Annotated in this window: 44 protein-coding genes and 2 pseudogenes (1 of these 46 running past the window's edge); 30 read left to right on the forward strand and 16 right to left on the reverse strand. The window is 62.5% G+C overall.

What is annotated here, in order from left to right:
- Positions 1-176 precede the first annotated feature (176 nt).
- Positions 177-1,238, reverse strand: coding sequence for a DMT family transporter (locus tag DXT59_RS02835; protein WP_116135427.1), 1,062 nt, complete (start codon positions 1,236-1,238; stop codon positions 177-179).
- A gap of 143 nt (positions 1,239-1,381) precedes the next feature.
- Here DXT59_RS02835 and DXT59_RS02840 point away from each other — a divergent pair, with 143 nt between their 5' ends.
- A complete protein-coding gene (locus tag DXT59_RS02840; RefSeq protein WP_116135428.1) occupies positions 1,382-2,584 on the forward strand; it encodes an MFS transporter in 1,203 nt (400 codons plus the stop codon).
- 46 nt (positions 2,585-2,630) lie between these two features.
- Here DXT59_RS02840 and DXT59_RS02845 read toward each other — a convergent pair whose 3' ends face one another.
- Positions 2,631-3,587: a universal stress protein gene (locus tag DXT59_RS02845; protein ID WP_116135429.1), complete on the reverse strand. Its 957-nt coding sequence runs from the start codon at positions 3,585-3,587 to the stop codon at positions 2,631-2,633.
- 250 nt (positions 3,588-3,837) lie between these two features.
- Between DXT59_RS02845 and DXT59_RS02850 the strand changes: the two are divergent.
- Positions 3,838-6,131: pseudogene (locus DXT59_RS02850) on the forward strand (heavy metal translocating P-type ATPase).
- Here DXT59_RS02850 and DXT59_RS02855 read toward each other — a convergent pair.
- Positions 6,077-7,537 (reverse strand): ATP-binding protein, encoded by a 1,461-nt coding sequence (locus DXT59_RS02855; protein ID WP_116135430.1) that lies wholly within the window; start codon positions 7,535-7,537, stop codon positions 6,077-6,079. The pseudogene DXT59_RS02850 and the gene DXT59_RS02855 sit on opposite strands and share 55 nt — an antisense overlap.
- Positions 7,534-8,193, reverse strand: coding sequence for a response regulator (locus tag DXT59_RS02860; protein ID WP_116135501.1), 660 nt, complete (start codon positions 8,191-8,193; stop codon positions 7,534-7,536). Before DXT59_RS02860 ends, DXT59_RS02855 begins: the two co-directional genes overlap by 4 nt.
- A gap of 239 nt (positions 8,194-8,432) precedes the next feature.
- On the opposite strand from DXT59_RS02860, the gene DXT59_RS02865 reads away from it, so the two are divergent.
- From DXT59_RS02865 to DXT59_RS02880, 4 genes are all read left to right on the forward strand, one after another.
- Positions 8,433-8,798: a hypothetical protein gene (locus DXT59_RS02865; RefSeq protein ID WP_162877923.1), complete on the forward strand. Its 366-nt coding sequence runs from the start codon at positions 8,433-8,435 to the stop codon at positions 8,796-8,798.
- Between the two features lie 48 nt (positions 8,799-8,846).
- A complete protein-coding gene (locus DXT59_RS02870) occupies positions 8,847-9,971 on the forward strand; it encodes a sugar-transfer associated ATP-grasp domain-containing protein (RefSeq protein ID WP_116135502.1) in 1,125 nt (374 codons plus the stop codon).
- 56 nt (positions 9,972-10,027) lie between these two features.
- Entirely contained in the window at positions 10,028-10,957 is a 930-nt protein-coding gene (locus DXT59_RS02875; RefSeq protein WP_162877924.1) for a class I SAM-dependent methyltransferase, read from the forward strand.
- Positions 10,958-11,125: 168 nt separating this feature from the next.
- On the forward strand, positions 11,126-12,328 hold the full coding sequence (locus DXT59_RS02880) for an amino acid aminotransferase (RefSeq protein ID WP_116135433.1): 1,203 nt from the start codon (positions 11,126-11,128) through the stop codon (positions 12,326-12,328).
- Here DXT59_RS02880 and DXT59_RS02885 read toward each other — a convergent pair.
- The 3 genes from DXT59_RS02885 to DXT59_RS02895 form a co-directional block, all read right to left on the reverse strand.
- A complete protein-coding gene (locus DXT59_RS02885; RefSeq protein WP_116135434.1) occupies positions 12,315-12,677 on the reverse strand; it encodes a response regulator in 363 nt (120 codons plus the stop codon). The genes DXT59_RS02880 and DXT59_RS02885 overlap by 14 nt on opposite strands.
- Positions 12,678-12,755: 78 nt before the next feature.
- Positions 12,756-13,130 carry a response regulator gene (locus DXT59_RS02890; protein ID WP_116135435.1) on the reverse strand — a complete coding sequence of 125 codons (375 nt, stop codon included), beginning with the start codon at positions 13,128-13,130 and terminating at the stop codon, positions 12,756-12,758.
- Between the two features lie 15 nt (positions 13,131-13,145).
- Positions 13,146-14,585 (reverse strand): DUF7125 family protein, encoded by a 1,440-nt coding sequence (locus DXT59_RS02895; protein ID WP_116135436.1) that lies wholly within the window; start codon positions 14,583-14,585, stop codon positions 13,146-13,148.
- Positions 14,586-15,084: 499 nt separating this feature from the next.
- Here DXT59_RS02895 and DXT59_RS02900 point away from each other — a divergent pair, with 499 nt between their 5' ends.
- The 7 genes and pseudogenes from DXT59_RS02900 to DXT59_RS02930 all read left to right on the forward strand — a co-directional run bounded on the left by DXT59_RS02900 (position 15,085) and on the right by DXT59_RS02930 (position 24,668).
- Positions 15,085-15,585: a Csu type fimbrial protein gene (locus DXT59_RS02900; RefSeq protein WP_240324385.1), complete on the forward strand. Its 501-nt coding sequence runs from the start codon at positions 15,085-15,087 to the stop codon at positions 15,583-15,585.
- A gap of 14 nt (positions 15,586-15,599) precedes the next feature.
- Positions 15,600-16,331 carry a fimbrial biogenesis chaperone gene (locus DXT59_RS02905; protein ID WP_116135438.1) on the forward strand — a complete coding sequence of 244 codons (732 nt, stop codon included), beginning with the start codon at positions 15,600-15,602 and terminating at the stop codon, positions 16,329-16,331.
- A gap of 79 nt (positions 16,332-16,410) precedes the next feature.
- A complete protein-coding gene (locus DXT59_RS02910) occupies positions 16,411-18,723 on the forward strand; it encodes a fimbria/pilus outer membrane usher protein (protein ID WP_162877925.1) in 2,313 nt (770 codons plus the stop codon).
- Positions 18,720-19,685 (forward strand): Csu type fimbrial protein, encoded by a 966-nt coding sequence (locus DXT59_RS02915; RefSeq protein ID WP_116135440.1) that lies wholly within the window; start codon positions 18,720-18,722, stop codon positions 19,683-19,685. The genes DXT59_RS02910 and DXT59_RS02915 overlap by 4 nt, the downstream gene beginning before the upstream one ends.
- A gap of 175 nt (positions 19,686-19,860) precedes the next feature.
- A pseudogene (locus DXT59_RS02920) lies at positions 19,861-22,135 on the forward strand (T6SS effector phospholipase Tle3 domain-containing protein).
- The gene (locus tag DXT59_RS02925; protein ID WP_205417362.1) at positions 22,132-23,613 is read left to right on the forward strand and encodes a virulence factor; all 1,482 of its coding nucleotides are present in this window, start codon (positions 22,132-22,134) and stop codon (positions 23,611-23,613) included. Before DXT59_RS02920 ends, DXT59_RS02925 begins: the two are co-directional and overlap by 4 nt.
- Before the next feature lie 308 nt (positions 23,614-23,921).
- The gene (locus tag DXT59_RS02930) at positions 23,922-24,668 is read left to right on the forward strand and encodes a siderophore-interacting protein (RefSeq protein ID WP_116135441.1); all 747 of its coding nucleotides are present in this window, start codon (positions 23,922-23,924) and stop codon (positions 24,666-24,668) included.
- 27 nt (positions 24,669-24,695) lie between these two features.
- On the opposite strand, the gene aptA is transcribed toward DXT59_RS02930, so the two are convergent.
- Complete coding sequence (gene aptA / locus DXT59_RS02935) at positions 24,696-26,054, reverse strand: omega-aminotransferase AptA (protein ID WP_116135504.1); 1,359 nt, start codon at positions 26,052-26,054, stop codon at positions 24,696-24,698.
- A 168-nt stretch (positions 26,055-26,222) separates the two neighbouring features.
- On the opposite strand from aptA, the gene DXT59_RS02940 reads away from it, so the two are divergent.
- Positions 26,223-27,119, forward strand: coding sequence for a LysR family transcriptional regulator (locus tag DXT59_RS02940; RefSeq protein WP_420823355.1), 897 nt, complete (start codon positions 26,223-26,225; stop codon positions 27,117-27,119).
- Between the two features lie 18 nt (positions 27,120-27,137).
- On the opposite strand, the gene DXT59_RS02945 is transcribed toward DXT59_RS02940, so the two are convergent.
- Together DXT59_RS02945 and DXT59_RS02950 are read right to left on the reverse strand one after the other, a co-directional pair.
- Entirely contained in the window at positions 27,138-28,088 is a 951-nt protein-coding gene (locus tag DXT59_RS02945) for an NADP-dependent oxidoreductase (RefSeq protein ID WP_116135442.1), read from the reverse strand.
- 22 nt (positions 28,089-28,110) lie between these two features.
- Positions 28,111-28,557, reverse strand: a complete 447-nt coding sequence (locus tag DXT59_RS02950; protein ID WP_116135443.1) for an ester cyclase — start codon at positions 28,555-28,557, stop codon at positions 28,111-28,113.
- Between the two features lie 95 nt (positions 28,558-28,652).
- On the opposite strand from DXT59_RS02950, the gene DXT59_RS02955 reads away from it, so the two are divergent.
- Positions 28,653-29,564 (forward strand): LysR family transcriptional regulator, encoded by a 912-nt coding sequence (locus DXT59_RS02955; protein WP_116135444.1) that lies wholly within the window; start codon positions 28,653-28,655, stop codon positions 29,562-29,564.
- Between the two features lie 128 nt (positions 29,565-29,692).
- On the opposite strand, the gene DXT59_RS02960 is transcribed toward DXT59_RS02955, so the two are convergent.
- The 4 genes from DXT59_RS02960 to DXT59_RS02975 form a co-directional block, all read right to left on the reverse strand.
- Positions 29,693-30,517 carry a 4'-phosphopantetheinyl transferase family protein gene (locus DXT59_RS02960; RefSeq protein WP_162877926.1) on the reverse strand — a complete coding sequence of 275 codons (825 nt, stop codon included), beginning with the start codon at positions 30,515-30,517 and terminating at the stop codon, positions 29,693-29,695.
- A gap of 15 nt (positions 30,518-30,532) precedes the next feature.
- Positions 30,533-31,960 carry a methyltransferase regulatory domain-containing protein gene (locus tag DXT59_RS02965; protein WP_116135446.1) on the reverse strand — a complete coding sequence of 476 codons (1,428 nt, stop codon included), beginning with the start codon at positions 31,958-31,960 and terminating at the stop codon, positions 30,533-30,535.
- A gap of 64 nt (positions 31,961-32,024) precedes the next feature.
- A complete protein-coding gene (locus DXT59_RS02970; protein ID WP_116135447.1) occupies positions 32,025-32,441 on the reverse strand; it encodes a GNAT family N-acetyltransferase in 417 nt (138 codons plus the stop codon).
- Positions 32,442-32,484: 43 nt separating this feature from the next.
- Complete coding sequence (locus DXT59_RS02975) at positions 32,485-32,787, reverse strand: type II toxin-antitoxin system TacA family antitoxin (RefSeq protein ID WP_240324377.1); 303 nt, start codon at positions 32,785-32,787, stop codon at positions 32,485-32,487.
- Positions 32,788-33,126: 339 nt separating this feature from the next.
- Here DXT59_RS02975 and DXT59_RS02980 point away from each other — a divergent pair, with 339 nt between their 5' ends.
- From DXT59_RS02980 to pdeR, 7 genes are all read left to right on the forward strand, one after another.
- The gene (locus tag DXT59_RS02980; protein ID WP_116135449.1) at positions 33,127-34,560 is read left to right on the forward strand and encodes a YeiH family protein; all 1,434 of its coding nucleotides are present in this window, start codon (positions 33,127-33,129) and stop codon (positions 34,558-34,560) included.
- A gap of 228 nt (positions 34,561-34,788) precedes the next feature.
- Positions 34,789-35,397: an RBBP9/YdeN family alpha/beta hydrolase gene (locus tag DXT59_RS02990; protein ID WP_116135451.1), complete on the forward strand. Its 609-nt coding sequence runs from the start codon at positions 34,789-34,791 to the stop codon at positions 35,395-35,397.
- Between the two features lie 95 nt (positions 35,398-35,492).
- The gene (locus DXT59_RS02995) at positions 35,493-36,509 is read left to right on the forward strand and encodes a class I SAM-dependent methyltransferase (protein ID WP_205417364.1); all 1,017 of its coding nucleotides are present in this window, start codon (positions 35,493-35,495) and stop codon (positions 36,507-36,509) included.
- 282 nt (positions 36,510-36,791) lie between these two features.
- Positions 36,792-38,594 carry a methyl-accepting chemotaxis protein gene (locus DXT59_RS03000; protein ID WP_116135452.1) on the forward strand — a complete coding sequence of 601 codons (1,803 nt, stop codon included), beginning with the start codon at positions 36,792-36,794 and terminating at the stop codon, positions 38,592-38,594.
- Between the two features lie 91 nt (positions 38,595-38,685).
- Positions 38,686-39,729 (forward strand): extracellular solute-binding protein, encoded by a 1,044-nt coding sequence (locus DXT59_RS03005; protein ID WP_240324378.1) that lies wholly within the window; start codon positions 38,686-38,688, stop codon positions 39,727-39,729.
- A complete protein-coding gene (locus DXT59_RS03010) occupies positions 39,726-41,504 on the forward strand; it encodes a diguanylate cyclase domain-containing protein (RefSeq protein WP_116135454.1) in 1,779 nt (592 codons plus the stop codon). Before DXT59_RS03005 ends, DXT59_RS03010 begins: the two co-directional genes overlap by 4 nt.
- Positions 41,505-41,716: 212 nt before the next feature.
- Positions 41,717-43,720, forward strand: coding sequence for a cyclic di-GMP phosphodiesterase (pdeR, locus tag DXT59_RS03015; RefSeq protein WP_116135455.1), 2,004 nt, complete (start codon positions 41,717-41,719; stop codon positions 43,718-43,720).
- Between the two features lie 29 nt (positions 43,721-43,749).
- Here the strand turns inward: pdeR and DXT59_RS03020 are convergent, their stop codons facing one another.
- On the reverse strand, positions 43,750-44,625 hold the full coding sequence (locus DXT59_RS03020; protein ID WP_116135456.1) for a crotonase/enoyl-CoA hydratase family protein: 876 nt from the start codon (positions 44,623-44,625) through the stop codon (positions 43,750-43,752).
- Positions 44,626-44,987: 362 nt separating this feature from the next.
- Here DXT59_RS03020 and DXT59_RS03025 point away from each other — a divergent pair, with 362 nt between their 5' ends.
- Positions 44,988-46,031 carry a double zinc ribbon domain-containing protein gene (locus DXT59_RS03025; protein WP_116135457.1) on the forward strand — a complete coding sequence of 348 codons (1,044 nt, stop codon included), beginning with the start codon at positions 44,988-44,990 and terminating at the stop codon, positions 46,029-46,031.
- Positions 46,032-46,165: 134 nt separating this feature from the next.
- On the forward strand, positions 46,166-47,293 hold the full coding sequence (locus tag DXT59_RS03030) for a hypothetical protein (protein ID WP_116135458.1): 1,128 nt from the start codon (positions 46,166-46,168) through the stop codon (positions 47,291-47,293).
- 252 nt (positions 47,294-47,545) lie between these two features.
- On the opposite strand, the gene glgX is transcribed toward DXT59_RS03030, so the two are convergent.
- A complete protein-coding gene (gene glgX, locus DXT59_RS03035; protein WP_116135459.1) occupies positions 47,546-49,729 on the reverse strand; it encodes a glycogen debranching protein GlgX in 2,184 nt (727 codons plus the stop codon).
- Positions 49,730-49,960: 231 nt separating this feature from the next.
- Between glgX and DXT59_RS03040 the strand changes: the two genes are divergently transcribed.
- From DXT59_RS03040 to DXT59_RS03065, 6 genes are all read left to right on the forward strand, one after another.
- A complete protein-coding gene (locus tag DXT59_RS03040) occupies positions 49,961-51,076 on the forward strand; it encodes a hypothetical protein (protein WP_116135460.1) in 1,116 nt (371 codons plus the stop codon).
- 10 nt (positions 51,077-51,086) lie between these two features.
- Positions 51,087-51,524, forward strand: a complete 438-nt coding sequence (locus DXT59_RS03045; protein ID WP_116135461.1) for a type 2 periplasmic-binding domain-containing protein — start codon at positions 51,087-51,089, stop codon at positions 51,522-51,524.
- Between the two features lie 90 nt (positions 51,525-51,614).
- Complete coding sequence (locus DXT59_RS03050; RefSeq protein ID WP_162877927.1) at positions 51,615-54,776, forward strand: bifunctional diguanylate cyclase/phosphodiesterase; 3,162 nt, start codon at positions 51,615-51,617, stop codon at positions 54,774-54,776.
- A gap of 670 nt (positions 54,777-55,446) precedes the next feature.
- Positions 55,447-55,989 (forward strand): type VI secretion system contractile sheath small subunit, encoded by a 543-nt coding sequence (tssB, locus tag DXT59_RS03055; protein WP_116135463.1) that lies wholly within the window; start codon positions 55,447-55,449, stop codon positions 55,987-55,989.
- Between the two features lie 62 nt (positions 55,990-56,051).
- Positions 56,052-57,545, forward strand: a complete 1,494-nt coding sequence (tssC, locus tag DXT59_RS03060; protein WP_116135464.1) for a type VI secretion system contractile sheath large subunit — start codon at positions 56,052-56,054, stop codon at positions 57,543-57,545.
- Between the two features lie 78 nt (positions 57,546-57,623).
- Positions 57,624-57,671 carry the 5' portion of an Hcp family type VI secretion system effector gene (locus tag DXT59_RS03065; protein WP_116135465.1) on the forward strand. The gene runs 441 nt beyond the window's last position, so only the first 48 of its 489 coding nucleotides appear in the window; its start codon is at positions 57,624-57,626; its stop codon lies off the right edge, out of view.

Consider the following 57,671-nt stretch of genomic DNA (forward strand, 5'->3'; position numbering starts at 1 on the left):
CAAGACGATCGGCCGGTTCAGCAGAAACTCGCCGCTTGAAATCGATCGCCGTCAATTTGTTCATACACCACTATTGACGTTAGCTCGGGAAACAGCCGCCGGGCACGATTTCAGTTTCGTCGCGGAAATGAAAATAGGCGCCCACCGGGGACGGGGGGCGCCCGTGCCGAACAGGGCTAATGCGAATGGCGGTGATGGATGTCCGGGTAGTGCGCATGCGTATGTGTGATGCGCGAATGTCGATGCGGGTGCGTGTGCGGTTCGGTGCCGTCCCATTCGAAGTCGTGCTCGTGCCGATGATGTTCGTCGTGCCGATGCCGATGCGTGTGCGCCAGCGGTTCGTGCGTATGCGTATGTTCGTGCCGTTCTCGTAGATGCAGCCATACGCCTATCGCCATTAGCGCGCCGGCAATCCAAAAGGCGAGCGGTGGCATGGCGGGCCACAGCGCGAGCGATAGCGCGACACCGAACAGCGGCGCGACGGAGAAATAGGCGCCCGTGCGTGCGGTGCCGAGGTTGCGCAGGGCGATGACGAACAGTACGAGGCTGAGACCGTAGCCCGCGAATCCCGTTGCCATTGCGGCGGCGGTTTCGGTGGCGCCCGGTAGGGCCGCGCCTGCGAAGTGCGCAATGACGAGATTGGCCGGACCCGCGACGAGTCCCTTCAGGCAAGCGATCACCATGGCGTCGTTGGTGGACACCTTGCGCGTCAGATTGTTGTCGATGGCCCAGCACAGGCAAGCGCCCGCGACCAGCAGCGCGCCGACGGGAATGCCGGCCGTGCCGCCGCTCCACGATAGCAACACGCCCCCCGCCACGATCGCCGCCATGCCGAGGAAAACCTGAACGTCGACGTTTTCGCGGAATATCACCCAAGCAATCACCGCCGTGAAAACGCCTTCGAGGTTGAGTAGCAACGAGGCGGTCGCGGCGGGCGTGCTGGCGAGTCCCAGCATCAAGAGCGCGGGCCCGGCCACGCCCCCAGCGGCGATCGCGCCGGCAAGCCATGCGATTTCGTTTCTTTGAATACGCGTTGTTTCGTGCTGCGTTTGTTCGGGCCGCGCGATTCGCCGCGCGAGGATCGTGAGGCCGAGGCCGACTCCGCTTCCCAGATAAAAGAGCCCCGCCAGCATGAAGGGCGATAGCGTGCCCAGCAATAGTTTGGCTAGCGGCGTGGTTGCTCCGAATAGGGCGGCGGCAAGGAGAGCGGTAAAGGCAGCGTTGAGTCTGGGTTGCATGGTGTGTAGACGGCATCGATCCGATTCGGTACATTGCGACGGCTGTCGTCCGCCGTCAAGCGCGGACGAGTAGGGGAACCGTCCTTGCGATCGCGACGATCGATGGCGTCCTATCAAAAGCGTTCTCGAAAGCTGGGAGGCGAATGAGTAGCGATTCCCGCGCCGGCGTGCTGCGGCAGATTCCTCGCAGCGTGTGGGTGCTCGGTTGTGTCAGCCTGCTGATGGACGTTTCGTCCGAAATGATCCACAGCTTGTTGCCGATGTTTCTCATGGCGAGTCTCGGCGCGAGCGCCGCCACCATCGGCGTGATAGAAGGCGTGGCCGAGGCGACGGCGCCCATCGTCAAGCTGTTTTCGGGCGTGCTCAGCGACTATTTGCGTAACCGTAAATGGCTGGCCGTGACGGGCTACGCGCTGGGTGCGCTCAGCAAACCGTTCTTCGCGATCGCGCCGACGATCGGCGTGGTGGCGGCCGCCCGTATCGCCGATCGCGTGGGGAAAGGGATACGCGGCGCGCCGCGCGATGCGTTGGTTGCCGACGTCACGCCCTCGCATCTGCGCGGCGCCGCGTTCGGATTGCGCCAGTCGCTCGATACGGTCGGCGCTTTTCTCGGGCCGCTGCTCGGCGTCGCGGTGATGCTGGCCTGGCGCGACAATTTCCGGCTCGCCTTCTGGCTGGCGCTGATCCCTGGTTTGCTCGCCGTCGCCGTTTTGGCGATGGGGATCAGCGAGCCGCGGCATGAAGGCGAGCACCGTCGGGGCAATCCCATTCGCTGGCACAGCATCAAGCGGTTGAGCCGTTCGTATTGGTGGGTCGTCGCCGTTGGCGCCTCGTTTTCGCTCGCGCGTTTCAGCGAAGCATTCCTCGTTCTACGTGCGATGAAAAGCGGCGTACCCATCGCGCTGGTCCCGCTCGTCATGGTCGCGATGAATATCGTCTACGCGTTGTCAGCCTATCCGTTCGGCAAGCTCTCCGATCAGATGAGCCACAACCGATTGCTGGTTGGGGGGCTACTGGTGCTCGTCGCATCCGACATCGTATTGGCGCATGGCGCTCATTGGGCGCTCGTGATCGTCGGCGTGGCGCTTTGGGGGCTGCACATGGGCATGACGCAAGGCTTGCTCGCGGCAATGGTGGCGCAAACCGCGCCGGCTGACCTGCGCGGGACCGCGTTCGGTTTTTTCAATCTGCTCGGCGGCTTGGTGACGGTGGCTTCGAGCGTGATCGCCGGCGCGTTGTGGGACCATGCCGGCGTGCAAGCAACGTTTTATGCGGGCGCGGGGTTCGGTGTGCTTACGTTACTGCTGCTCGCGATGGCCGGTTCGATTCGTGCGGCGAGGCGCTGATTTCGATGCACCCGCGCGTACGGTCGCGCAGCTAACGCCTTTTAACTCAGCCTGCATCGGCTTGGGTATGGACCAGCAACAGCGGTAGGTCGGTCAAGCGCGCCACCCGTTCGGCCACGCTGCCGAGTATCCAGCGCGAAGGGCCGCGCCGGCCGTGCGTGCCCATCACCAACAGATCGGCTCGCCAATCATGCGCCTCGCGCACGATCGCATGCGCCACGTCGTCGCTCGTGCGCTTCGTCTCGACAAGCGCCGTACTCGCTTGACCGCACCGGTCGGCGACTAGCGGTTCTACCGCCGCGAGCACACGCGTGCCCTCTTCGACGAAAGCATTCTCGAGCACGTCGATCGGGACGAAGTCGCCTAGGCGCACTGCGCGATCGATGACATAGATCGCTCGGCCTGCCGTGGTATGCGTCGCGAATTGCAGGCCTTTGCGCAGCGCTTCGGTCGCTTGCGAACTCGCATCGACGGCAAACAGGATGCGCCCTGGCGAGAGGAGGGCATCGGTTCGGTATGCCACCGGCACGATCAGGACAGGACATTGAGCAAGACTGGCCAGAGGCGTCGATACGGAGCCCTCGATCCATCGCAGCAATCCATGATGCTGCCGGGCGCCGACGACGAGCAATTGAGCCTGCCAATTTCGCGCGGCATCCATCAGCGCGTGCGTGACGTCGCTCCCGTGCTTGGAAAGGTCGATCGCTTCCGTTTCGATCTGAAAGCCGCTGTCCGCCAACGCGGCATAAGCCCTCGTCAGGGCCTCGTTCGCGTCGCGCAGCAACTCCTCGTGAGCGGATGCCAGCACTTCGCTCGCAAACGCCCCCATCGGCATCAGCGTGCGGGGGTTTTCGGCGACGCTGACCAAGCGGACGCGACCGCCCGGCGCGATCATGCCTTTGGCGTAGACGAGCGCATGCTCCGATGCTGTCGTCGAATCGACGGCGATGAGGACCCGATCGGGTAGGGCGCTGGCGGACCGGCCAGGAATCGATTCGCTCATGATTCGTCCCTCGTGTGCATGTTTCGATATTCGTAGACCTATTGTGTTGGCGGGATAGGTCGAAGCGTTTGACCGAAATCAATGTCGATACGGCTTGGGCAATGCGACGGCGCGGTGGTGCCCTGTATTACCTTTGTTGCAGATCAATGCGGGTCCGGCACGTACTCGTAGCATTGAAGCGATGCCCGGAAACCCTCCTTCGTTATCGGATGATTCGACGCACGATTGTCGCTCGAACGCCCCCTACGCCATGTCGCGTGCGATTCGCTACATCGACTTCGCCTTGCTGATCGTGTCGGCGGCAACGCTGATCGCCGGGGGCGCGTGCATGGCCTTCCGAGCGACGTCGCTAGCCGGTATTTTTTGGTTCTCCGGGGCGGCGGCTATCTGGGCAGCGTTGACGGTTGTTATCGGTCAAGGTCTGGTAAAGCGCCAGGCGGGCGTCGACGTTCTGGCGTGGCTCGCGATCGGGCTTGCGCTCATGCTCGGCGAGACGTTGGCCGCCGCCGTCATCGCGCTCATGGTGGCCAGTGGCCGCGCACTCGAAGCCTACGCCGGAAGCCGCGCGCGGCGCGAGATGACGGCATTGCTCAGCCGCGCGCCGCGCCAAGCCACGCGGCTGGAGCATGGCGAATGGTATTCGGTCGCTCTCGATGCAGTACGCCCCGGCGATCGGCTTCTCGTGCGCAGCGGCGAACTCGTCGCCGTCGATGGCGTGCTGGCGGGCGTAGCCGAGTTGGACGAAGCCACGCTGACTGGCAGTCCGCGATCGTGCGGCGTCGCGCTGGCGAGGCCGTCCGCAGCGGCGTGCTCAACGCGGGCGTGCCGTTCGAGATGGTCGCGTCGGCGCTGGCGGCCGATAGCACCTTCGCCGCAATCGTGCGCATGGTGCAAGCGGCCCAGCGCGAACGCAGTCCCGCCGCGCGACTGGCCGATCGGTACGCGGTGTTTTTCGTGCTGCTCTCGTTGGCGCTGGCCGGTGCAAGCTGGTTGGCGACCGGCCACCTTTCACGCGCGCTGGCCGTGCTCGTGGTGGCCACGCCCTGTCCTCTCATTCTGGCCGTGCCCGTTGCGATCGTATCGGGCATGTCGAGTTGCGCGAAGCGCGGCATCCTCGTCAAGGGCGGCGGTGCGCTCGAACGGCTCGCGCAGGCGTCCATTCTATTTTTCGACAAGACCGGTACGCTCACGAAGGGGCACGCGCGTTTGGTTGCGATCGAATGCGGTCCCGGCGCCACGGAGGAGACTGTCCTGCGCTATGCCGCCTCGCTCGCGCAGGCGTCGGGACATGTCATCTCCGAAGCGTTGACGATCGCGGCCCGCGAGCGCGGCGTGCGCTTGGTCGCGCCCTCGGCGGTTGTGGAGACGGCGGGGGCGGGCTTGATGGGGCAGGTCGAGGGGCGGACGGTAGCGATCGGCGGCTACCCGTACGTTTGCGCAGCCACCGGCAGCCCACCGTGGAGCGCGGCCGTGCTGCGCAATTTGCGCTACGAAGGACAGGCAGCGGTATTCGTCGGCGTCGATGGCGCGATGATAGGCGCCGTCCGGATGGCGGACCAGCTTCGCTTGGAGACGCCCAGCGCGCTGCGGCTGCTCAGGCGCGAGGGAATCGAGCGGCTCGTGATGCTGACGGGAGATCGTCCCGATATCGCCGAAACCGTCGGCGCGTTGTTGAACGTGACCGAGGTACGGGCCCAGCAAACGCCGGCCGACAAGCTCGCCGCGATCGAGGCAGCCCGGCATGACGGCGTGGTCATCATGGTCGGCGACGGCGTGAACGATGCCCCCGCGTTGGCTGCTGCCGATGTCGGCGTTGCCATGGGGGCGCGCGGCGCCGCGGCGTCGTCCGAGGCTGCCGATGTCGTCTTGCTCGTCGATCGGCTCGATCGTTTGCCGGATGCGCTGCGCATTTCGCGACGAGCCCGGCGCATCGCGATGCAAAGCGTCGTCGCGGGGATGGCGATGTCCGTCGCGGCGATGATCGTGGCGGCAGTCGGTTGGCTGCCGCCGATTGCCGGTGCGATTACGCAGGAGTTCATCGATGTGGCGGTCATCGTCAATGCGCTGCGCGCATTGCGGACGAATGCGCGCGCGGCTGCCGGTTTGCTCGCGCGCGAGGAGGCGGATAGGTTGAAGCAAGAACATTTGCGGCTCGCCCCCGTTATCGCTCGGATCAGGGCATTGGCCGACGAGCTTCCGCGCATGCCCAGGACATCGGTGGCCGAAGCGCTCGCGAGGATGAACGCATCGCTGACTCGGGAATTGCTGCCCCACGAACGGCGCGACGACGCGCGCGTCTATCCCGGCTTGGCGCGCTTGTTGGGTGGAGACGACCCGATGGCGGCCATGAGCGGCATGCATCGGGAAATATTTCGGATCGTGCGCTTGCTCGGCCACATGACCGCGGATCTGCCGCCCGAAGGACCCGACGCCGACGGCGTGGCGGAATTTCAGCGCCTACTGTATGGCCTCGACGCGATCGTCCGGCTTCATTGCGAGCAAGAGGAGGAACTGTTCCACGTGTTATCGGCGGCGGCCGATTGAGGCGCCGCCTTCTCGTTCGCGCGACGCAGCGAGACGATCACGGTCAAGCCCGCGCCGCCCATGCCGGGCTCGAACGTCAGCCGCCCGTTGAAGTAGCTCACGATTCGCCTGACGATCGATAGCCCAAGGCCGCTGCCCGGCGTGGCCGCATTGACGCCGCGATAAAAGCGATCGGCGAGGCGCGACATTTCCGACGCGGCCACGCCTTGGCCGTCGTCTCGAATGACTAGGCTCACGGCGTCGCCGTCGTCGAACAGGGCGATGTGGACGTGCCCGAGCGGCTTGCCGTACTTGATCGAATTGTCGATGAGATTGTCGAGCAAGATGCCGATGAGAAACGGCTCCGCTTGCAAGGTGTGGGCACGCCCGTCGGTGAACGAGATCTCGATCTGCTTGTGCCGAGCCCGCTCGGCATGGCGCGTGATGGCCTCGAGCACGAGCGTATCGAGCACGACCGGCACCGTCGCGATGCGATCGGTTTCGTCGAGCCGAGCGAGCAGCAGCAACTGTTCCGCGAGGCGCGTGCTGCGGTCCACGCCTTGTACGACACGCTGTATCGCGAGCGTTCGTTGCGAGGCATCGTCGGCGGCGAGCGCTACCTGCGCTTGTACCTTGATGGCCGCGAGCGGTGTTTTGAGTTCGTGCGCCGCGTCGGACGTGAACGCCCGCTCGCGCGCGATCGATTGCTTGAGCCGTGCGATCAATTGATCGATCGCATCGACGAGGGGGCGCGCCTCGGCCGGTACATGCTCGATGTCGATGGGCGCGAACGTCGTTCCATCGCGTGCGCGGATCGTCTCCGAAAGCGTGCGCAGCGGTGCGAGCGATCGTCCGATGGCGAGCCATACGAGCAGTGCGAGCGCCGGCAGTGCAAACAGCAACGGTCGGCTCACTTGGAGTGCGGCCCCGCGCGCCAGGTCGCTCTGCGAATTCGAAGTTTCCATGACCTGAATCAAGCGGCCCGTGGCCGCGTCGCGCAGTGTTTCGATCCGCCATACCGTGCTTGCAAGCGTTGCCGAGCGCGGCCCGTCGCTCTCGTTCGGCGGCGATACGGTCGGGCCTAGCGCGGCGAGCGCGGGACTGGCCGCAATCGTGCGGCCTTTGGCATCCTTCACTTCGATAAGCAGTTCACGCGGCGCGACGTCGCTATCGACGGCGCCCGAAGCCAATTCGTCGGGGCCGGGCAATTCGATGCGTGCATCGATGTGCGAACGCGAAAGCCGGACCAACTCGTCGTCGCTCAACAGGGCGACGAGCTTGGCGTATTCCACGAGCCGGGCATCTTGCCAGCGCTGAACTTCGTCCGATGCGTGGCGAAACGTCGAAACGAGCGTCACGCCCCACACGAGCGCGACGCTGAACAGCACCATCAGCGATAGCCGGCGGCGGATGGAGCCTTGTCTCATGGCTTTTCGATCATATAGCCGACGCCTCGCACGGTGGTGATGAGTTCCTGGCCGAGCTTTCTACGCAGCTTGGACATATGAACTTCGATGGCGTTGCTTTCGATCTCTTCTTGCCAGCCGTAAAGGCTGTCCTCGAGGTCGGCTCGCGATTGGGGAATGCCCTGGTGCGTGATGAGCTGCACTAACACGGCCCATTCCCGGGACGTCAGATGCACGCGCGTATCGCCGCGCATGACGCTGCGCGCGATCAAATCGATCGAGAGATCGCGCCAGACGATCGTCTCGACGCTGCGCCCCTGCGAGCGGCGGACCAACGCGCGGCAGCGCGCGAGCAATTCCGTCAGATCGAACGGTTTGCCGAGATAGTCGTCGGCGCCGGCGTCGAGGCCGCGCACGCGGTCGGCGATGGTCCCGCGCGCGGTGAGGACCAGCACCGGCACATCGTTGCGGGCGTCGCGCAGCGCTTTGAGCAGCTCGCCCCCGGAGCGGCCCGGCAAACCGAGGTCGAGCACGACCAGCGCGTATTGATTCGTGGCGAGCGCGAGGTCGGCTTCTCTGCCGTCACGTGCCCAATCCACGGCGTAGCCCGCTTGACGAAGGCTGATTTCGACGCCTGAACCGATTAGTTCGTCGTCCTCAACAAGAAGAATTCTCATGTGCAATGACTAGCGGCAGCGCGGTGCGCCTTGGTGATTTCGATGCGGCGAATCGCACGGCAGTTTAAACGAGAAGCTCCCCACATACCGCCATATTCTCGATTTCTTCAGCATTTCTTAAGCTCGAAAGGATACGATGATCCGCCTCGATCATCTGCGTCGGTGCGACGCGATTCGTGCGGGCCTTCGAAACGTTTGCGCGGCTGCTTCTTACGCCGTCGAAAACAGCCGGAGTTTACATGGAGCCTTCGATGATCGGCCGCGTGCGTGCGAATTTGCTGGTCGCCGCGCTTGCGGCCTCGCTCGTTCAGATTTCCTCACTGCTTTCCATCTTGCTGTTCCGGGTGCCCGAACGCGTCTTCGTTTCCGAGGCGTTCAGGCTTGAAGCCATGTCGTTCGTCGTCTGCATGGTGATCGCGGCGCACATTTTCGCCAATGCGGCATTTCACGCGGCGCAAAAGAACGGACATCTGACCGTTTGGGGAGGAAGGCGCGGCGCCGTGTCGCTTTCGCCGCGCTGCCCACACCTTTCCCTGGTCGTGCTTCATTTGCGTTTCGTTAGTCGACGTATCGTGTTTCTGGATGATTTCGCCGGTGGCGTTTAAATCCGATTTTAGTGTTCACGGTTGGACGATAAAAAGGAGGAGCGACTCATGAAGACCGATGCCGAGGTTGTTGCGAGAAGGTGGGCTCGCCGTCTGTTCGATGTCCGATTTCATCGATCTCACCGTGCGCAGGCGCTGGCGATTCATAAAACACTCGAGCAATACTTAGGGAAAACCCGCCGCGCCGACCTGGAGCGCGCCGACGCCTATGCGCGCGATGTCTTGGGGCACGCGCGCTATGCCCCCTGGCTGTACGTCTATGCGGCGATCGCGGGGCGTTTCAAGGAAGGCTGGATTCCCGACAATTACTATGGCCATGTGGTGGTGCCCAAGGTCAAGGGCAACTACGGCATGGCCTCCAGCCTGAAGTCGCTGCAGCGCACGATTTTCAATAGCGATGCCTTTCCAGATCTCGCCTATTTCGCCAACGGCCTTTTCATGCAGCCCGATGCGACCGTGATCGCCCCCGACGCGCTCGTCAAGCGGTTGTTCGCCAAGAGCGATGTCGTCATCTTCAAGGTCGATAATTCTTTGCAGGGCCGCGGTATTTTTTTCTTCGATCGTCCGACGTTCGATATCGAGAAAGTCAAGGCGCTCGGCAATGGCGTCTTCCAAGAAAACATTGCGCAGCATGACATTCTCGGGCGCTTCGCGCCGCGGTCGGTCGCCACGCTTCGCATCACGACGGCCGTCAACGACGAGGGGATCGTGTCCGCTCGCGCTTGTTACTTGCGGCTCGGGCGGGACGCCGATACCCATGTGAAATCGAGCAGCCATGTTCGGATTCCGGTCCATTGCGCCACTGGCGAACTGGGGGAGCACGGCTATCTCACGGATTGGACGGTGGTGCGCGAGCACCCCGACAGCAAGATTCGATTCGCGGGCGTCAAGGTTCCCGCGTTCCAGGATTGTTTGGCGACCGTTCTCGACCATCATCGAAAAGTGCCCTACGCGCGCTGCGTGGGTTGGGACGTGGCGGTGGACGAAGACGAGCGCGTTAAGCTCATGGAGTGGAACGCCGAGCACAACGACATCAAGTTCAGCGAAGCGACGCAAGGGCCGTGCTTCGCCGACCTACGATGGGACCGGCTGGCGCCCAAGCACCGTGCCGAGGAGCCATCCATGCCCGTCGCGCAAACCGACCCCGCCGCCGGGCTGACCAAGTCCCTATGAGTGGCTATAGGCGCTTGCTGTAGACTGCGCGAAAACCATGATTAGGGTGAAGTTACTTGAGATCCGACCGCGCAGTAGGCCAGCAAGGCACGGACATATGGTCCGAGTGGGTTCTTCGCCGCCGGCACGGCGGCGATAAGCAATATCAGCAAGCGGTGCTGAACGACGTGACGCGCTACGCCGATCGCGTTCTAGACGGCGCGTGTTCGACCGAAACCATGACGTTGGCCGATATCGGCACCGGCGACGGCTTGGTCGGACTGCGCGCCATCGAACGCTTCGGGCCCGCCCTGAATGTCGTCATGACGGATGTCTCGGCCCCGCTGCTGAGCCATACCGAAGCACTGGCCGCCGAACGGGGCGTGGCGCGGCAATGCCGCTTCGTTCAAGGGTCGGCCGATGCGTTGGCCGGAATCGATGACGCGTCGGTGGACGCAGTCGTGATGCGTGCGGTGTTGGCCTACGTCGCGGACAAGGGCGCGGCCATGCGCGAGTTTTATCGGATCCTCAAACCGCGCGGGCGCTTATCGATCGCCGAACCGGTGTTGCGCGACGAGGCGTTCGAGGTTTGCGCATTGAAAAGAATGGTCGATATGCGGCCGCCTGGGACCGGCGACGCGTTTTTTCCGCTGCTCTTGCGTTGGCGGTCGGCGCAATTTCCCGATACCGAGGAAAAGGCGAGCGCGCTGCCGATTACGAACTACGGCGAGCGCGATCTAGTGCGCTTTGCCATCGATGCGGGCTTCGTCGACATTCACCTCGAATTGCATATCGACGTCGCGCCGGCCGAGCCGATTCCCTGGGAGGTATTTATCGAGAGCTCGCCGCATCCGCTGGCGCCGTCGTTGGAGGCGATATTGAATGAGCAATTCACGCCGGCCGAGCGCGAGTTTTTCGAGGCGAGGCTGCGGCCCTTGATCGAGAGCGGAAAGCAATTCGGCGCGCAACGGATTGCTTGGCTGACGGCGACGAAACCAGGCGGATAGGCGCCGCGAATAGCCTATGCGGCGCAATTTCTGGCCCAAAATCCGCGTTTCCCCGTATCGATTGCGAAATTTTATTTCTCGCGTTCGACCGTAAACTGTCGTCCGCGAGCCAGCGCCTGCTCGCATCCGCGCGCGATACCCCTCATTTCCTTGAACCGGCATTTGATCATGTTCGAACACGTTGACGCCTATCCCGGCGATCCCATTCTCACGTTGAATGAGAATTTCCAGAAGGATCCTCGCCAAGAGAAGATCAATCTGAGCATTGGCATTTACTTCGACGACGACGGCCGTTTGCCGGTCATGAAAGCCGTACGCGAGGCGGAAGCGGCGATGCTGGCCGACCTCGGACCCAAGCCGTATCTTCCTATGGCGGGTTTGGCGCCTTATCGCGACGCCGTACAGGCGCTCGTGTTCGGCGAAGCGTCTGCCGCCCGGAGGGAAGACCGTATCGCGACCGTGCAGACGCTCGGCGGTTCGGGAGCCTTGAAAATCGGCGCCGATTTCCTCAAGCGTTATTTCCCGCAGGCGCAAGTGTGGGTCAGCGATCCGACCTGGGAAAACCACCGCTTTATTTTCGAGCGGGCTGGGTTCAGCGTGAACACCTATCCGTACTACGACGATGCGACGGGCGGCCTGAAGTTCGATGCGATGCTGGCCGCGATCGACGCTTTGCCGCCACGCAGCATCGTCGTCTTGCATGCGTGCTGCCACAACCCGACGGGCGTCGATCTGAGCGAGGCGCAGTGGGAACAATTGATCCCCGTGCTGCAAAAACGGGAGTTGCTGCCGTTCGTCGACATGGCGTATCAGGGCTTCGGTTCGAGCCTCGATGAAGATGCTTTCGCCGTGCGCGAACTCGCGCGCCGCGACGTGCCGATGCTCGTGGCGAATTCGTTTTCGAAGAATTTTTCGCTCTATGGCGAGCGCTGCGGCGCGCTGAGCGTGCTGTGCGCCGATGCAGCCGAGGCCCAGCGCGTCGTGGGCCAACTGACGAGCGCAGTCCGGTCGAACTATAGCAACCCGCCCACGCATGGCGCGAAGATCGTGACGAAGGTGCTGACTTCGCCCGCGCTGAATCAAATGTGGCGCGACGAGTTGGCCGCGATGTGCCGCCGTATCGCCGGCATGCGCGTCGCGATCCATGAGCGTTTGAGCCGGCATATCGGCGGCCAGGCCCTGTCGCGCTATATCGAGCAACGCGGGATGTTCACGTATACGGGGCTCGATGCCGACCAGGTAGATCGTCTACGCGAGCAGCACGGCGTGTACATCTTGCGTTCGGGTCGCATGTGCGTGGCCGGATTGAACGAGCGCAACGTCGGGCCCGTGGCCGACGCCATCTCGAAGGTGCTCGTCAAGCCCGCGTAAGCAGCCGCTCGACCGTCGATAGGACGTCGTCCATGCGGGCAGGCTTGCGCAGGAAGGCGTCCCATGGCGGCGGCTCGGAGGTGCCGCACTCGACGTGCGCCGACGTGTGCAGGGCGATCGGAATGCGCGCCCACTGCGGATGCTCGCGCACCGACCGGCACAGGGAGGCGCCATCCATATCGGGCATCATCAGATCGGTGACGACGATATCGGGGACTTGCCGTTGCATGTGGGCGAGCGCGTCGCATCCGTCGCGAGCGCAGTCGACCTCATAGCCCGCATACGTTAGGGCAAAGCTCAAGGCCTCGAGCAGTTCATATTCGTCGTCAACTAGAAGGACACGCTTCATTGCTTGCTCAAGAACCCGAGTGTTTGCTCGCCTCGATTGCGTCGGCTCAGCCGCCGCGAGCGGCGTGCCGCGTCGCGTCTATTCGCTGTGCTGACCCGGCCCTACGTGGCGAGCGATGATGTCGAGCAGCGTCCCGGGCGAATAGGGTTTGCGCAGCACGCCGACGAACAACCGTCTTTCCGGCTCTGTCAGCGCGCCCGGCGCGGCCGTGCATAGAACGATCGGTATAGCCGCCAGCTTTTCGTCGCGCTGAAGCGCCATCGCAAGCTCCACGCCCGACATCACGGGCATCATCAAATCGGACACGATCAACGCCGGCTGGATGCGCTCGGCTGCCTCGAGTGCCTCACTGCCGGTTCGGCTCGTATGCACGACATATCCTTCGCGCCATAAAAGGAACGAAAGGAAATCGGTTACGAGCGACTCGTCGTCGACGACAAGCAGGGTAGTCATGCGTTGATCCGTCGCCTATCGAGAGCCTGCCCCGGCGCGCGTCGGCGCGGTGACGGGGGCTGAGCCGGTGACTCGCAGCCCCATGCCGTCGCCCGTGATCTCGAACTCGGCGATAGCCGTATCGAACAGACTGTCGCGGATCTTGAGTACCTTCATGCCGCGGTGCAATGTATCGTCGGTCAGGATGTGATGCAGGGCGATGACGTTGTCGATTTGACTCAAGATTTCCGGGGACGGATTGGTAATCCAGGGCCCGGACAGTTCCTTGATTTCCCAGGTGTAGACCGTCGTTACACCCATCGATCGCAGTTCGTTCGATAGCGCCGCGAAAAACTCCACGATCCGGTTACGATCCACCGTCGCCCGCTCGAAGCCAGCCAGCCCGTCGACGAAAAGCCGCCGGGCGCCGGTCGCCCGAACGGTCCGTAGCAATTCATGGGCAAGCTTGTCCAATAGGTTTTCGGTGAGCGGCCGCCACATGATCGTCAGCGCCTTCGATTCGACCATGGCATGCAGATCGATACCGAGGGCGGCCGCTTTCGCCGCCAGCCGTTGGGGTGTTTCGTAAAAGCCGAAGTGCACGGCCGGTTGCTCGGGCGTGGCGGCGTGCAAAAAGCCGAGGCCGAAGGTGGTCTTGCCGCTGCCTGCCGGACCGACGACGACCGACACGGAGTTGACGGGCAATCCGCCGCCGATACGCTCGTCGAGCCCTTGCACGCCCGTGCTCAGCCGCTGCGGCGGGGCCGTGTCGGTTCCCGAGGGCTGTGCCAGCGCCGCCTCCAGGCGCGGATAGACGTCGATGCCGCGGCCCGAGATCTCGAACAGATGAAAGCCGCCCAGCGCCCGGCTGCCGCGCGATTTGGCGACCCTGATTTGCCGCACGGTGCGCGAGCCGGCCACGGCCTCCTCGAGTTGCAGTACGCCATCGACCATCGTGTGCTCGGGGCTCGATTCGTCGATGCGGGCACTGGTCAGGAATAGCACGGTGCAGCCCGTGAACGCGGCGTGGCCTTGCAGTTCGGCGACGAACGTCTTGACGTCGAGGTTGTTATTGGCGGTTTCGCGCGCGGTCAGCAGCCCGTCCAAGACGAGGATGCTCGCGCCTTGGCGAGCGAGCTCGCCGCGCAACATTTCGACGAGCGCGCGCAATCCCTCTTCGCGCAACGTACGCAGCAAGCTGATGAATGTGATGTCCTTGCCGACTCTAGCCGCATCGAAAAAGTCGAGCGTGGCGAGCGACTGAAATAGGCGGTCGTGCGACTCGGCGAGCAGCGTCACGTAAAGGATCTTCCGGCCCTGCCGCGCCTGTGCGAAGGCGAGCTGGTTCGCTAGGATCGTCTTGCCTGCTCCGGGGCGGCCCTGAATGATGTAGGACGAGCCGGCGATCAGGCCGCCGCCGCATATTTCGTCGAGCCCCGGAACGTCGCTGCGCAGTCGCGCCGGCACATTTTCCATTGCGTTGAACCTATTGGGTAAAGGGCGTGAAAACAAGACGGCTTGCGCAAGCGCGAACGCTTACCGCTCGAACCGTTGGCGTCATCGATACCCGAAGTCTACCCCAGGTTCCATCGACGACGAAGGCACTTCAAGCAAGGGACAGAGCGCGGCCTTAACGAGGCGTTCGTGACTTGACCGATCCGGATCGAACGTCGACGGAGGACGGCTCTCGTGATGACGTTTGTCGCCGTTTCGCGACATCCTTTTCAAAACGGCGACGTCTTCTCGGCCGAGCGTCGGTCTCGCGCTTCAGTATGTGCGATTGCCTGGTTCGCCGATTAAAAGGCTGCCGCGAATATCGCTTCGATTCGACGATACTCATTTCAACGCGTTGACGACCGCTTCAAGTCGCTCGATCGACAGACATGCGGCACACCGCGTCAGGGGTACTCAATTGACGGCGAACAATCGCCACACGCCTTAAGGGGAAAAAATGAAGCGATATCTTTCCTTGCCGATGATCGCGACGGTGCTCGCCTCGACGTCGGTCATCGGGGACGCAAGCGCGGCAACGTACAGCAACGGCACGGCAACGGCGACGTTCACCGTGTCGCTGGTATTGCAAGGCGGCTGCACGATCACGGCCAATGCATTGAACTTCACGGCAACGGGTCCGCTCACCAGCGCGGTGAATCAACAAAGTACGGTGGGGGTGAACTGTACCAACACGACGCCGTACAACGTCGGACTCGACGCCGGCACCGTGACGGGCTCCAGTATCGCGACGCGCTATATGGCCGGCACGTCCAGCGGCAACACCGGCACGTTGGTTTCGTTCCAGCTCTATCAAGACGCCGCCCATGGCACCGTCTGGGGCAATACGCAAGGCAGCAACACCGTCGGTGGTATCGGCACCGGCGCCGTTCAGTCGATCACGGTATATGGTCAGGTGCCCGCTCAAGCGACGCCCCAGCCCGACACTTACCAAACATCGGTGACCGCGACGGTGTACTTCTGATCGCATATCGCCGTATGGGTCTACGCTTTCGCCTATGGCCGATCGTGCTCGCCGGGGCCGCGCTATCGCACGCGGCCGTCGCGGGCACGCTGCAGGTCTCGCCGATCGTGCTCGAGTTGCAAGCCGGTGAGTCCGCTGCCGGGATGACCTTGCGCAATCCCGGCATGCAGCCGCTCTATGGGCAAGTGCGCGTGTTCCGTTGGGATCAAGTCGATGGCGAGGACAGCCTCGAATCGACGCCCGAACTCGTGGCCAGCCCCCCGCTCGTCGAGCTGGGTCCGCAATCGACGCAACTCGTGCGATTGATACGCATCGCGTCGTCGGCCGTCGCCGGCGAGCAGAGCTATCGCGTATTGGTCGACGAACTGCCTGCCCCTGCCGACGGCGCGTTGCGCGGCGTGATGATCCGCTTGCGTTACTCGGTGCCGGTTTTCATCGAGCCGCCTGGTGCGGCCGGCGAGCCTAAGCTCTCTTGGCACCTTCTGCGCAGCGGCGATCAGTGGTTCGTCCGCGTCGAGAACACCGGTACGCGGCGCGCGCAGGTGGCGGCGGCCGAGCTGATGGACGGCAGCGCCAAACCGTACGTGGTGACGAAAGGATTGCTCGGATACGTGCTTGCCGGGCGCGGCAGACAATGGCCCGTCACGCTTCCGGCGACGGCCGGCTTGCAAGGCGGCGTAAAGGCGCGGGCACTCGTCAATTCGCGTTCCATGGAAGCAGCGGTGGACGTGCAAGCCGCTCGGTAGGGCGATGGCCTTGCACCTGCGTCGCGGCGTTGCCCGAGCCTTGTGCTGGTCTCGAGTCGCACCGCGCCGGCGCATCGCCGTGCTCGTATGCGCATCGCTGCTTGCGTCGCGCTTCGCTCAAGCGGATCGCGAGCATGCGGTGGATTTGGCCGCCGCAAGAACGGACGCCGCGCAGGACGTGTACCTCGCGGTCGACTTGAACGGTCAGCCCACCTCGAAAATCGCGCACTTCCGTTTGTCTCAAGGCCGGCTCTATGCGAATGCGACGGATTTGGAAGAAGTGGGACTGCGCATCGACCGGCTCGGCGCCGGCGCCACGAGGGAGGTATTGCTCGACGCGATTCCCGGCCTACGGTATCGGTACGATGCGGCTCGCCAAGCGGTGGACCTAACCGTGCCCGATGCCTTGCGAAGACCCTATACGATCGATACGCGCGCACTGACCGAAGCGCCGGCGGCCACCTCGTCGAGAGGCCTTTACGTCGACTACGATCTATTCGCGCCGTCGAATTCGGGCCAGCCGATCGCGTTCGGAGACGAAGCGCGGTATTTCACGCCGTCGGGCGTGCTCAGTCATTCGGGCATTGCCTACCTGTCCGGCGCCAATCGCCGGTATTTGCGCTACGACACATCGTGGAGCCGCTCCAATCCCGCGGCGCCGAGCACCATGCAGATCGGCGACACGGTCACATCGTCGCTAAGTTGGAGCCGTCCGATCCGCATCGGTGGATTTCAATGGCGCAGCAACTTCGCGTTGCGGCCCGATTGGGTCACGTTTCCAGTTCCCGCACTGTATGGCTCCGCGGTCGTCCCATCGAGCGTGGATGTCTACGTCAACAATGTGAAGCAATACAGTGCGAACGTGCCCGGCGGTCCGTTCATCGTCAACAACGTGTTCGGTATCACGGGGGCGGGCACGGCTACGGTGATCACTCGCGACGCACTGGGCCGAACGGTCTCGACTTCCGTGCCGATGTATGTCGACTCGCGCATGCTGGCCGCGGGGCTTTGGAGCTATTCCGTCGAGGCCGGTTTATTGCGCCGCGACTACGGGCTGGAGTCTTTCTCCTACGATCGGCGTCCCGCGCTGAGCGGTTCCGTGCGGCACGGCCTGTCTGACGCGCTCACGTTGGAGGCGCATGGCGAAGGGACACGCGGGATGATCGACGCGGGCGGCGGTGCCCTGATCGGCATGGGACAGGCGGGCGTGGTCAACGGAGCGCTTGCCGCGAGCGCGGGACGCTTCGCCGGTATTCAGGCCAGCATGGGCTATCGGCTGATTCAACCGCGATTTTCGATAGAGGCGCAGATGACGCGGGCATACGGCAACTTCGGCGATCTTGCTTCGAGCGACGGGGCGTTGGTTGCGTCGGCAACCGATCAATTGACGCTCGCCGTGCCGCTCATGCGGCGTCAATCGGTTTCGCTGAGCTACATCGGATCGAAATGCGCGGGCACGCTCGCGTCGCGGATCGGCGCCGTGTCTTATACGCTAAACGCCGGGCATTTGGTTTCGCTGAATTTGAATGCCTACACGGACTTCAAACAACACCGTGCGTCGGGCCTGTACGTATCCCTGAACGTTGCGCTGCCGAACAGCGTTTCCGCGAGCGCGAGTAACGGATTCGGGCACGGCCGCGTCGACACGACCGTCGGCGCGATCCGCACGCCCGACTATTCGGGCGGGTGGGGTTGGGGCGTGCAAGCGGGAAGGATGGGCGGCGCCGCGTTCGAGCAGACGCAAGTCCAATACATCGGCAACGCAGGCGAGGCGACCGTCTTGGCGCAACGCACGGGCGGCGTGGCCGGCGCATCATTGGATCTCTCGGGCGCCGTCGTGTTGATGGATCGAAGCATCGAGCTGTCGCGCCATATCGATGATGGATTCGCTTTGATATCGACCGACGGCGTGGGCGGCGTGCCGGTGCTGCACGACAACCGGTTGATCGGCACGACTGATCGTTCCGGTCATCTATTGGTGCCCGACTTGAACGCCTATGAGAGCAACGAAATCGCGATCGACAGCATGAGATTGCCGGCCAATGCGCACGTTGGCGCGACGTCCATGAGCGTCACGCCGCAAGCACGCTCGGGGGTATTGGCGCGGTTCGGGATTACGCGCTATGCGGCTGCATCGGTGATCCTTCGCGATTCGCATGGTGCGCTCATTCCCGCGGGATCCCTTGTGCACGACATCGAAAGCGGAAACGACTCGATCGTCGGCTACGACGGGATTGCGTTTATCGATGATTTGAGGCCGGACAACCACTTGCTCGTCGGCATCGGCGCGATACGTTGCGCCGTGCAGTTTGCGTATACGCCGGCGCCGGACAACGCCTTGCCGACGATCGGACCGTTGACATGTGAAAGCTTGACGGAGGCCAGACAATGAAGCTGACACGATGGACGTGGGTGTCGTTCGTTTTCGTCATTCTCGCGCTGCGGCCGGGCGCCGCTCATGCGGCGGGCTGTTCGGCCTCCGCTTCGTCGATCGATTTCGGGCAGTTGAGCCCGATCGCGCTGCGGGAGGTCGATACCACCGGCTCGATCACGGTGACTTGCACGTGGCCCGCGCTCGCGGTGATGCCTAACGCGCTCGTTTGCCTTAACTTGGGCGGGCCCGACCCGCGCGTATTGAGGAACGGCGGTAACACGCTTCAATACACGCTGTATCAGGACGCGTCGCGCTTGACCGCATGGGGCTCCGTCGCCGCGGGTACGCAGCCGATTGCGCTAGTGTTGACCAAGCCGCCCGCCGGCGTCAGCGCGTCGCAATCGGTCACGATCTACGGACGGATCGCAGGCAATCAACCGGCCGTGCCAACGGTGAACAATAGCAACACGACGTACAAAGAGATGTTCAACGGCACGTCGACCGCATTGAGCTATGGGTTCTATCGCTTCATCGAACCGACATGCGCGGGACTCGCGGCGACCGATCGCTTCCCGTTCGACGTTTCGGCCATCGTGGTCAACGACTGCAATATCACGGCGACGGGCGTTGGTTTTGGCGCGGTATCGGTGACGACAGCGCATTTGCGCTCCACCGGCACGATCACCGCTCGCTGCACGAACGGGGACGCGTGGCGAATCGCCCTCAGCGCCGGCGCCGGCGGCAACGTATCCGCGCGGAGAATGCAGCGTTCGGGCGGCGGTGGCGAGGTGGCCTACCAGCTCTACCTCGATTCCAGCCATGCGACGGTATGGGGAGACGGCGCCAAGGGGACATCGACGGGAACGGGAACCGGGAGCGGCTATGCGACGGTGCTCACCGTTTACGGAGATGTGCCCGCGCAAACCACGCCGGCGCCGGGGAACTATAGCGACACGATTACGGCCACGATTAGTTTTTAGGAACGTTCCGAAAGGGGCGCTTTCGATGCAGTGGTTTGTTTGACGCATTCTTTCGAGACGGTTAGTTTCCGCATTCCAATAGCGAGGCCGACGATACTTTTGATGTGGTCGGCCGGCGGTCACTACGCGCGACGATGCGCCGTCAAAGAGAGAGTGAGTCGTGAACGATTCGAATATGCCGAGCGCTTCGAACGCGGCTGCGCAAGCGCAGCCTCCACGCATTGTGATCGGCGAGGGGCGAGGGCCGATGCTCTTCGACTCGACCAGCGAATTGATTTGCGTGAAGCAGCAGCCGTTGCCCGGCATCGTGATCTTCGTGCACGGCGTGAATTCGGAAGGCGAATGGTTCGAGGCGGCGGAGGAGGGCTTGTGCAAGGGGCTGAACCGGCGGCTCGCGCGGCTCGACGACCAGATGGCGTATCGGGGTGTGGCCGGTGGGCAGCTTGCGCCTGCTCAGTACACCGGGAGTTTGACTCCGGATGGGTTTTTGAACCCGGCATTGCTGCCCGACACATACATCAAGCCCGATCCGTCGTTCTCTCCTGTCATCCATTTTCGTTGGGGCTACAAGGCCAATAAGGAGGAGTTGAAGGAGTACGGCGACAAGATCTTCTTGAACGAGCAGAACTATTGGGGAGGCGGGCCGTTCGCGAACGGCACGTCCAGCTTGCCCGATCTATGGCACGAAGGCTTGGACGACCGCATTTTCGGTTTCATTTCCGTGCAGGCGGTTAATCCGACCCAGCGCCCACTATTCCGGACACCGCCGCGCGGCTATTGCGTATTGGCCGCTTTGCGCCTCGCTAAGCTGGTAGAGTCGATTCGGCGCAAACAGGCAAGTGTGCCGATCACGATCGTTTGCCATAGCCAGGGCAACATGGTTGGCCTCGCGGCGGCGTTCTTCGGCGATGCGTTGCCGCCGGTCACGGATCCCTGGAATAACACGGGACGTTGCGTCGCCGATGCGTATGTCTTGGCCAATCCACCCTACAGCCTCGCAAACGCGGGGGCCGGTATGGAGAATTGGTCGCAACGCAAGGCACGTGACATCAACAACCGTGGCGGTCGAGAAACGTATACGGCGCGCACAAAGACATTCGGTGCGTTTCTCGACATCATTCGCGACCGTGCCGCGTTGGAAATGCCTGCCGATCAAATCGATCGCGATATGGGCAATACGCGCACTTCCGAGAGCGGCGGCAAGCCGTACGCAGCAGGCGACGATAGAACCGCACATGGCTTGAACGGCAACACGTACGGACGCGTGACACTCTATTGCTGTCCGCACGACCAGGTGATTTCCACTCTATTGCTGTCCGCACGACCAGGTGATTTCCGCGATGACGGTCCAAGGGATCGGATGGCGGGGGCTAGGTTATGCCGGCAATCAGCCATCGCAAGAGTTGAGCGACGTGGGCGCTCAGGGTGTGCTGACTCAGCGCGTGTTCGCGAGCGGCATCAAGGTGGGCGAGTGTCGCGAATACCGGTTTTGGGAAGACGACTGGCGCTATGAGAAGGGCAGTACGCCCGGCTTCTGGTATCCCCCTTCGCCACCGGCCAAATACGGGTTGACTCGTGCATGGAGCGGGAATGAAGACGCTATAGCTCGGGTGTTGACTACGGCGACCGCGCCGGTGCTCTATGTCGTGACGCTAGCGACATCCGCATTCAAGCTGTTTCGCGTTAATGCCGACCCGCCCAAGGGTTGGACGGTCAGGGTGGATGCACCGCCGCTCGACGAACCGTTCGAGCCGGAAGCATTGCGTTATGGGCGTCGCACGAACGTCAGCGATGGTCCACATGCGACGAGCGTCTTCAACGAGGGCAACGATCCACCTGCGGCTGCGCGAGATGCGGAAAAGCTGGAGAAGAAAGCCGATGACCCGTACGACAACTACGCGGCAGAGGAAGAGGCGCAACAGGCGATCGGCAATGTGGAGAGCGAGGCGTCGCAGCGGTACGAGGATCATGCCGTCTTGAGGATGCGTGCGCGCAGGGTCGGCGATCCTTCATGGGTGGACAAGGACGGCAATGTGATCGGCGAGGACGGGAAGAGCGTTGCGCCGGAGGGCTATGAGCAATGGCGCAACAAGCAGGTCACGCAGATTCTGGACGCCGGACGGACGAACAATCCGACCAATCACTCGACGATCATGACGAACCCGATGCATGCCGAGAAGGCGCTCGCGTATGACGTGGCGATCGGGTTGTGTTATTTGACGCCCGAGCAATTGACCGAGTTGCGGATCGAAGCGGACTGGCGGTTGGGCGAGGGTTTGGAAGACGAACATCCGAATAAACAATACACAACATATTTTGCGATGGGGAAAATGAAGGGAGAGTTCCTCAGCGATTGGATTGCATCAAAGGATAGTGAGGCGAGGCGGCCCGAGAAGATCGCCGACGAACGCGAAGGCGAGTTTTTTCTGAAGGTCGGGGGCATCGTATGAACCGCATGATCTCAACTTGGCGTCGAAGGATGGGCCTCGCTCTTGTAGCAATGGCGTTAGCTGCGGTCATCGTGTTGGTTTGGAGCTCGAGCGTCGGCCCCACGCCGGCGGATGAGCTAGATCTAGGAGATTGGATGAAGCGACTGACTGTAGTACCGGGATTGTTCGCCCTGGTGACGTTTTTTGTCACGACGATGGCGACGTTCACGTTCGCAGAAGCAGCAACGCCCCAGGCTACGATGGGACTATCCTCTGTGGGTCGGGAGTCGGCGAATCCGTTCATGGCACAAGTCGTAGGGCTTGAATGGCTAAATCCTCTCCAGCGCCGTGACTATCCCACTGAGTGGCAAATACTGTGGACGATGGGGCTGGTGAAACCAAATGATCGCGACGACATGGTGCGTACCATGCCCGAAACGTTTTCGACGCTTCGATCGATCGGAGCACTTGTGTACGGCAATGCCGGTAAAGAAACCTTCAAGGGCTACTATCACAAGTACGTGAATAAGCTCCTAGGCTTGTTCGGTGATCGCTACGTAATGAACGCAAAGTATTTCTACACGGTCAAGTCCGATAACAGAAACGACTGGCGAGAGCTAGCGGGAATCCATGTCGAGTTTGCGATTCCGCCTCGGCTTGATCCGATCGAAGCTCAAGCGTACTTGCGGGACGAAATCATCAACAACTACGAGATCGGCAACCGATCCGCTCGTGGCCTATGGAGCCACGACACCCCGCCTGACGTCCGCATAACCCAGGGCGGCGCCAACGCCGGCTTCACCTCGTTAAACGCGGCACTCGACTACCTACAGGCGAACCCTGATAAAAGCGTCTGGGTCATGAACTGGGATGCGCCGAACTTTCCGCCTAAAGATGGCCAAATCAACGAAAACATGGTGCTGCTGTTCCTAGTAGGCCCGGACTTCAACACCGAGCGCGCACCGCTTGCGTGGATCGGCCGTGCCGCGACGAGCAACGTAAAGGACTTCGAGTCAAAGGTCGGTACGACACGCGCGGTCGAAGCATGGAAAGCGGCGATCGCGACAGCCGCTAGCAACGCCAACGTCCCGGCGACGAGCATCGACTACGTCATCCACGACGCCGGCCAAGGCAACGACGAGGCATCGTCGCGAATCGGTACGCTTGGCCGAACGTTGACGGAAACACTTCCGGAATTCGATTTCCGAAAACAGACGTTCAACACGCCGGGTCTGCTCGGAGATATGGGCACAGGCACGGCGCTAACGGACGTCGTACTTGCCATCGGCCGTGCAAACCATCTCGGCGAGCGCGTCCTAGTGGCCGGAACGAGCGATGCTGACCATCCTGTCGCCATCGTAATCGCCCCGCCAACTCAACCTGTGCCGATCGACCCAACCGCCGATTGGTTTCGCGCCCGAGGTGGGAATAACGCGTACTTGCCGTGGTGGGGCCGCCGCCACGACACTCAATATGGCCAGCAAGGATGGTCATGGTGACCTAGACGTCCGCCCAAGCGCTCAATGACGCTCGTGTCCGCGTCGAGTTGAAATGGAAATACGCGGCATCCTTGCTAGAATCGGCCTCGTTCGCCATTCGGCGAAGCGTCAAATATCCTAAGCGAATCACATGACTATTTTGAAGACCCTCTCTCTCGTCGGCGCGGCCGGCCTCACCGCATCCGCCTTGCTGCACTATCTTCTCGCTCATCCGTTGATGTAAGCGGGCGATATGCCTTCGGCCTTTTGAATTTCGATGCGAGAGTCGGCCAATCTGGACAAAGCGGAACCGAACCCGGGAGCGCGAGATGAGTTTCACCTTTAAACGCGTCATGCATGAGTTGCGCAGACGCAAGCTTACCGTCCGCGCGACGCAGCGCGTGACGCCGGAGATGCTGCGCGTGACGTTCGCGGGCGACGATCTGCGTAATTTCACGAGCGCCGCACCCGACGATCACATCAAGCTCTTTATCGTGCAAGAGAACGGCGACGTGGTGTCGCGCGACTACACGCCTCGCCGCTTCGATACGGGCGAGCGCACGCTCGACGTGGATTTCGCCTTGCATGACGCGGGACCCGCCACGCGCTGGGCGCTGGCCGCCAAGCCCGGCGATACGCTCGAGGTGGGCGGGCCGAAGGGATCGCGAGTCATGGAAGGCGAACCCGATTGGTGGCTCTTGGTCGGCGACGAGACGGCGCTACCGGCGATCGGACGTACGATCGAGGAAGCGCCTGCCGGAACGAAGGTGATCAGCCTGGCAGCCGTCACGAGCGAGGCCAACGAGCAACATTTCGAGACGCGCGCGCAATACGAGGCGCACTGGGTGCACCGGCCGGCCGAGCGCGCCGACGATCCGCAACCGTTCCTCGATGCGCTCGCGAAGCTCGCGCTACCCGAGGGCGATGGGTTCGTCTGGATCGCGGCGGAGGCGCATGTGACGCGCGCGGTGCGCGACTACATGCGCGGCGAGCGAAAGCGCCCGCCCAGCGCGGTGAAGGCCACCGGTTATTGGATCAAAGGCCGCGCCGACGCAAGCGAAAAGTTCGAAGACTGAGCGGCGGGCGGCAACGCCGACCGGGGCTCAATCAACGGCGTTGAGCGCATCGGATAGCGCACTCACCAAGTCGTCGATTTCGTGCGGTTCGGAGATGAACGGCGGCGCGAGTTGGATCGTGTCGCCGCCGAATCGCACATAAAAGCCTTTTTTCCAACAGTGCATCGCAATGTCGAACGGCCGGCGCGCCGGTTCGCCGGGCTTGGGCGCGATCGTGAGGCCTGCCGCGAGCCCGCAGTTGCGGATGTCGGCGATATGGCGTTGACCCTTGAGCCCATGCACCGCCGCTTCGAACCGCGGCGCCAATTCGCGGACGCGGCTCACCGCTGCCTCTTTCTCCAGTAGATCGAGCGCGGCGATGCCCGCCGCGCACGCCACCGGATGCGCCGAGTAGGTGTAGCCGTGCGGAAACTCGAGCATGTAATCGGGGCCGCCGGCCGCCATGAACGTCTCGTAGATTTCCTTGCTCGCGACGACGGCGCCGAGCGGTTGCGCGCCGTTCGTGACTTGCTTCGCGAAATTCGCGATATCGGGCGTGACGCCGAAGAACTGAGCGCCCGTCATCGCGCCCGTACGGCCGAAGCCCGTAATGACTTCGTCGAAAATAAGCAGAATGTCGTGCGCCGTGCAAATTTCGCGCAGACGCTGCAAATAGCCTTTCGGCGGCACGACGACGCCTGCCGAGCCGGAGAACGGTTCGACGATGACGGCCGCGATGTTCGACGCGTCGTGCAACGCAATCAGATCGAGCAGCCGGTCGGCCAACTGCGCCCCATGTTCCGGCTGACCGCGCGAGAACCGGTTTTCGGGCAATTGCGTATGCGGGAGGAAGTCCGCTTCGATGCCTTGGCCGAATAACTTGCGGTTCGGGCCGATCCCGCCTACCGAAATGCCCCCGAAGTTCACGCCGTGGTAACCCTTCTCCCGGCCGATCAATCGGGTCTTCGTCCCCTTGCCCTTGGCGCGCCAATAAGCGCGCGCCATTTTGAGCGACGTATCCGCCGCTTCGGAACCCGAGCCCGTGAAAAAGACGTAGTCGAGCCCGTCCGGCGTCAGCGCCTTGATCTTATTGGCGAGTTCGAACGATTTCGGGTGACCGAATTGGAATGCGGGGGCGTAATCGAGTTGGGCGACCTGGCGGCTCACCGCCTCCGTGATTTCCGTGCGCCCGTGACCGAGGCCGCAGCACCAGAGGCCCGAGAGGCCGTCGAAGATCTTTCGGCCGTCGGCATCGGTGTAATAGGCCCCTTGGCCGCCGACGATCATGCGCGGATCGGCCTTGAACTGCCGGTTCGCGGTGAACGGCATCCAATGCGCTTCGAGCCACGCCGCATCGGTACGAACCTCATCCTGGCTGCGCTTCGATCCGTTCTCGATTCCGGTCATGTCGGTCATGTCGTTCATATCGGTCGGCGCGGGGCGCCCCTCGCAGTGGGTACATTGCGTATTTTCGGCTGGACGATTAGTCTCTTCGATATCGCAATATCAATCTTTACTTTCCAATCCGTGCAAGTAAAAACGAAGAGCCGCGCGCTGCTGGGTCAGCTCAGCGACATGGATTTGCGCTTGCTGCGCGTGTTCAAGGCCGTCGTCCAGTGCGGCGGGATGGCCGCGGCCGAACTGGAACTCAATATCGGCATTTCGACGATCAGCCGCCATGTGAAGGATCTGGAGACACGGCTTGGTCTCGTCTTGTGCCGGCGCGGACGGGCCGGTTTTACGCTGACGGCGGAGGGGCAGACCGTCTATGAGGAGACGCTCGTGCTGCTCTCCTCGATCGAGGCATTCCGCAGCCGAATCGACGGCATTCACGACAAGATGGGCGGCGAGCTTCACGTCGCGGTGTTCGACAAGACCGCGACGAATCGCCAGGCGCGGATCGGCGATGCCATCCGGCAATTCGTCGACGAAGCGCCGGACGTCGCGTTGAATCTGCACGTCGCATCGATCAACGAAGTCGAACGCGGGGTGATCGACGGCAGCTATCAAGTGGGCATCATCCCGGCGCATCGCACGTCGAAAAGCCTCGTCTATACGAATCTCTTCGGCGAACAGATGCTGCTCTATTGCGGCCGGCAGCACCCGCTGTACGACGCCTCGCATGCGCGGCTGACTTGGGCTGCGATTCGCAAGCATGCGTTCGCCGGACTAGGCTTTCATTCGCCGAATATGGAGTTGAGCCATCGGGCGAAGCTCACGCGGCGTGCGACGGCGTTCGACCAAGAAGCGATCGCGACCTTGATTCTATCGGGGCGATTTCTCGGTTTCCTGCCCGATCACTATGCCGAGAGCTTCGAACGAAGGGGCATGCTGCGAGCGGTTGCGCCGCAGCGTTTCCACTATGAGTGCCGTTACGTGGGACTCACGCGCCGCTCGCCTAGGCCGTCGCGCGCGGCGCTGCTGTTTCAAGCTTGCCTCGAAGCCGCGCATGCGGACGGCTGGACGGCCTAGGCGGCGCCGCATCGCTCGTCAAACGGCGGTGTCTAACGGTTTTGTATGCCCACTATTCATGCGAATGACGATTTTTCCGCGCGCATGTCCGGTCGCCAGTTTTTCGAATGCGGCGCGCGCTTCATCGCGGGCGAAGATCCCATCGATGACGATTTGAAGTTCGCCTGCCTCGAACATGCGGATGGCGTCGGGAAGAAATCGCTTCGCTTGCGCGAAGAAGACGAACTGACCGGCATGGCCCTCCCGCGGCTCAATGCCGAACTCCGCAATGCTCGCGATGCGTCCGCCGGCGCGCAAGACTTGCCACGATTTTTCGAGCGTCTCGCCGCCGATCGTATCGAGCACCAGGTCGATATCGCGGGTTCGAGCGAAGTCCTCGACGCGGTAATCGATGATCTCGTCCGCGCCTAAGCCTTTCAGCAAATCGTGGTTGCGCGCGGACGCCGTGGCGGTCACATGCGCGCCCGCCTGCCGCGCCAATTGCACGGCCATGACGCCGACGCCGCCCGCCGCCGCATGGATCAAGACCCGTTCGCCGCGCCGCAGGCCTCCCACGTCGAAAAGGCTTTGGCTGGCCGTGCCGAAGGCGGTGGGTAAGGCGGCCGCTTGCTCGAAGCTCATCTCGGGAGGAATGACGGATAGCTCGTCGGCCGGTATCGCCAGATAGTGCGCGATTGCGCCGCCCGCAGTCGGCGCGGCGCGGCCCACCACGCGATCGCCGAGGCGCAGCCCGGTCACCCCATCGCCCACCGCCGTGACGACGCCGCTGAAGTCCGTACCCGGCACGTACGGGAATTCGATGGGAAATACCTGCTGCATAACGCCCGCCATGATCTTCACGTCGAGCGGGTTTAAACCCACCGCTTCGACGCGCACGGTCACGTCGCCGGCGCCGATCGAACGTGAGGGGAGGTCGCCTTCGACGATGACGTCCGCGCTGCCGAAGGTCTCGATGAACGATGCTTTCATATGTGTCTCTCGCTTGTGATCGTTAAGCTTGATCGGGGAATTTGCCGACTTGCATGAAGAAACCGAACCAGTCCTCCATGTGCCACGTCCTCTTCAAACGGCCGTGTTCGATTTCATGGAATTCATGCAGGCGCACGCTGACCTTCCGGCCCGTCGCGGCAATACCGAAGAACTCCCCGAGATGGGTGCCCGTGATTTCGGCGCGGACGGCGACTTTGCCTGGGGTCTGCACGACGTCGTGAATGACGATATGCACGTCGGGAAAGGCCTGGCCAAAGCTTTTAATGATTGGTTTGATTCCTTCGGGACCGGGCTGCTGGCCTGGGCCGAGAGGGATGTCGTCCCAATCGTCGGCAAGGATGCCGTCCAGGAGGGCGGGATTTTTCTCGCTGAACGCGCGATACAGCGTCTTGACCGCTTCCAGTTCGCTCGTCAGCACCGTATGGGTCTCACTGTCGGATGCATGCATGGTGATGTCGCCTGTCGTTGATGAACATGGCGTGATTCTGTCGATCCGACTAAAATCCGTCCAACAAATAGCCGATATGAATGATTATTTGAAATATGGATTTTCACGGGATCGATCTGAACCTGCTCGTGGCATTCGATGCGTTGATGAGCGAGCGCAACGTCACGCGCGCGGCCACGCAAGTCGGCGTGAGCCAGCCCGCGATGAGCGCGGCGCTCTCGCGGTTGCGCACTTTGCTGGGCGATCCGCTGTTTCTGCGAAGCGCCGAGGGGCTGCTGCCCACGCCGCGGGCGCGGGAATTGGCGGATCCGATCGGACAGGCGTTGCGCCAACTCGAACGAACGCTCGTGGCCGAGCCGAGCTTCGAACCTGGTGAGGCATCGTTGACGTTCAATCTCGGGCTGTCGGATTACCCGGCGTATGTGCTGTTGCCTGCGTTGTTGGCTGCGCTCGAACGCGAGGCGCCCGGAATTTCGATCGGCGTGCGTGCGTTCAACGATCGCGACGCGGCGGTCGATCTGCTCGACGCGGGCGAGATCGATGCGGCCATCGGCGTGCCGCCGACGCAGTCGGATCAGCGCATTTTCACGCGGCCCATTTTGAGCGACGAGTTCGTGACGATCGTCGCGAAGGACAATCCCGCGGCGCGGCGCGCCATGACGGTGAAAACCTACTTAGGATTGAAGCATGTCCTTGCGTCGCCCGAGGGGGATCGCTACGGGCTCGTCGACCAGGCGCTCACGCAACGGGGCTTGCGTCGCACGGTAGCCGTCGCGTTGCCGCACATGTCCGCGGTGCCCGATATCGTCGCGCGAACGCAAACCACGGCGACCGTGCTCAAGCGTATTGCGCTGAACTCCGCGGCGGCGCGCAAGCTCGTGCTCTTCGCACCGCCGATTGCACTGGCGGACGTCCGATTCGATTTGATCTGGCATCGTCGTGGCGATCCGAACCCGGCGCAGCGGTGGTTAAGGACGTTCATTGCCGCGCAGGCGGCGGCGTTATAGGGCGCCGGCTCGTTCGGTCACCACCTGCGTGCGGCGCTTCGATGCGCGCGCGAGTATCCAACCGACGAGGACGATCGCCGCCGCGACGACGAAGGCGGGTTTTGCATTGTTGGGTATGGAAATGCGTTTTATTTGGAAGATTCGCGCAATACGTCGAACGTCGCCTGCGTTTCGGAAACGAAAGGCACGATGCGCCGGACCGTGACGTGCGTCGTCACGCAGGGTTTGTTTTCGACGCAAAGCGCCGAGAGGCAGTCTGCGCTGGGGCGCCATTGCCAGAACGTCCAATGCTCCGGCGCGTCGCCCAGCCGCTCGTCGATGCTCAGGCGCAGCCCGGCTTCGCCGCTCAAATCGAATGCGAACTGATCGAGCGGTATGGAAAGCCCCTTGCCCCGGGCCTTGATATAGCTTTCCTTGAGCGTCCAAAAATCGAGAAAGCGTGCCGGTTGCAGATCCGCCGGTAACGATCTTAATTGCAGCACTTCATGCGGCGAGAAAAAGCCGTCGGCAACATCGAGCGGCGTTCTGCGCTGCAGGTCCTCGACGTCGATCCCGAGTTGGCGGTCACGCGTGACGCCCAGCAAAACGACATGATCGGAATGCGAAATGTTGAACGTCAGCCCCGCGATGGCGGGGTGACTGTTCGCGATGATGGGGCGGCCGAATTCCGTGGCGTCGAAGCGCCAATCGGACGGTACGATCGGTACATAGCGCGAGAGGCCATATCGGACGAGCGAGCGTGTGACGGCGTAGCGGCGGCGATCCTTCTCGAAAAAAAATCGGCCGTGGCGCGCGCGTTCGTCCGCGGTCAGAACGCAATCGAATTGCGCGGAGAGTTCGTCGTCAGGCATTTCCCCGACGACGGCCACCCAGATATGAACCTCGCCTGCTTCTAGCGGCAATTGATCGAGCAACTGCCGGCCGAGCGCCACGTACTCGCGTGATCGAGTCATCTCCATAGGCCCCGGTCAAGCGCCGCATAGCACGCCGAGGCGCGCAAGGCGGGGCGGGCAAGGCACCGTCTCGTCACCGGCGATCCATTGCAACGCCTGCTTCGCTTCGTCGGCGCCGACCGCGACGCCGTTTCCAAGCAGCTCGCTCGGGATGTATGCGTTCGCGGCGTCGCCGGAGCCGCCGGCGAGCGCGGCCAGAGCCGCCGCGTTGACCGCGCGCCGCGCGCCTGTCGCGCAATGCCCGCCCGCCTGCGCGAATGGCGTCAAGACGCCGCTGGCTACGAGGAAGAGCAAGTTTTGCCGGATTTCTTGCGCGCTACGGCCTTCGCCACCGAGCCGTGCGACGATCTCGCCGATGCGCATCGAGCCCTGTCGCATCAAGCTACGTAAATCCGCGATAAATTCCTGCTGGAAACTGAGCACCCCGCGCGGGATCGTCGCGCGAGTCTCGATTTGCTCGACGCGCGTCGTGCAGCCAACCGGCATGTCTTCTAGAAATTGAAGCGCTTCGGCTTGCGAGCGGCTCGTGCGGACGCCGCGTACGAACACGTCCCGGCGGAACCGGCGGTTGACGGCGAAGTCCTCGGCGAGATGCCGGAGCCTAGTATTGGGCAGGGCCGCGATCGCCTCGGCCGCTTGGCGATCGAGCAACAGCGCGGGGTGATTGTCGGCCAGCGTTGCGCTGCCGGCATAGGCGAGACCCGCGCGCGCCATCTCGTCGATCACGTCGACCGAGTAGTGGATGTCCCACGTGGCGTTCAGATACTCGTGCGCAAGATAGTCGACGGGGCTTGCCGCCAGCGCGGACAGCGCGTCGGCGACGCTCGGATTGTCGCGAAAGTAGCGAAAGTTCGCGTTGCCGAGCGTCTGCATACGCGCGATCGCGCCGCCGGTGCGCGATTCGATAGCGCCCGGCGCCGCCTGTGCGAATTCGAGCATCAGCTTGCGCAGCGGGGCTTCGGCGGACCAGCCGGGCTGGCAGTTGTAGCTCACGTACACGAGGCCTTCGTCGGCAAGGCGTTCGGAAATCAGTTGCCGCACGACGCTCCGCACACCGGCATCGACCCAACTGTAGATGCCGTGCAACACGATGAAATCGAAGCGCGGCAAATCTTGCTCGAGCAGCGCCTCGAAGCTTGCCTCGTGGAAGGCGATGTTGCGCACGCCGAGCCGGGCCGCCCGCTGCGAAGCCGCCTCGATATGGGCCGCGTTGAAATCGCAGGCATGAAACTCGGCGTGCGGGAAGGCCGCGGCGTTGACGATCGTCGAGTGTGCGAAGCCGCAGCCCAGATCCAGATAGCGAAACGGCCTGTCCAGCGCTTTCGGTCGAGCGCCGCCGAGCACGCTTGCATAGTTCAGCCACGCCGGGGACAGTTCCCGATGGAAGCGGTCCGGAAACGTCACGTCGCTCAGGTAGCCGGAGGAAGAATCGGATGCGTGCATGAGAATGAACGGGGCGGCGCGAGTTTCGTATGGTGCCATATATGGCGGGCGCGCCGGCTTCAGATCATGCTTGCCTTATCGTTTCGATCGGCAAAAAAAGGCGACGCGGCGTCTGCGTGAAGGGCTGGAACCCGTACTTGCGGTAAAAGCCAGCCGCGCGCTCGTCGATGGCGTCGGCAACGACGCACTGCACGCCTACCGCTTCGGAAGTGGTCAGAGCGGTATCGAGCGCGTGCATGAGGAGATGGGCGCCGAGGCCCCGGCCCTGGCGGCCGTTGTCGATCGCGAGGCGAGCCAACAAAACCGCGGAGACCCTATCGGGAAGGCGTTTGCCCGGCATCCCTTCCGTTTCGATGAGAAATGCCGCGAGGGCGTAGTACCCGATGACCTGGTCTGGGGCTTCGCGCCGGATTGCGACGTAAGTCCGCGAGAGGTTCTTCTTTTGATGCTGACTGGCGATATTGCGTAGCCAATCGTTCATCGAAGCGACGCCGCAATCGAAGTCTCGACGGTCGTCTTGTTCGTTAAGTCGTCGGATCTGCGGTTCCAAACGTTTTGTTCCTGAAACGTTTCATTGCACGCTGCAGCGCTTCGTTCGGCTTCGACGGTTCGTCCAGCAGCGCGAAGAAGCGTTTCGATTCCTCCAGCGTCAGGCGGATGGAACGTATCACCTCTTCCTTCTCGATGACTTGCTCCGCGGCGCGCAGTGCCGATTGCACGATGAACTGATTGAGAGTGCTACCCGATAAGTCCGCGGCGAGCTGCAGGATTTCCTGCTTCTCCGCGCTCAATCGAGCAGTGATACGCCCGCGGCTGGAGTTGTCCATACCGTTATGGATAGGCATTCTCTTTCCTCTATTCGAACCTTTCCGGCTTCCTCTTATAGAGGACCGGGACGGCAAAGGCTCAGGACCTGAATGTTAGCGGGGCGCCGCCCGCGGGAGTTCCGCTGCTCACGAATTCGGGCGCTTTCCGATGGAAGTGCGTTTTGTGCCATTCTAGCTCATGTGGTGCCAAAATGGCACCATAAGATGGTTTTTGCTGCGGCGACGTCCCGAGGATCTCGGAACGGTGCCGCGCGCACTATCCTTAGTCCAAACTATTGGTTCGTTTTTCTCTTCTCGCTTTCGATAATCGTCCAAGTGCGCAACTCACGGGGATTCATAATGAGCGGATCGCAAGCGGGCACCGCACCCGCCGAAAACGGGAAGAACGATGCATCGGCTCACGGCCGGGGGCCACGCGCCTTCTGGCGCGCGTTGACGTCGCAAGAAGACGGATGGTCGATCGTAATCGGGCTCGGCCTGGTCTTGGCCGCCTACATCCTGTACGCGAGCGGCGGTAGCATCCGATGGCTCGCGATCTCGCCGGCGCCTTGGACGAGCGTGGGCGACGCCGTCCGGCATTTCTCCTCGCATTTGCCCAACTACGTCGCGCTGATTGCCGTATTTGGTCTGCTTTTTTCGATCGCCGTCGCCGCGCTCGGCCAGCGCGTCGCGCACTTCGCCGCGTCGTTCGTTATCGTTTTCATCGGCTCAATCGTTATCTTTTCGCTCGGCGCCTGGACTGGCGCCTCCAAATACAACCTCGAACCGCCGCTCGTCGCGTTGGCCGCGGGCCTCGTGATATCGAACCTCATCAAGCTGCCCGAATGGTTTCAAGCCGGATTGCGCGTGGAGCTTTATATCAAGGTGGGGATCGTTCTGCTGGGCGCGACGCTGCCGTTTACCCTGCTCGTCTGGGCGGGACCCGTCGCCGTGGGCCAAGCCGGGATCGTCTCGCTGTTGACCTTCTTCGTCATCTTTTTCACGGGCAAGGCCTTGGGGCTCGACAAACGTTTCGCCGCCGTGCTCGGCGCGGGCGGTGCCGTCTGTGGGGTCTCCGCCTCGATCGCGATCGCGGGCGCGGTGCGGGCGAAACGCGAACATGCGCCGATGGCGATCACGCTCGTCATCGTCTGGGCGATCGTGATGATCTTCGCTTTGCCGCTCGTTTCCCGGGCGTTGGGCTTACCGACGGGCGTCGCGGGCGCATGGATCGGCACCTCGGAGTTCGCCGATGCGGCTGGCCTAGCCGCCGCGCAGGCATACGGCGACCTGGCCAAACAGGGTGCGGGAGCGATCGCCGGTGCGCCGGAGTCCGCCTTGCAAGCGTTCACGTTGATGAAGGTCGTCGGCCGCGATATTTGGATCGGCATCTGGGCATTCGTGCTCGCCATCGTCGCCACGACGCGTTGGGAGGGCGGCACCGAAGTGACGGCCAGGCCGCGGGCGCGCGAGATCTGGGCGCGGTTTCCAAAGTTCGTCATCGGCTTCGTCGTTGCATCGGCGTTCGTGACGTGGGTGGCGAGCGGCCATACGTTAGGCGTCTACCGCAAGGTCGTCGCGCCCGAATTCACGGCGCCGATTACCGTTCTGCGCACGTGGGCGTTTATTTTCTGCTTCTTTTCGATCGGGCTGACCACGCGCCTGAAGTCTCTTTCGGCGACCGGGGCGCGACCGTTTTTCGCCTTTACGGCGGGCGTCATCGTCAATGTGATCGTCGGCTACATCTTGTCCGTGCATGTGTTCGGCCATTATTGGGCCAATCTAGGTCAATGAGTTCGCTCCGCCCCTTGAGCGCCGCCCGCTCCGAACGATGCCGAGATTGCCGGCATCGCGATCCCGGCCGCGCCGGCATCGAGCGGGCCGTGGCGGGGCTCGCCGTGTTGGGATCGGCATACGGATCGAGCGTGGCCGATAGCAGGCTGTGCCTGCGGCACGACCAGTTCGTGTCGCCCGACGACGCCTGCCCGGCATTCGAAGCGTTATACCAAGAGGGAGAAATCGATGAGCCTATGCGGTAATTTCAATTGGCCCCCGCGGCTCGTCACGGTTCCCGGCTTGCACGGCAGCGAGGAGGCGCACTGGCAAACTTGGCTAGAGCGGCAGTTCGCGCATTCGCTGCGTGTCGAGCAGGCGGATTGGGAAGCGCCTTCGCTCGACGCATGGGCGCGTTCGGTCGGCGAATTGCTCGAGCGCGAGAGAGGCCCGTTCGTGCTCGCCGCGCACAGTTACGGATGCCTCGCGACGATACGCGCGCTCGAATGTTATGTACCGACGGCCGAGGTGGCGGGCGTTTTACTGGTCGCGCCGGCGAGCCCCGAGAAGTTCGCCGCCGTTGGCCGCCTATCCCCGCACCGCTTGGCGGTGCCTTCGATTCTGATCGGCAGCGAAAACGATCCGTGGATGCCCGCGCCCGAGGCGCTCCAATTGGCGAGCCGGCTCGGCAGTGCATTCGTCAATTTGGGCGCTGTGGGACATATCAATACGGAGGCCGGTTTCGGCCCTTGGCCGCGCGCCAAATTCTTTATCGATACGCTCGTGCATCACGCCGCCAAGAAGGTGTTTCATCCGATCGAGCAGCAGCCGGTGGAGGCATTGGAGCCGTCGCTTTAAACCGGGGTCGACGTTTACCCGTGACGCTAATCGTTTACTAAAACGTCGTTGGACTTTGATTCCGTTTGACGGAATGTCATTCGTTATGCGCGACTTTGTCGCGCAATCATTCTTTTCGTGGCGCTATCATCTGCCTGCGCCGTGGTTGCATTTTCTCCATTGTTCGAAAATACGACGCGAGCGCCGGCATGCAATCCAATGAATTGCAGCCCGTAATGTTTCATCAACCGTTACGGCGAATTCGTTCAAATAAAATGATGACAGAGCTTGCGACCTTCGAGAATTTCAGTGAGTTGGGTTATTTGTTGGCCAATCCCGACGTTGCGCAGGAGGTTTTGCGCAACCCCTTGATCACCGGGTTCGTGCATTTTTCCCAGTTTGGAAAGAACGAGCAAAGACGCCAATTCAAGCCGGCGATGTCCGACGCCGAGATAGACCGTGCTTTACTGGATAACAGTGTTCCGTTGCCTGACAAACTGAAAGACGCGCACCAGAACCAGGGTAACCTGTGTGTCGAGCTCGGGAACAAAGAGGGCATGAGGGTGCTCGAGATCGGTAGCCGCGAAGTGACCGGCGCCTCGACGATACGGGAGCGCTTCACGAAGGCGCAATATACCGGCTTCGACTATTACCCGGGACCGAACGTCGATGTGGTGGGCGACGCGCATAAACTATCGAGTTACTTCGGTCCCGAGGAAAAATTCGATCTGATCTTCTCGAGTGCGGTGTTCGAGCATCTCGCCATGCCTTGGGTGGTTGCCGCCGAAATATCGAAGCTGCTGAAAGTGGGCGGCATGCTGTTCATCGAAACGCATTTTTCTTTTTCCTCGCACGAGCGGCCCTGGCATTTCTTTCAATTCAGCGATATGGGATTGCGCGCGCTGTTTTCTCCGGCGCTAGGGTTCGAGTGTCTGGAAGCCACGATGGCGAACCCCATCTCGGCGAAGTTTTCCGCGCTTGCCGATTCCTACTTGCGCGGCCGCTGGGTACACGGTTTGTATTGCCATAGTCAATACTTGGGCGTGAAGCGCCGCGACGTCGAACAGTTCAGTTGGGACAGCGTCGCGACGGACGATGTGGTTGGCGGCACCTTCTATCCCACACCGATTTGAGCCGACGTTGATTCATCGCGGACCGGCACGGATCGAGCCGGTCAATTAACCCGGCGGCGTGCGCCTCCTACGGCGCCCGCGCCTGCCGCGACCGTTCCATCGAGCAAGTTAAGAACTTCCTTAATTGTGCAATTCGAGCGTGCCGTGTGCATCGCGAGATGCATGAGCCGTTGCCGACTTTTCGATGCTTACATCTCAAGTTTCATTTGTAAGCTGTCGTTATCTACACCGTAATGCCCTCGCTTATCAATCGCATCTCGCCGCTCTCGGAGACTTACGGTAATGCTCGGAACCATTCGCGGTCGAATCCTCATGGCTTGCGTCGCAATTGTGGTGACCGCGCTAGCGGTCACCGGCGGATTGCTCTATTACGTCGTCAAGATCCATAACGACGAGGCCATCGATCAGAACTTCAAATCCATCTTGACGGGTCATGCGCTCGCCATCGACGGATGGGCCGAAAGCCGTACCCGCGAGACGCAAGCGCTGGCCGATACCATTGCGGTCGGGGAGGGCGACCCGTTGCCGGCGCTCAAGCTGCTCGCCAAATCGGGCGGTTTCGAAGTCATGACGCTCGGTTTGCCCGATAAGACGGCGTTTTCGAACGTCACGCTTCCGCCGAATTACGATCCCACCGGACGGCCTTGGTACAAGCAAGCGATGGCGGCGGGGCATATCGTCGTGACGGCGCTCTACCGAGACGTGTCGTCGGGCAAGCCGGCCGTTGCCTTCGCCGTACCGATCGTTCGTGACGGCAATGTGAAAGCGGTCATGGCGGCGAGTCTGTTCATGCAAAGCGTGAGCGAAATCGTGACCTCGGTGCACCCGACCCCCGCGAGCTTCGCTTTCCTCGTGGACGCGAAGGGCAACGTCATCGCCAGCGCCAAAACGGATCTCATCATGAAGCCGGCCACCGAGATGGCGCCGGCCCTGACGCCCGATGCGCTCAAAGCGATGCAAGGGGCTTCGTCCTCGCTGGCCGTCGAGATCGACGGCGCGACCAAGCTCTTGCGCGCCCAGCCGATCGCCGGCACCGACTGGAGCCTGGTGCTCGCGCTCGACAAAGCCGACGTGACGGCCGGTATGCGGGCCGTCGCGACGACGACGCTGCTCGCGATCGTTTTGGTCGCGTTGATATCGGCCGCCCTGGTCGGCGCATTGACGAACGCGGCCTTCAAACGCGTATTGCTGGTACGCGACGCACTGACCGACGTTGCCAGCGGCAGCGGCGACCTGGCGCGGCGGCTGCCTGTCAGCGGTCATGACGAAGCCTCCCAAATCGCCCACGCGTTCAATCTGTTCGCCGAGAAGATCAGTGCGATCCTGCGGCATATCCGCGATTTCAGCGAGTCGGTGAACGTGGCGAGCGCGGAGATCGCGCAGGGTAACCAGGATCTCTCGAGCCGGACCGAACTTGCCGCATCGAACTTGCAAAGGACCGCGGCGGCACTCGAGGAGATCTCAGGCACCGCGCGCAATTCGGCCGATGCGGCCACGCAAGTGAGCGAGCTTGCGGAATCGGCATCGCACGTGGCGCTGCGGGGCGGCAAGGTGGTGGGCGACGTGGTGTCGACGATGGATGCGATTACCAAGGCATCGACGGAAATCGCAAACATCATCGGCGTCATCGACGGTATCGCCTTCCAAACGAATATCCTGGCGCTGAACGCGGCGGTGGAAGCGGCGCGCGCGAGCGAACACGGACGCGGTTTCGCGGTGGTGGCGGGCGAAGTGCGCGCGCTCGCGCAGCGCAGCGCGCAAGCGGCGAAGGAAATCAAACTGTTGATCAACTCGTCCGTGGAGCGGATCGAGAGCGGCTCTAGCTTGGTGCAAACGGCCGGTGCGACGATGGATGAGATCGTGGAGGGCGTGCGCGGGATCACGAGCGTGATCGGCGAAATCTCGGTGGCGGCCACGGAGCAAAGCACGGGGCTCGGCCAAGTGAACCAAGCGCTCGCTCAGCTCGACAACACGACGCAGCAAAACGCGGCGCTCGTCGAGCAATCGGCCGCCGCGGCGCAAATGCTGCGAGAGCAAGCCGCGAAACTTGCGCAAGCCGTGGGCGAGTTCAAGCTGTCCGCGTAGGATGGCGACCGTGCGGCGCCGGGCGTCGAAGCCACCCCTCGGGCGGTGCAGGCTTATGCGGCTCGTTGGTCGCATAAGGGGCGGGCGGCTGATGGCACTCGCGCTCGCGCTCGCGTTCGCGACGAGCGCATTGCCGGCCGCCGCGGCGTTGCCCCAACCGGCCGTATTGAGGGTGCTGGCGTGGCCCGGCTACGCGGACGACGATTGGGTCAGCGCGTTCGAGAAGCGCTTTCATGCCAAAGTCGAGGTCACGTTCGTCGATTCCGACGAGGCCCTATGGGCTCGCATGCACAGCGCCAATCCGCCGCCGTTCGACGTCCTCGCGGCCAATACCGCGGAGATCGCGCGCTACGCGCGAGCCGGCCTCTTGACGCCTCTCGATTTGTCCGCGATTCCGAACCGCGCGCGGCAGCGGCGATATTTTCGGCGATTGGGCGGCATCCCGGGCCTCGTCGACGGCCACGACGCTTACGCGATTCCATTCACCTATTCGTCGATGGGGCTGATCTACGATCGCAAGCAAGTGGCCGCGGCGCCGCGCTCGATGCTCGCCTTGTGGGACCCGCGCTATCGCGGCAAGGTACTCGACTTCAACAGTGCGGAGCACAATTTTTCGTTTGCCGCGCTGGCGCTCGGCTATAGCGATCCGTTCCACTTGTCGCCGAAGCAAATGCGCGCGGTCGCGCGCAAGCTGGTTCAATTGCGTCGCAATCTGCTCACTTACTACACGTTGCCCGAGGAGGCGACGGCGTTGTTCGTCCAGCATCACGTCGCGCTGATGTTCGGCAACTACGGGACTCAGCAGGTCGCGCTGCTGCGCCGGGCCGGGGCGGACGTCGGCTACGCCATTCCGGATGAAGGCGCGCTCGCTTGGCTCGATTGCTGGGCGATCGTCAAGGGAGCGGCCAACCCGGCGCTTGCCTACGACTGGATCGATGGGATGCTCGAGCCGTCCATCGGCAGTGAGCTCACGCAAAGGGAAGGCCTAGCGAATACGCTGTTGCCCGAGGCCGACCAAACGCCGGGCGACGCCCGCCGCCTGATTTGGATCGAGCGCGTCGAGAGCGACGGCGAGCGTGCAGCGCTGTGGCGGCGCATCGAATCGGGCGACCGTCTAGTGAATTTCCTGAAGTGATGAAACTCGGATTAAGCACCCGGCTCTCGATCCTGCTCGTCTGTATCGGCGTGGCGGCGTCGGGCGCGACCGGCTATTACGCCTACCGCGCCAACCGCTCGATGATGATGCTCGAAGCGCAAGGCGGTTTGCTGCCCGCCACGCAGTTGCTGAGTCAGCGCTTCACCGCCGCGTTAGCGGACGTGGCCGACGATGCCCTAGTGCTGGCGACTATGCCCTCGGCCGTGACCGTGGCGCGCGGCGACGATGCGTCCGATGCCGGCCGCGCGAGGCTCTCGCAGGTGTTCCTGCGATTCATGATGCATCACCCGGAGTATCTGACCATCCGCCTCGTCGCGCGATCCCACTACGGATTGGAACGGATCCGCGTGGAGCGCGGCCCGCACGGCATCGTTCTCGTGCCCGATAGCCGACTGCAGGAAAAAGGACACTTCGCCTATGTGTTCGATACGCTGGCGACGGTCCAAGGTCATGCGTATCTCTCGCCGATCGGCCTCACGCCCGAAGCCGGTGGGGGGCCGGACGCCGGAGCGGGCAGACCGACCATCTATATCGGCGCGCCGATCGCGGATGCGGGCGGAAGCAATGTCGGCGTGCTTGTCGTGGAGACGGACCTCACGCAGGTCTTTCAGCGCCTGGAGCGCGATTTACCGGCCGGCTACCTCGTCTATCTCGCCAATCAATGGGGCGACTTTCTGATTCATCCCGATGCGAGCCAGACTTTCGGATTCGAACATGGGCGGCGCGTGTTGGTGCAAAAGACGTTTCCCGCTACCGGCGCCTTGTTCGACGGCGGATCGGCCCGGGTGACGTTCAACGGATCGGCCGGTATCGGGCCCGGACCCATGCATGCGTTTGCTTTCGCGTTCTTGCGCGCGCCGTTCGGCGCCGTGGACGGCAACCGCTTCATCGTCGTCGGGCTCGGGCGCTCGTTGACGGGCGTGCTGCAATCGGCGAACGCATTGGGCGGGCAAATCGTACGTATGGTGCTCGTTTCCAGCGCCATCGCGATCGTGCTCGCGATCGTGTTCGGGCGTGCGCTGGCGCGTCCCCTGCGCGTACTGGCGGACGCCGCTACGCACCTATTCGAAGAATCTAGCGCGCCGCGCTTGCCGGTTGAGCGCTCCGACGAGATCGGCGTGCTCGCACGTTGTTTCGATCGAATGCGACTCGAAATTCGCTCCCAAATGAGTACACTCCATGCCAGGCAGCTCGAGTTGAGTCATCTCGCCGGGCACGATACGCTCACCGCGCTCCCGAACCGGATGCGGTTCATGGAGCGGCTCGAGGCGTCGATTCGGGAAGCGTCGAGAAACGGCGAGTCGCTAGCCCTGATGTTCGTCGACCTCGACGGCTTCAAGCAGATCAACGATCGCTTCGGCCACTCGGCCGGCGACGAAACGCTGGCCGTCGTTGCGCGGCGTTTGCGCGCGGCCGTGCAGGAAGCCGGACTCGTCGCCCGCTTAGGCGGCGACGAGTTCGTCGTCCTGTTCTCGAACCCGCGTTCGATCGAGGCGATCGGGCAGACGGCCCAGCGGATTTCGGCGGTGCTGGACGAGGAGGTCGCCATTGGGGCGCATCGAATGAGCGTCGGCGCGAGTATGGGCATCAGCGAATTCCCGGCCGACGCCACGAGCGCCGAGGAGCTACTGGCCAAGGCCGATGCCGCGATGTATGTTGCGAAAACCTCGCCGCACCGCCGCTATGTTCGCTATCGCGCGCTGAGCGACGGGCAATTGCAGGCACAGCAGGGAGGTGCCGGGGGCGCCGCCTAGCGGCATGCGTTGGGCACGATTGGCGATGGCCGAGGGAAAGTCCCGTGGCGCGAAAGCCGGGCGCCGGTTAGGGTTGCCGGGAGCGTTGCTGCAAAGCAGCGTCTGCACGATTTCAGCGGTTTACCGCCTAACGAGAACCGGATAATGCATTGCGCGGTTCATATTTTGCTGATTGCACGTGCAACTTGAGTGCTCGTTCAACGGGGCCAGCTATGTTCGACGAAAACGACGGAGCGTTGCTCGAAGTGTTGCTGGGAACGAAAAGCCCCTGCTGGCGGCTTGCCGCCGACAGTAACGCGTTGGAATTGGCGGCCCAGCCCGGCGCGGCAAACCTGAGCATCGCGCTCACCCCCGAGCAGGCGCGCGGTATCCGCGAACTGACGGGCGTCACTTCGCACCGTCTGCTCGACGTCTCGTTGCGCGGCCAACCGGTCTCGCTCCACCTCGTCGGCAAGAAGGTCGACGCGCGCAGTTGGGCGGGCACCGCGTGCGACTACTCGGACACGCTATCGGTCGCGAACGCGTTATCGAACGGACTGGCCGCCGCCGAGCAAGTCGTATCCGAAGTGAATTCGCTTGTCGTCATCCTCGATCGGAACGGCATCGTGCAGCGTTTCAATCGGATGTGCGAAGAGGTGACGGGCGTACGCGAAGTCGACGTGATCGGCAAGAGTGCATTCGATTTATTCATGACGCCCGATCAAGGGGAGCAGTCGCGCACCAACATCAGGCAATTCTTCGAGCGACAGGAGTCGTTCGAGGTCGAACGGGTAATCAACACGATCAAGGGGCGGCGTCTCTATCAATTTCGCAATAAGTTCGTCCATAGCGGCAGCGGAGTCGACGAAACCTTCATCATTTGCTCGGGGACGGACATCACCGACGAGCGCGATGCCCAGCGGCGCCTGAAGGAGTTGGCTTCCAAGGACGTGCTGACCGGCCTCATGAACCGCTATGCGATCAACGCGAAGATCGAATGGGCGCTCGAGGATGCGCGGGAGGACCCCTCGCGCGTGCTCGGCATCGTCTTTCTCGACCTCGATAACTTCAAACGCGTCAACGATCACTATGGGCACGTCAACGGCGACCGCCTGATCAAGCGCGTCTCGGAGCTCGTGAGCGAGTGCCTCGGCGAAGGCGTCACGCTGGCGCGCCTGGGCGGCGACGAATTCTTGATCTTGGTCGATTCGTGCACGCAGGAATCGCTCGAAACGCTCGCGCGGACGATCATCGACCGTCTGCGCATGCCGATCCATCTCGACATGATCGATGTCTACGCGAGCTGCTCGATCGGTATCGCGCTCTACCCGCAGCACGGGAAGACCCTGGAGGCGTTGATCTCGCACGCGGATACGGCGATGTACGCCGCCAAGGAGGCGGGCAAGCAGACGTATCGCGTGTTCTCGCCCGAGATGAACCAGAAGGTCGCCAAATATATTTGGCTGGACACCGAGTTGCGCAAGGCAATCGAGGAAAAGCAGTTCGTGCTGCACTACCAGCCGCTCATCAACCTATGCACGGGCCGCCTGCATAGCGTCGAAGCCCTGCTTCGCTGGCAGTCCACGAGCCGCGGGTTGGTGCCCCCGTCGGAGTTCATTCGGTTCACCGAGGAATCGGGCTTGATCATTCCGATCGGTCGATGGTTGATGCGGGAGGCCGCCGGGCAAGCGGCGCGATGGCGTGAAAGCGGGCTCGATATCCGCGTCTCGGTCAACGTGTCAGCGCGGCAGTTGCGCGATGCCGAACTCGTCAACCAGTTGCGCGAACTGGTCGAGCAAGATAGTGCGGCACGCACGCTGATCGACATCGAGTTGACGGAAAGCTGTTTTATCGAAGACGAAAGAGCGGCCATCGATCTGATGAGGCAGTTCAAGCAACTCGGCGCGCGCATCTTGCTCGACGACTTCGGCACCGGTTATTCGTCGCTCTCGCAGTTGACGCGATTGCCGATCGACGTGATCAAACTGGATCGCAGTTTCATTACCGGCATCGACCAGAATTTTCAGGCGCAGTCGCTTGTTCGCTCGGTTTTGGGGCTCGCGCGCGCGTTCGGTTTCACGATCGTGGCCGAAGGCGTCGAGACCGAGCGGGAGGTCCAGTTTCTTAGAGATATCGGCGTCGATTACGCGCAGGGTTTTTTCTATGCGAAGCCGATGGCTGCCGATGTCCTCGAAGCTTGGCTCCTAGACAAGAAGAAGCTCAGACTCATCGCCTGAGCTTCCCGGACTGGCCGCGGCGCTTGCGTTTAGGCCGGCGAGGGAACGGCCATGAGCTTCGATACTCGCCTGTTTTGCAGCACGACGAGCCGCTCCATGAACGCAATGTCTTTCTCTTCGAGCATGAAAGCCGCGTTCACCCAATCCTCGGTGATGTCCATCAACTCGGCGCGTGACAGCGGCAACACGCGCTGACGAGCGCGCAACATCGCGCGCGTACCGTTCAGCATGGGTCTGATGACGTCGATGAACGTGCGAGTCGAGATGGCGGCCTCGCCCGGTTCGAAGAGCCCGTCCACCAGTCCCCGCTGCTCATGCCATTCGGCGATACGCGATTCGCCGGTGCTGATCAACGTTTCCGCGACGCGCATGTTCGACTTGCGTGCCACGAGCGAATAGCCGCCCATTCCCGGAAACAGATTGAAGGCGATCTCCGGGAAGCCGAGTTTCGCGCCGCGCTGCCCGAGCACGTAATGATGCGCGAGCGCTGCCTCGAAACCCCCGCCGAGCGCGCTGCCTTCCACTACGGCGATCGTGACCGCGTCGGTGCCGAACCCGTTATAAATTTCCCAAACGCCGTCGATGCAAGAGCGCGCATAGGCCATGAGCCGGTCGCGTTCGCCCTTGCGAATCACGTCGACGAAGAAATCGAGATCGCCGCCCACGTTGAAGATTTCCGGCACGAGCGAGGCGGTGACCCAAAAGTCGATTCTGAGCCCCGACTCGCGCGCCGCGCGAGCCAGCCGGATGATGTCCGATACCAATTGCTGGTTGAAGCAGGGGCGCGGCGCCGAGCGCAGCATCATCCACATGATGCGTCTGTCCTCTTCGTAGTATGCCGAGAGTTGACTGAATTCGCCTGCCTCGTCAAAGGGGCGGCATTCGGGCGTGACGTGAAATTGCATGGTATTTCCTCTATGGCATTGAGTTGAACCACACTCAAAGAGGCGAATGCGTCTTTGGGCGCAGCAATTTTGCGTGACGCAACTCGTCTGCCGAGCGCCGTTGGTGAAAGTCCCAAGGGCGCAATCGATTGCGCGAAGGGGCGGCGATCGATCAATAGGCCTATGACGACTCGAATAGCGGACTATTCGCTCGGTATAAGGGCATTCGCACGATACGGATCGACAATTGAATGCGGCCGGCATCGACATCTGGCATCATCTGTTCCCGTATTGCCGTCAACGAGGAACGGCATGTTGGATGGCACGGGTGCTCGCCGCGACTTCGCCGGCGCAGTAGCGGCCAATGCGCGGAGATCATTTTCATGACGATGTCGACGAAGGGGCTGCGATTGGCCGAGGTATGGTTTCAACGCGGCTTATGGATCATTGCGATCGTATTCGCGGGCTTCCTGATCGGATTGGGCGGAAAGGTCGTCGACGATTTGCCGCGCGTCGAGAATGCGCCCGGTCGCGAGGGCTTCGTCGATCGGCAAGCGAGTGCGCCGTTGCAGGCGCGCCTATCGAAAGCGCAAGCCGAACTCGGCGCCAACGGCGATGCGCTCGAGCAAGCCATGCTGCTGCTCACGGCCGCCGAGCACGATACGCAGCAGGCGCGGGAAGCGTTTCGCACCACGATTGCAACGCGCCATGCCACCGCCGATGCTCAGCAAGATCCGTCGGTGACGGCGCATGCACAAGCGCTGGAGGCGGCGACGCGGCGCGAACGCGATGCCCAAGCGCGCATCGATACACTGAAACAGAATCGGCTGACGCTCGAGCGCGAGCGCGATACGGCCCAGCGCTCGCTCGACGAACTGGACGCGCGGGCCGATGAGCAGTATCGAAAAGCGCAGCGCATCGTCGAGCTGCGCGTATTCGGGATACGGTTGCTCTTTACGTTGCCGTTGCTGCTGATCGCCGGTTGGCTATTTGCGAAAAAGCGCAAGAGCCGCTACTGGCCGTTTGCCTGGGGCTTCATCTTTTTTGCGCTGTTTGCGTTTTTCGTCGAGCTGGTGCCGTATTTGCCGAGCTACGGCGGCTATGTGCGTTACGCGGTCGGCATTGTATTGACGGTACTGCTCGGCCGATATGCGATTCGGGCGCTCTCGCGCTATATCGAGCGCAAGCGCGAGGAGGAACGACAGCCTAGTACGAGCCGGCGCGAAGCGCTCGATTTCGTGAAGGCTTATGCGCAAGTCGCCGCGAAAGTGTGCCCCGGCTGCGAGCGGCCCATCGATACGGCCGACCCGCATGCGAATTTTTGCCCCCATTGCGGCATCGCCGTATTCAACCACTGCGCCCACTGCCAGACGCGCAAGAACGCGTTCAGCCGCTTTTGCCACGCTTGCGGTCAGGCCGAAGGCTAGCCATCATTCGGTGCGTTCGAGCGATCGCCGCGTAGCTCCACCCCAGGCTGGGCACAAGACGTGCTCCCCGAGTTCATGCGTTCATTCCGCACCTGAACCCAGCCGGCGACTCGCCCGGCTCTCGGAGACAACTCATGGCCGAACTCAACGCACCTGTTACCACTACCGCCGCCTGGGCGGAAGACGTCGATGCTTGGCGACCGCATTCGGCGGTCGTTTCATGGAGTGCCGTATTCGCGGGCGCAGTCGCGGCCGCCGCATTCGGCTTGATCTTATTGACGCTCGGCACGGGCCTCGGGCTTGCCGCGCTGTCGCCCTGGCATCCCGCGGGCAACAGTGCAACGGCATTCGGCTTTGCCGCGGTCATCTGGGTTTGCGTGACGCAGGTTTTGACCTCGGGCCTCGGCGGATATCTCGCCGGCCGCCTCCGGCATCGATGGCCGGCGGTTCACACCGATGAAGTTTACTTCCGCGATACGGCCCATGGCTTCCTTTCGTGGGCGCTCGCCACGCTAGCCACGGCGGCGCTTGCCGCCGCGATGTTGCCGGCGGCCGAACATGCCGGCGCGCAAGCCGTGGAGAAAGCGGCATCGCCGTCCTCCGTCGTCGACCGCGGCGATGCGAAAGCCGGCATGGACCGCTGGCCCGTGGGGTATTACGTCGATTCGCTATTTCGCCGTCCGGCCGCGGCGTCCCCGGCCCCGTCCGCGGTTCAGCCCTCGGCCGCACCGGCGATCGCAAGCCCGGCCGCGAATACGGCGGCGAGCGATGCGTCCAGCGCCTCCGCGCCGGCCGCCGCGGCACCCGCACTCTCCGCTAGCCAAGGCGCCAATGCCAACGTCGCATCGGGAAGCGTGGTCGCGCCGGTTGCGACGCCAGCCGTGACGAGTACGGCCGAACCCGCGGCCGCCCCAAGCGAGGCTGAGCGAAACGGCCCGCCGCCGAAGGACGAGATCACGCGGATCTTCCTCAATAGCTTGGCCACCGACGACCCGCTGTCGGTCGCCGATACCGCCTATGTGGCGCGGATCGTCTCGAGCTACACAGGGTTGTCGCCGCAAGCCGCGCAATTGCGCGTGGCGGCCACCTATGGACAGCTTCAGCAGAAGGCGGCGGCAATCGAGGGGGCCGCCAAGGTGGCCGCCGACAAGGCGCGCCGCGCTAGTGTCGGCGTATCGCTTTGGCTGTTCGTCGCGCTGCTGCTCGGTGCGTTTTCCGCAAGCTTCATGGCGATCTTCGGCGGGCGCTTGCGCGACGTATAGCGCGATGGCGAAGCCGCCCACGTTTCCACTAGGGGATGGGTCGTTGCTGTTCGATCATCCTGACCGTCCCCGAATCCGCACTTTACCGACTAAGGAGGACCTATGCGCTCGATCCTGCTCTATCTGCTCGGTGTACCGATTCCGATCATCATCTTGATCGCGTTGCTTTATCACTGACCGATCGTATCGGTACGGGCCCGGATGGAGGCCCGTACCGCCCCGCACCCGACGCGGGTTTATTGTGCGAGCCGGTTATTGAGCATCTTCGGTCAAGGTTTTTTCCAGCCGCATGAAGATTCGCTGCGTTTGTCCCTTCGCGTGCAACGCGAAAAGCAGCAGCGAGCGTCCCGTCACCTGATAGACGTCGCCCGTTTCGAATTCAGGCAACTCCTCCCGAACGGGCATGTTCGTGTCGATGAGGCAGCTCCATTGATCGCTGCCCGGGATATCGGGCAGTCTGAATTCGACCACGTCGTGATGCGCATTGAGCACGATGAGCAGCGTGGCGTCCGATGCGGGTTTGCGAATCCCGCTCGTTTGCGCGCGCCCGTCCAAGAGGACGCCGAAGCAGCGCATCGACGGATCTTGCCATTGCTCCTGCGTCAATTCGGTGCCCGCCGGACTCATCCAGCGCACTTCGCTCAATTGTTGGCGCTCGTCGAATTGCCCGGTCAAGAAACGATTGCGGCGCAGGACGGGCAAGGTATGGCGCAATGTCGTCAGCTTGACGACGAAATCGGTCAGCGCCCGGCCATCGTCGTCGATGGCATCCCAATCGACCCAGCTTATTTCGTTATCCTGACAATAAGCATTGTTGTTGCCGTGCTGGGTTCGGCCGAATTCGTCGCCGGCCAAGATCATCGGCGTGCCTTGCGAGAAGAGCAGGGTGGCCAGCAGGTTGCGCTTTTGCCGCTCGCGCAGCGCGCGAACGTTCGGGTCGTCCGTGGGGCCTTCGACGCCGCAATTCCATGACTTGTTGTCGGAATGGCCGTCTTTGTTGTCCTCGCCGTTCGCGTCGTTATGTTTGTCGTTGTATGAAACGAGGTCGTTCAACGTGAAGCCGTCGTGCGCGGTCACGAAATTGACGCTAGCCCAAGGTCTGCGGCCGCGCCGATTGAACTTGTCGCCCGAGCCTGTGAGCCGGCTGGCCAATTCCGGCGCGGCGCCGTCGTCGCCCTTCCAAAACTCGCGGACGGTATCGCGAAAGCGGTCGTTCCACTCGGCCCAACCCGGCGGGAATCCTCCCACTTGATAGCCGCCGGGGCCGCAATCCCAAGGCTCGGCGATCAGTTTGACGCTGGATAGCACGGGGTCTTGCCGGCAACTATGGAGGAAGCCGCCGCCCTCGTCGAATCCATACGGTTCGCGGCCGAGAATCGTGGCTAGATCGAAACGGAAACCATCGACGTTCATTTCGCCGACCCAGTAACGCAAGCTGTCGGTGACCATTTGCAGGACGCGCGGATGAGATAGGTTCAGTGTGTTTCCCGTGCCCGTATCGTTGATGTAGTAGCGTTGCTGGTCGGGCAAGAGCCGGTAATAGGAGGCATTGTCGATGCCGCGAAACGACAGCGTCGGTCCGCGTTCGTTGCCCTCGGCGGTATGGTTGTAGACGACGTCGAGAATGACCTCGAGCCCGGCGTCATGATAGCGGTCGACCATCTCCTTGAATTCGCCGATCGCGCCCGCGCCGCGTGCGAAGAAGCGCGGGTCGGCCGCGAAAAAGCCGATCGTGTTGTACCCCCAGTAGTTCGTCAGGCCTTTGTCCAGCAGGTAGCTGTCGTTGACGAAGGAATGGATCGGCATGAGTTCGATCGCGGTCACGCCGAGGCGCTTGACGTGATCGATGACCTCCTTTTGGCCGAGGCCCTCGAAGGTGCCGCGCAGGCGTTCCGCGAGCGCGGGGTGCCGCTTCGTATAGCCGCGCACGTGAAGTTCGTAAATGATCGTGCGGTCCCATGGCACGCGCACGCGCATAGGGTGCGTCCACGAAAAATTCTGATCGACGACGACGCACTTCGGCATAAACGGCGCGCTGTCGCGTTTATCGAAGGTCAGGTCGTCTCCTTGCGCGCCGATCGTGTAGCCAAACACGGCCGGATCCCATTTCAATGAGCCGACGTGCGCCTTGGCATAGGGGTCCAGCAGCAGCTTGTTCGGATTGAATCGATGGCCCGCTTCGGGCTCGTAGGGACCGTGGACACGGTAGCCGTAGACGCTGCCCGGCGTAAGGTCGGGCACATAGACGTGCCAGACTTCGTCGGTGTATTCGGGCAACTCGATCCGCTCGAGTTCGCGTTGCCCGCTTTCGTCGAACAGGCAAAGCTCGACTTTGGTCGCATTGGCGGAGAACAGCGCGAAATTGACGCCCGCGCCGTCCCAGCTTGCGCCCAGCGGAAATGGAAGTCCTTCGGCGATCGATCTGGTGCTTGACATGGCCTCTCCCGGCGGTTGCATCTTGGCGCGAGCAATGAGCAAGCCCTGTTCCCGTGCCGAGGCCCACTTCTAAATATGCCGCTACATCGATACCGGCTTGTAGAGGGCTTGTAACGACGCCAGTGAGAGGCCGTTGCACTCGTGCCGGCCCGGACAGCACGCGTCGATGGGCGCTAAAGAAAACCCGCTCTGTGCCGTAGATGAAGAAAGCCAAATCGATAAAAAGCGGTAATGTTTCGACCCTTTGCAATCATCACCGCGCGCGCGTTTACGGTGGGGACCCTGATCGCGCTCTTTTGCACGGCGCCCTGCGCTTTCGCGGATGATGTCTTTCCGATCTTCACACTGAGCGGCTTCGGCACGCTCGGCGCAACCTATTCGAGTTTGCACACCGCCGACTACACGGGCGGGCCGTTCGAGCCGAACGGCGCGGGTGCGAGCCGTCATATCGATTTCGCGGGCGACTCGCGGCTGGGTCTGCAGTTGAGCGCGAAATTCACGAATAAGTTCTCGGCGCTGATACAAGTCGTATCGCAAGAAAACTACGACAACAGCTTTACGCCGAAGCTCGAATGGGCCAACCTGGACTATGGCTTCACGCCCGATATCAATCTGCGCGCGGGCCGTATCGAGCTACCGACATTCCTCACGTCCGACTGTCGGGAAGTGGGTTATGCGAACCCTTGGGTCCGCGTGCCGCCCGAACTCTACGACGTGCAGCCGATCACGAGCAGCGACGGCGTGGACGCGTCGTACCGAGTGCATATCGGCGCGGTCACGAATACGGTGCACGTCATCTACGGGGAAAGCGTTTTTCACGTTGCGCCTGGGCCGCTGCGAACGCAAGGCACCGGTATTTTCGGCGTATTCGATACGGCCGAGTATCGCGCGCTGACGGCGCACTTGGGTTACTTGCGTGCGCATGTGACCGTGCCGTTCGCGAGTGACTTGCCGGTGACGGTCTATAGCGCGGCCGCGAGCCTCGATATGGAGCGTTGGTTTTTGCAGGGCGAGGTGGCGCGCGCAACGGTCGACGGGCTGACGCCCGGTTATATCGCGGGTTATGCGACGGCCGGCCTGCGTTTGGGCAAGTTCACGCCGTACCTGACGTACGCGGTGGAGCATTCGCTCGATCGCCCCGTGCTTTCGCCGAATCTGAATACCGGACAGCGGGGCGCGTCGGCCGGCCTGCGTTGGGACTTTGCAAAGAACCTCGATCTGAAAGTGCAGTATGACCGCGTATGGACGCCGGCGGGCTCGACGGGGCTCTTCATGAACGAGCAGCCCGACTTCCAACTCGGCAGCGGCACCGACGTCGTCACCGCAACCCTCGACTTCGTGTTTTGACGAGGGCGCGATGAGAACGGCGATTCGAATGCTGCGCGCGTTCCCGCTCGGTGCCGCGCTGCTCGTTTGCGCGAGCCTGTGCCGCGCCGAACTGGTGGTCGTCGTGTCGGCGAAAAGTCCGGTGAGCGGGCTTTCGGAAAACGAGGTGGCCGATATTTATTTGGGCCGTACGAGTCAATTGCCGGGCGGCCCGCGCGTCGTCCCGATCGATTTGGCCGACGATGCGGCCAGGCGGGCGAACTTCTATCGGATCGTGTGCGGCAAGTCGCCCGCGCAACTACGCGCCTATTGGTCGAAGCTCGTATTCACCGGCAGCGGCCAGCCTCCGCGCGAGGTCGCGGATGCCGAAGCTTTGAAGAAGCTGATCGCGAGCGGGACGAACGCGATCGGCTATATCGACGGCAGCCAGCTCGACGCTAGCGTCAAAGCTGTCCTGACCTTGCACTGACTCTGACATGAGCGCCGGATCCCAATGAGCGAGACCAGAACAACGATGGGTGGTCCAGCAGGTGCCGTATTCCAGCGGGCACGCGCGCGTATGCGCTGGTTGATCGCCTACGCTCGGCCGCGATTGACGCAAACATGGCTTTGGTTTCCGGTGTTTGCCGTCGTTCTGCTCGTGCTGGCGTGGGGCGCGCTCATCGACGTGCTGGAGGTCGAACATACGGCGGCCACCATCGCCGCGGTCAAATCGAGCCGCGAGCTGGCCGACACCTACGAGGCGCAAGTCGTGCGCAGCCTCGTCTCGATCGATCAAACGCTCAAGACCGTGGCGTATGCCTACACGGTGAGCGGCGACGAGGCGCTGGGCCGGCTCCAAAACAGGGATATGCTGCCCTCCGCGATCGTTTTCCAAATGACGATCACGGACAGTCGCGGCAACGTCACGGCCAGTACGCACACCGTCACCACGCGCAATGTGGCGGACCGGTCGTTTTTCCGGGTGCAGCGGCATGGCGACGCGCTGTTCGTCGGCCGCACGCGCAGCAATCGCGAAACGAACGCGCCGGAGCTCGTATTCAGCCGCCGCCTATCGACGGCCGCCGGCGAATTCGCCGGTGTCGTGACCTTGACGGTCGATCCTTCGTATTTCACGAGCAGCTACGATTCGTTGCGGATGGGGCGGCAGGGATTCCTCGGGCTGCTGGGTACCGACGGGACGATGCGAGTGCAGCAGACCGGAGAGGACATCGCCTGGGGCGCGGCGATTTCGCCGGCCTCGGATTCGGCGGACGAGACCGAGGAACTCGCGGTCCAGCCGTGGGACGCGGGCGTCGAGCGCTTCACGAACGTGCGCCTGCTGCACGGCTTTGGGCTGATCGCGATCGTCGGGCTGTCGAAAGACGAGCAATTGGCCCGCTATCGGCACGACCGTCTCCTCTATGTCGGCGAAACGATCGTCGGGAGCGTCTTGCTCGTGGTGCTGACGACGATCCTCAGTCTAAAGAGCCGCGAGTTGTCGAGAAGCCAAGCGCGGGCTCGAAGACTGCGCCAAACCTATTCGGTCGCCTCGGAAGCGAGCTTGGACGCCTTTTTCGTATGGGAGCGCGTGAGCGCCGATCACGACCTGCCGGCGCCGGGCAAGGCTGCGCCGTCGCACTTCGTCTTGCGCGACGTCAGCCGCCGCGGCGTCGAAATGATGGGCAAGGCGCGCGATGCGTTGATCGGCGCATTGCCCGATGACGTATTTGCCGATCGGGGCGAGGGCGGTACGGCGCGCGAATTTTCGAGCTTATTCGACGGAGGAGACGTAGCCGAGCGCGAATGGCGTCACGTGCGCCCGGACGGTTCGGCTGTTTGGCTGCATCGGCAGTTGGTGCGCGTGGACGACGGCGTGGTGGCGATCGTGCGCGATGTCACCGCGCGCAAACGCGCGGAAGTCTTGCGCTCAGAGCAAAACCGAGTGCTGGAAATGATCGCCGCCAGCACGCCGCTGGAAGACGTGCTGAGCGCGCTCATGCATTTGCTCGAGTCGCAGATTCCCGATTGCGCGTGCGTCGTCATGCTGCGCGACGAAGATGGCTTGCACTTGCGTGTCGGCGCGGCGCCGAGTCTGCCCGAGGCGTTCAGCCAGCTCGCGAACGGCTGGACGATCGGCCCCGATTCGGGACCGAGCGGCTTGGCGATTTATACGCACCAGCCGGTTTCCATCAACAATCTGCCCGGTCATGCGCGGCATAGCGAGTTCGTCGTCAAGGCGCGGATGCAGGCGTATAGCGCTTGCCGGGCCATGCCGATTCTCTCGCACGAGGGCAGCGCGCTAGGCGCACTCACGGTCTTCGCGCACGGCGAGCGTGCCTACGACGAGATCGAAGCACAAACGGTCGCGATGGCGCTCCGTATCGCCGGCATCGCCATCGAGCGGACGCGCGCCGAAGACAGCATCCGTCACATGGCGAATCACGATGCGCTGACCGGGTTGCCGAATCGCACGCTGCTCGCGGATCGGCTCGGCCAGGCGCTCGCGCATGCGCACCGGTATGCACGCGGCGTGACGGTTGCATTCGTCGATCTCGACAACTTCAAGCTGATCAACGACAGCCTCGGGCATCATTCGGGCGACCGATTGTTGAAGACGATCGCCACGCGTATGCGCGAATGCGTACGCAGTACCGATACCGTCGTGCGGTTGGGCGGCGACGAATTCGTGCTCGTGCTGTTCGACGACTTGCTCGACGAGCGGGAGCTACGGGCCGTAATAGAACGCGTGCGCAAGGCGATCGCCGAGCCCGTCGAGCTGGAAGGGCAGGCGTATAAAGTCACGTGCAGCCTAGGGCTCGCGCGCTACCCGGCGGACGGCGAGGACGCGCAGACGTTGCTGATGAACGCCGACGCCGCGATGTACCGGGCCAAGGAATTGGGGCGCAACAACTACCAGTTCTATACCGCGGAGATGAACATCAAGGTCCACGAGCGGTTGCGCCGTCGCGAGCAGCTCGGCGTCGCGCTCGACGAGGGCCAATTCCGCCTGGTGTATCAGCCTCAAATCGATGCGCGCACGGGTGCGGTGTTCGGCGTCGAGGCACTGTTGCGCTGGGATCACCCCGTCGAAGGCACGATTTCACCGGCCGACTTCATTCCGATCGCGGAGGAAACGGGCCTCATCGTGCCGATCGGCGATTGGGTGCTCGAGACGGCGTGCGCGCAAAATCGGCGCTGGCAAGACGAAGGTCTGCCGCCGATCACGATGTCGGTCAATGTCTCCGCGCATCAGTTCTTGCGCCGAGGCTGGATCGAGCAAGTGGCGAAGGCGCTCGCCCGCACCGGGCTCGCGCCGCACTATCTCGAACTGGAGTTGACCGAGAGTCTCATCATGCGCGACTTGGACGGCTCGATCGAGACGATGCAGCGCTTGCAGCAGATGGGCGTGCGCCTTTCGATCGACGACTTCGGTACGGGCTACTCGAGCTTGAGCGCGCTGAAGCATTTCCCCGTCGGACGGCTCAAGATCGATAAGTCGTTCGTGCGCGAGTTACCGCACGGCGAAGACGACAAAGCGATTGCGATCGCCGTCATTTCGCTCGGGCAGAGGCTGAACCTGAGCGTGATCGCCGAGGGCGTGGAGACGCAGGAGCAAGTCGATTTCCTCGCCGACAACAATTGCCATGAGATTCAGGGCTACCATTTCAGCAAGCCCGTGTCGCCGGGCGAGATCCAATCGATGTTGCGCGGCGCGCGGCAGGCCATCGATGGCCCGTGATTGAAAACGTTCAATACGGGCGCTTGAAAATACCGCATCGGTATTCAATGCGCCTGTCATTGAGTTGAAAGAGTTCTCCGCTAGGGATCGAATCGGTTTCATCTGGGATCGGTTTCGTCCTTGCATCGGCGCGATTAGGGTTTTTACTTAATAACGTTCTGCCCGTCACACTCGGAAATCTCGCTCGTTACTTAAAACTGCCGTGCGTGGCGCGGTCCGAAATTCGAATACCCACAGTCTGTTCGCTAGATCACACTTTTTAAGTTTTCTATGCTAGAGTCCGGCGTCAAAGACATCAGAACAGAAGTTTGCTAAGCGTGACAGACCACTTCAGCTTTTCAACACAGGACCAACCCACGGATCTTCGAACGTCTACCGTTTGATTAAGCCATCAAGAGGTACGCGCGGATCGGCGATCTCGCTTGCCTTTGCAGTGAATCGGTATGCGGTCGGGGGGCGTGCCGGTTCATCGCCATGGCCGGGACTCGGTGCGACACAGGTGGCCCAATCGGGCTGCTTCGCTTCGCCCGCCGTTCCGGTATCTTCGGGGTGATTTTTTCTCCCCCGCCGCAGGACCCGCCCCCCTACGAATCCGAGTCATTTCATCGCGAAGCGTCATGCACGGCGCCATGTCGATCGCGTGTTTGTGTTTTCCAGTCCGGAGGGGACCATGTCCAATAGTTTGCAGAAGTGGGTCGGGCGCAATCGTCCGCCGCGCGTTCAGATCACCTATGACGTCGAGATCGGCGACGCGGTCGAAAAGCGCGAGTTGCCGCTCGTCGTCGGCTTGCTCGCCGATTTGTCGGGTCAGCCGGCCACGCCGCTGCCGAAGCTGAAAGAGCGGCGCTTCGTCGAGATCGATCGCGACAACTTCGACGAAATCATGGGCAAGGTCGCGCCGCGTCTGGGTCTGTCGGTGCCCGACACGATGAAGGGCGAAGGCAACCTGAAGGTCGAACTCAAGTTCAATCAGTTCTCCGATTTCCATCCCGAGAGCATCGTGCGTCAAGTCCCGCGCTTGGCGAAGCTGCTCGAAGCGCGTCAGCAGTTGCGCGACTTGCTCGGCAAGCTCGACGGCAACGACGAGCTCGATTCGATTCTCGAGCGCATCGTCCAAAACTCCGAAGAGTTGAAGAAAGTGCAGAGCGAGGCGAACGGCGGTGCGGCTGCCCCCAGCGCCGAGCCGGCTGCCGAAGACACGCCGTCGGCATGAGCGGCGCGACGAGGGCGCGCGCCCGTCGTCGCTGATGCAACGAACTGATAAAGGACTATCTGATGGAAACGAATTCCGCCGCCGAATCGTCGGCCGCCGGCGCCGCGACGACCGCAGACCTGAGCCTGCTCGACCGTATCGTGCTCGAGGGCAACATGGCCGTCGAACCCTCGCAAGGCGTGTACGCGAAAAAGCTGATCGGTCAGCTCGCGTCGCAGATCCTCGACGAAGGCATGCGCACGAGCCCGGACAAGGGGGTGGTCGCGATGATCAACGAGCGCGTCGCCGAAATCGACAAGCTGCTCACCGATCAACTGAACGCGATCATGCACGACGAGGCGTTCCAAGCACTGGAAGCGTCGTGGACGGGCCTGCACGACATGGTCTACGGCACCGAGACGAGCACGCGCCTGAAGCTGCGTTTGCTCAACGTGACGAAGAAAGAGTTGCTCAAGGATCTGGAAACCGCCGTCGATCACGACATGAGCGTGCTCTTCAAGAAAGTCTATGAAGAGGAATACGGCACGTTCGGCGGGTATCCTTACTCGCTGCTGATCGGCGATTACACGTTCGGCCGGCACCCGCAGGACATCGCGCTGCTCGAGCGCATCTCGAAGGTGGCCGCCGCCGCGCACGCACCGTTCATCGCCGCGGCCGCCCCGAGCCTGTTCGATCTGAAATCGTTCACCGAACTGGGCGTGACGCGCGATCTGTCGAAGATCTTCGAAAGCGCCGAGCTCGCGAGCTGGCGCAGCTTCCGCGCATCGGAGGATTCGCGCTACGTGTCGCTCGTGCTGCCGAGCTATGCCGCGCGCTTGCCGTACGGCGCGAAGACGAAGCCCGTCGAGACGTTCAATTTCGAGGAGGACGTCGACGGCACGGACCACAGCAAGTATTTGTGGGCGAATTCGGCTTATCAGATGGGCTTGCGCATCACCGATGCGTTTGCCAAGTACAGTTGGTCCACGGCGATTCGCGGCGTGGAAGGCGGCGGTAAGGTCGAAGGCATTGCCGCTCACGCGTACAAGACGGCCGAAGGCGACGTGGTGCTCAAGTGCCCGACCGAGGTGACGATCACCGATCGCCGCGAGAAGGAACTGAGCGACCTGGGCTTCATCGCGCTCGTCAATTCGAAGGGCTCGAACTTCGCGGCGTTCTTCGGCGGTCAGACGACCAACAAGCCGGTGCTCTACAACAAGGACGAAGCCAATGCGAACGCGCAGCTTTCGGCGCGTCTGCCGTACGTGCTCGCGGCGTCGCGTTTCGCTCATTACCTGAAGGTCATCATGCGCGACAAGGTGGGCAGCTTCCAGACGCGCGGCGGCATCGAGGCCTATCTGAACAACTGGATCTCCGATTACGTGCTGATCAACCCGTCGGCATCGCAGGAGCAAAAGGCTCGCTTCCCGCTTGGCGAGGCACGCGTGGACGTGACGGAAGTACCCGGCAAGCCCGGCTCCTATCGCGCGACGTGCTTCATCAAGCCGCACTTCCAAATGGAAGATTTGACGGCTTCGATCCGGCTCGTGGCCGATCTGCCGGCGGCAGCCGCCTAACGGCGCGCGACCTATGAAAAACGCGGCGCCCGGCCGGGCGCCGCGGCTCCTTTCGCCACTTATCGCATCGGATCAAACATGGATACAGTCATCCTGCAGTTCAAGGACATCAAGGGCAACTCGATG

This window comes from Trinickia diaoshuihuensis, from assembly GCF_003390925.1.
Classification (GTDB): domain Bacteria; phylum Pseudomonadota; class Gammaproteobacteria; order Burkholderiales; family Burkholderiaceae; genus Trinickia; species Trinickia diaoshuihuensis.

Excerpts from the sequence above, each read along its gene's own strand:
- DXT59_RS02835 (WP_116135427.1), bottom strand. The coding sequence starts at position 1,238 with ATGCAACCCAGACTCAACGCTGCCTTTACCGCTCTCCTTGCCGCCGCC.
- DXT59_RS02840 (WP_116135428.1), top strand. The coding sequence starts at position 1,382 with ATGAGTAGCGATTCCCGCGCCGGCGTGCTGCGGCAGATTCCTCGCAGC.
- DXT59_RS02845 (WP_116135429.1), bottom strand. The coding sequence starts at position 3,587 with ATGAGCGAATCGATTCCTGGCCGGTCCGCCAGCGCCCTACCCGATCGG.
- DXT59_RS02855 (WP_116135430.1), bottom strand. The coding sequence starts at position 7,537 with ATGAGACAAGGCTCCATCCGCCGCCGGCTATCGCTGATGGTGCTGTTC.
- DXT59_RS02860 (WP_116135501.1), bottom strand. The coding sequence starts at position 8,193 with ATGAGAATTCTTCTTGTTGAGGACGACGAACTAATCGGTTCAGGCGTC.
- DXT59_RS02865 (WP_162877923.1), top strand. The coding sequence starts at position 8,433 with ATGGAGCCTTCGATGATCGGCCGCGTGCGTGCGAATTTGCTGGTCGCC.
- DXT59_RS02870 (WP_116135502.1), top strand. The coding sequence starts at position 8,847 with ATGAAGACCGATGCCGAGGTTGTTGCGAGAAGGTGGGCTCGCCGTCTG.
- DXT59_RS02880 (WP_116135433.1), top strand. The coding sequence starts at position 11,126 with ATGTTCGAACACGTTGACGCCTATCCCGGCGATCCCATTCTCACGTTG.
- DXT59_RS02885 (WP_116135434.1), bottom strand. The coding sequence starts at position 12,677 with ATGAAGCGTGTCCTTCTAGTTGACGACGAATATGAACTGCTCGAGGCC.
- DXT59_RS02890 (WP_116135435.1), bottom strand. The coding sequence starts at position 13,130 with ATGACTACCCTGCTTGTCGTCGACGACGAGTCGCTCGTAACCGATTTC.
- DXT59_RS02895 (WP_116135436.1), bottom strand. The coding sequence starts at position 14,585 with ATGGAAAATGTGCCGGCGCGACTGCGCAGCGACGTTCCGGGGCTCGAC.
- DXT59_RS02900 (WP_240324385.1), top strand. The coding sequence starts at position 15,085 with ATGATCGCGACGGTGCTCGCCTCGACGTCGGTCATCGGGGACGCAAGC.
- DXT59_RS02905 (WP_116135438.1), top strand. The coding sequence starts at position 15,600 with ATGGGTCTACGCTTTCGCCTATGGCCGATCGTGCTCGCCGGGGCCGCG.
- DXT59_RS02915 (WP_116135440.1), top strand. The coding sequence starts at position 18,720 with ATGAAGCTGACACGATGGACGTGGGTGTCGTTCGTTTTCGTCATTCTC.
- DXT59_RS02925 (WP_205417362.1), top strand. The coding sequence starts at position 22,132 with ATGAACCGCATGATCTCAACTTGGCGTCGAAGGATGGGCCTCGCTCTT.
- DXT59_RS02930 (WP_116135441.1), top strand. The coding sequence starts at position 23,922 with ATGAGTTTCACCTTTAAACGCGTCATGCATGAGTTGCGCAGACGCAAG.
- aptA (WP_116135504.1), bottom strand. The coding sequence starts at position 26,054 with ATGACCGGAATCGAGAACGGATCGAAGCGCAGCCAGGATGAGGTTCGT.
- DXT59_RS02940 (WP_420823355.1), top strand. The coding sequence starts at position 26,223 with ATGGATTTGCGCTTGCTGCGCGTGTTCAAGGCCGTCGTCCAGTGCGGC.
- DXT59_RS02945 (WP_116135442.1), bottom strand. The coding sequence starts at position 28,088 with ATGAAAGCATCGTTCATCGAGACCTTCGGCAGCGCGGACGTCATCGTC.
- DXT59_RS02950 (WP_116135443.1), bottom strand. The coding sequence starts at position 28,557 with ATGCATGCATCCGACAGTGAGACCCATACGGTGCTGACGAGCGAACTG.
- DXT59_RS02955 (WP_116135444.1), top strand. The coding sequence starts at position 28,653 with ATGGATTTTCACGGGATCGATCTGAACCTGCTCGTGGCATTCGATGCG.
- DXT59_RS02960 (WP_162877926.1), bottom strand. The coding sequence starts at position 30,517 with ATGACTCGATCACGCGAGTACGTGGCGCTCGGCCGGCAGTTGCTCGAT.
- DXT59_RS02965 (WP_116135446.1), bottom strand. The coding sequence starts at position 31,960 with ATGCACGCATCCGATTCTTCCTCCGGCTACCTGAGCGACGTGACGTTT.
- DXT59_RS02970 (WP_116135447.1), bottom strand. The coding sequence starts at position 32,441 with ATGAACGATTGGCTACGCAATATCGCCAGTCAGCATCAAAAGAAGAAC.
- DXT59_RS02975 (WP_240324377.1), bottom strand. The coding sequence starts at position 32,787 with ATGGACAACTCCAGCCGCGGGCGTATCACTGCTCGATTGAGCGCGGAG.
- DXT59_RS02980 (WP_116135449.1), top strand. The coding sequence starts at position 33,127 with ATGAGCGGATCGCAAGCGGGCACCGCACCCGCCGAAAACGGGAAGAAC.
- DXT59_RS02990 (WP_116135451.1), top strand. The coding sequence starts at position 34,789 with ATGAGCCTATGCGGTAATTTCAATTGGCCCCCGCGGCTCGTCACGGTT.
- DXT59_RS03000 (WP_116135452.1), top strand. The coding sequence starts at position 36,792 with ATGCTCGGAACCATTCGCGGTCGAATCCTCATGGCTTGCGTCGCAATT.
- DXT59_RS03005 (WP_240324378.1), top strand. The coding sequence starts at position 38,686 with ATGGCACTCGCGCTCGCGCTCGCGTTCGCGACGAGCGCATTGCCGGCC.
- pdeR (WP_116135455.1), top strand. The coding sequence starts at position 41,717 with ATGTTCGACGAAAACGACGGAGCGTTGCTCGAAGTGTTGCTGGGAACG.
- DXT59_RS03020 (WP_116135456.1), bottom strand. The coding sequence starts at position 44,625 with ATGCAATTTCACGTCACGCCCGAATGCCGCCCCTTTGACGAGGCAGGC.
- DXT59_RS03025 (WP_116135457.1), top strand. The coding sequence starts at position 44,988 with ATGACGATGTCGACGAAGGGGCTGCGATTGGCCGAGGTATGGTTTCAA.
- DXT59_RS03030 (WP_116135458.1), top strand. The coding sequence starts at position 46,166 with ATGGCCGAACTCAACGCACCTGTTACCACTACCGCCGCCTGGGCGGAA.
- glgX (WP_116135459.1), bottom strand. The coding sequence starts at position 49,729 with ATGTCAAGCACCAGATCGATCGCCGAAGGACTTCCATTTCCGCTGGGC.
- DXT59_RS03040 (WP_116135460.1), top strand. The coding sequence starts at position 49,961 with ATGTTTCGACCCTTTGCAATCATCACCGCGCGCGCGTTTACGGTGGGG.
- DXT59_RS03045 (WP_116135461.1), top strand. The coding sequence starts at position 51,087 with ATGAGAACGGCGATTCGAATGCTGCGCGCGTTCCCGCTCGGTGCCGCG.
- DXT59_RS03050 (WP_162877927.1), top strand. The coding sequence starts at position 51,615 with ATGCGCTGGTTGATCGCCTACGCTCGGCCGCGATTGACGCAAACATGG.
- tssB (WP_116135463.1), top strand. The coding sequence starts at position 55,447 with ATGTCCAATAGTTTGCAGAAGTGGGTCGGGCGCAATCGTCCGCCGCGC.
- tssC (WP_116135464.1), top strand. The coding sequence starts at position 56,052 with ATGGAAACGAATTCCGCCGCCGAATCGTCGGCCGCCGGCGCCGCGACG.